Below are 52967 nucleotides of genomic sequence, written 5' to 3'. Positions count from 1 at the left end.
GGTTAAGCGAGCGAACAGCAACGCTGGATGAGGGATTTTTAGCCATAACCCTTCGGGCTGAGACCAGTTTTCCCCACTAACTTCGTCGCTCGTCATTCATTTAGCCCGCTACCCATCTGCCCGGAGCAGATGGGCGCGAAGCCCGCAGGGTCAGGAACATGGATGTTCCTGACAATATCACTCCTCTCTCCTTGTTCTGAGAAAAACTGGCTCTCAGCAGGCCCGATTCACTTAGTGTCAGCAGGCCCTAAGAATGCAGGTAAAATCATTCATTGCGCAGAGTCATTTGTGCCAGTGGATTATTTTTACCCGGGAAGGAAATCGCTGCCCTGTGGCGTTTGGAAGGCCCGGTGTGCGTTCAGATTGTTATCCGCACACCGGTCAGGGGTTTCAGAATTTAAACTCGCTGATCTGACTGCGGATGGTGGTGGTGATGTTATCCAGATCCGCACTGGAATTCTGAATCATGGCCGTCGCATCAAGGATGCCATCAGACAGGTCTTTTACATGGGTAATATTGCGGCTGATTTCAGTGGTTACACAGCTTTGCTCTTCCGCTGCCGTCGCGATCTGGGCACTCATTTCTTCCATCTGATCGATCAGAGCTGACACTTCATCCATCAGGCGAGCGGTTCCTTCCACTTTTTCCAGACTGTCGTCAGTGCCTTCCTGTGATGTGCTCATGGCCTGTTGTGCACTGCTGACGCATTGTTGCAGTGACTGAATTTTGCTGCGGATTTCTTCGGTGCTCTGTGCTGTGCGGGAGGCGAGTGTCCGGACTTCATCGGCAACCACGGCAAAACCACGACCCTGTTCACCGGCGCGGGCAGCCTCAATGGCTGCGTTCAGTGCCAGTAGGTTGGTCTGTTCTGCGATGGTCTGAATCACATCCAGTACCGCACCGATACCTTCGCTTTCTTTGGCCAGTTGTTCCATGCCAGCAATAGAGACGCTCATATTTTGCTGCAGCTGGTTGATGGTGGTGCGTGCGGTGTTGGACATGTCGTGGCTTTCTTTTACCCGGTTACGGGTGTTGCGCATATTTTCGGCGGCCAGCTCGGCGTGGCTTGCCACTTCACTCACTGACGCGCTGACTTCGGTGGTGGCGGTTGCTGCAGAATTCACTTCTTCGTTTTGTTGGGTCACCTGATCGGCTGTAGCGTTACTCGATTTTTTCAGTTGTTCCGAATGGCGGGTCAGGGTATCTGCGGTCTGCTGCATTTCACCAAAAAATGATTGCAGCTGACGGAATAACTGATTCAGTGCCTGGCCCAGCTGAACAAATTCGGCAGCACCTTTTTCACTGAAGGTTGCGTTTAGTTCGCGCCGTTCAGCGACCTGACGAATCCGGTCAATCACATTGACAATCGGGCGGGTGACGCGGTTACCGCTCCAGATACCAATTGCCGTCATCAGACCGGCCATTACCAGGATCAGAATGATGCTGTTACGGATTAGTGTGTCTGTCATCTGGCTGACCGTTGCATAGGCTTCATCGCGATCAATCTCGCTGATCAGTGCCCAGCGGGTGCCGACAAAATCGATATAGGTATAGGCCGACAGTACGGGAACATCACGGTAGTCGTTGATGGTTTGTATACCACTTTCGCCCTGTAATGCTTTTTTGACCGATGGCGTATCCAGCGGCTGCAGGCCAATGGAGGAATTGCGCTGATCAATTTCATTCAGCAGCGTTTTGGATAAGCCAGCCTGCTGCAGAGCATTAAGATAGGCGGTTTTGTCTTCGATTAAAAAACGGCTCTGACTGCGCGGTGTCATATCCTGGCCGACCAGATAGCTTTCGCCGGATTGGCCAAAGCCGACTTCAGCCCAGCGGCTGTCGTTGGTCATAATGCCGTTAATTTTATCGACCGGCATCTGAAAGATCAGGACTCCGCTGCGTTTACCATCGGTAAAAATGGGCGTGGCAATAAAAGAGGCCGGGGCATTGTAAGAGGGCATGTAAACGGCAAAATCACTGAATGCGACCTGGCCTTCTGGCAGGCTCATGACTTTGTTGAATACGTCGGCGATGCCACTGTCTTTATAGGGGCCGGTGCGCAGAGAGGTGGCAAAATCCAGCTCTTTAAAGACCGAGTAAATAATATGCCCGCTGTCAGCATCGGCGATAAATACATCGTAATAGCCAAAGCGCTGCTGAAACTGACGCAGATAAGGATGAATGGTGCGGTGTAACTCGTCGTATTCGGTGCCGTTATTCAGGGCGTTCAGCTCGGACTTGGCCCCCAGAGGGTTACTGTTGCCGGAAATATAGGCGCTTTGCAGGTAACGGGCATTATCGCTCAGGCCAGCGTAAATCTGTTGCTGCGGTGAGTCGTTACCATCGTTCAGCTTGGCAAAGGTGCTGTTGAACTCGTTGGCGTAATAGTTTTTCAGCGGCTGTTCATTCAGTGACTCACCGTATTGCAGTGGATAATCAAAGAATGCAGTTTTCATCAGTACACTGGCCTGCTGAATCAGTGGGCTGCTGCTTAAGGTAATCAGCTGAGATTCTAGTGTGGCCAGGTAGCGTTCGATGCTTGCCTTGTTCAGGTCCCGGCGGCTGACCAATGCCTGAACGACCTGTTGATCAGCACCTTCCCTGGCGGTGGTTATGGAGGTCTGGCTGCCGACGAGGGCTGTCAGAACAACGGCGCAGAGAGTACTGGCAACAATCGTCAGTACCAATTGGTGTTTTATATTCATTAACAGGGTCCATATTCAGGCTTTACGATAAAGCGTAGAATAAACCTCCGTATTTATCGGGGAATATCGTGATAATCTCACGCCATTCTGTGGTGATTTAGTATTAAAACCGGAGTAACACAATGGAACGAACTGAACGCGACTTTTTCGCACGTGATAAAGAAGATCAGGATGCTTTCCTGAGCCAGACCTGGTGCAACAACTGTATGGAAGCCGATCTGGGCATGGTTGAGCCGGTAGAATTTGAGCAGGAAGGTGTGATCTTTATCGAAGGTAAGTGCGCCAAATGTGGCGAGCCGGTAACCACCGAGATTGCCGATGACAGTACCGATGGTGACTGGGACGACGAGTAATCGTTCTGATTGTGGGAGCCTGAAGCAGGCTCCCGGGCATGACTGCTGTGGCGCTGAACAGCGGTTTGAACAGTTCAGCTGTCGCGGTTGATATAACGTAAAATCTCCACCACCTGCAGCGGCGTTTCACAGACCGCCATTGCCGCAGCATCCACTTCTTTCAGCGGGTGAGTCAGGGCCGGATCGTGTTGCACGATCAGCGATTTCCCCAGCGCCGCAGCGTAGCCTGCATCAAAGGCCGCATTCCACTGCTTGTACTGGTCACCAAAACGCACCACCACAATATCGGCATCGGCAATCAGCTTGCGGGTACGCAGTGCATTGATCTTGGCGGCCTTATGATCTTTCCAGAAGGCTTTCTCTTCGGCGCCCAGAATCTGGTCGCCGCAGTCGTCGCTGGCGCCATGATTGGTATTTGGCCCGGTCAGTTCAACGTCCAGCCCGGCATCAGCAACGCCACGGGCAATATCGTCGCGCCAGTCCGTATGAATTTCGCCGGATAAATACACGGTCAGTTTCATGGTATGAATTCCTGTTATTCGTGGGTGGTCGCAGCCGTTTGATTGACAGCTGCAGCATCGGCCTTGGCCCAGCGGGTGTACAGCATGCTGCTGAGAAACAGTACGATGCACAGGCTGGCGGCCGTGAATGAGCCAAGGCCAACCAGTACGGCAAAGCTCAGAATCGCCATATACGACAGCCAGGCCGCGGCTTTGTGTGAGCGCTTGATCAGGCCGGGAATAAACAGCAGGAAAGGCAGCACTTTAATCAGCCACCAGAGTACGCCAACGGCGTAATTGGCAGTGCCTTCACTGCCCGCCGGAGCGTTGCTCAGCGTGCTGTACAGTAACACCAGCAGGACCGCCAGATAGCTGGCCAGCATGATGCGGTATGCATTCAGGGTTTTCATCAGTTGGCCTCCGCCAGTGCTTTGGCCAGGGTGGCAATACGTTGCCCCTGCGCCTGACAGAGCTGGCTTTCGGCCTGACTCAGTTCGTTATTGTTATCGGCTCCGGCCCAGTGGCTGGCACCGTAAGGTGTACCGCCGCTCTGGGTATTGAGCAGGGCGGCTTCGCTGTAGGGAATACCGGCGAATACCATGCCGTGGTGCAGCAGTGGCAGCGCCATACTCAGCAGGGTGCTTTCCTGGCCGCCGTGCAGTGACGAGCTGGAGGTAAACACCCCGGCCGGTTTGTTGATTAACGCGCCGGTCAGCCACAACGGACTGGTGCCATCGAGAAAGAACTTCAGTGGTGCGGCCATATTGCCAAAGCGCGTCGGGCTGCCAAGCAGCAAGCCGGCGCAGTGTTTCAGATCATCGGCGCTGCAGTATACGGCGCCGCTGTCCGGAACCGCTGGCAGGCTGGCATCGGTATCGGCCGAAACTTCCGGCACGGTACGCAGCCTGGCTTCCATACCGCTGACTTTTTCGATGCCGCGCGCCATCTGCTGCGCCATGCGCTCCGTTTTGCCATGGCGGCTGTAATACAGCACCAGAACGTAAGGCTGGGCCATTACAGAATCTCCAGAACCTGTTGTGGCGGACGGCCGATACGCGCCTGTGATCCTTTGATCACGATCGGGCGTTCAATCAGTTTCGGGTGCGCGCACATGGCGGCAATGATGTCATCATCGCTCAGCTGCAGATTGTCGAGGCCGGCTTCTTTGTATTCGGTTTCTTTTGTGCGCAGCAGATCACGGGCACCGATGCCCAGTTTGCTCAGTACGCTTTTCAGTTCGGCGGCAGAGGGCACATCCTTCAGATATTCGATCACCTCTGGTTCAATGCCTTGTTCCTGCAGCAGGGCCAGGGTTTCGCGGGATTTGGAACAGCGTGGATTGTGGTAGATCTGTATTTCGCTCATGCTTTGCGTGTCCTGTGTCGTTGTCCGGTATTACCGGCAGCGGATGATGTCTGGCGGCCGTGAACAGCCTGTCGGGCAATTTTGTCTCACGGACTGAATGGCCGGTATCTTAACAAAGGATGCCTGCGCTGAGGAAAAGCTTGCGTAAAAAGCCGGTATTTTTGTTTCCGGCAGCACTCAGACGAACGGGAAATTGAATATGACAGTCAGTGGACAGGAAGCGGCAGCGATTCTTACCCCGGTGCGGCGCTTCTGGCGGCGTTTACGCCTGACAGGCCAGATTTTATGGCAGACACTGAAACGCTTCGAAGGGGAAGAGCGGCGCCGTGATGCCGCCGCGTTAACTTACACCACACTGTTTGCGCTGGTGCCGGTGATCACCGTGACCTATGCCATTCTCAGTGCCATTCCTGAGCTGCAAAGCTGGGGCGATCAGGCCCACGGTGAGCTTCTGGCTTATGTCATGCCGGAGGGCAGTGAAACGATTTCGGCTTATCTGGTGCAGTTCAGCCAACAGGCGCGCAAGCTGACCTGGGTTGGGGTCGTTTTTCTGTTTGTAACGGCTTTTATGTTGTTGCGTACCATCGAGATGCAGTTCAACCGCATCTGGAATGTTGATAAGCCGCGTTCCGGCCTGCAAACCTTTTTCCGTTACTGGGCGGTACTCAGTCTTGGCCCGCTGTTGTTCGGGGCAGCCTTTGCCGCCAGCTCGCTGCTGGCGGCGATGCCTTTGTGGCAGGATGCCGGTGCCTTAACCGGCCAGATTGCCTTACCCGTCAGGCTGTTGCCCTGGCTTTTAAGCAGTGGCGCTATTTGTGCGCTGTATATGCTGGTACCCAATTGCCGCGTGCCGTGGCGTAATGCCTTACTGGCGGCGGTACTGGTGGCTACGGTATTTGAAGCCGGTAAGTTTCTGTTTGCCAAAATGGTCGGGTTATTTCCGTCGTACCAGTTAATTTACGGTGCCTTTGCCGCGGTTCCGCTGTTTCTGCTGTGGATTTATCTGGCCTGGATGCTGTTATTGCTGGGTGCAGAGCTGAGCTACAGCCTGAGCCATGTACGCAGCCAGAAGCGCCGATTGCCGTTGTTATGGCAGCGCCTGTTGCTGTTGCAGACGCTGTGGCAGGCACAGCAATCCGGTCAGCTGCCGGATGAAGCACGCCTGTGCCGGCTGGCCCGTGATCTGCCGGCGGCCGATGTCGGACGCCTGCTGCAGGAGTTTCAGCAGCAGGGCTGGGCGACTCAGACGCAGGATCAGCAATGGGTATGGATTGCCGATCTGAATGGTCTCAGTCTGGCGTCTTTTTTCCGCACACTGACACTGCAACAATTACAGCAGCCGTTACCCGATAACATCAGTGGAGCGGCGTACCGCGCTCTGCAGAACTGGCAGCAACAGTGGCTTGAGCAGCGGAGTAGTCTGCTCGATATGCCATTAAGCGAATTGTTGCCGGCAGGGGCCATTGCTGCTGAGGAAGAGCGCGAACCGGCCTGAAAAGTCGCATCTGTGCGTCTGCTTGGGTAGAATCCGCGCACTTTTATAGCAGGCAGCGGGATGGAATTATGAAAAACGCCCTAACGGATCAGGCACCGGACATCGCCGCACCTTCGGTCGCCCTGAAGGTGCATCCATGGCGTTCGGCTCTGTATGAAGAGCTGCACAACCGTCCTTCACCGATCATTGAAGGCAGCTGTCACGTTGCCCACTTCACGGTTTTGCTGAACGATAACCGCGAAGATCTGCATGCCCATGTGGTCGATCTTTGCCGTCGTTTCAGCGTTCCTGCCCCAGCACCGGAATCGTCCTGCCTGTATCAGGATTTCGGTGGTTTTGAGCTGCGCTGGGAGCGTCACCTGGAGTTTGCCAACTTCACCTTTATCTGTCCCGATGTTGAGCCTTTTTCTGCCGATGCGCTGAGTTTTGTACCGAAAGACTGGCTGGCGGCGATGCCCGGTGAGCTGGTGGTGGCGGTGAATCTGGCCTTGGTCGGCGAGCAGCCGGATGAGAAACAGATTCAGCGCTGGTTCGAAGGGCAGCGGGTTTCCGGCGCCTGGGTGGCCGATGATAAAGCCCAGGTGTGGACAGCTTTTAAGCTGCACTCTGATGGTTTTGGCCGCATCGTGGTGTGCAATAAAGGCGCCGCAACCACGACTCAACAACTGACACCGTATCAGACCGGCCGCCTGGTACAGCGCTTATTCGAGCTGGAAACCTACCGCCTGATGTCGCTGATGGCGCTGCCGATTGCCCGTCAGATGGGCGGCGAATTAAGTCGTATCGAAGATAACCTGGCGACGCTGAATCAGAGCATTTCCGATATTGATGCCGGTAAAGACGAACGTGTACTGCTGCAGGAATTGTCGCAGCTGGCGGCCGAAGTGGAACGTCACCGCTCCAACACCAACTTCCGTTTTTCGGCGGCCGTGGCCTACCACGATCTGGTGCGTGACCGTCTGCGCCAGCTGAAAGAAAGCCCGATTGAAGGCATGCAGAGTCTGCGTGAGTTTCTTGAACGGCGCCTGACGCCAGGCATTAAAACCTGTAACTCGGTGCGTGACCGGCTGGAAGATTTATCACGCCGCATCAACCGCACCACCAGTCTGTTACGCACCCGCGTCGACCTGTCGATTCAGGAGCAGAATCAGCATTTACTGTCTTCCATGAACCGCCGCAGTCAGCTGCAGCTGCGGCTGCAGCAAACCGTGGAAGGCTTGTCGGTAGTGGCCATCGGTTACTACATTCTGGCTTTGCTTGGCATTGCTTTTACCGCCCTGAAAGCAGCGGGTCTGAATATCAATAGCGATCTTTTGAAAGGCATCGCCTTACCCGTTGTGCTGGGGGCCGTGTACTGGGGCGTACATAGTCTGCGTCAGCATATTACCCGCCGTGCCCGTGAGCCCGGTGCGGCTCAGGATACGGATGGCCAAAAGGGAAAGTAGCGGCAAAAAGCTGACGCAAAGCGGCGAGTGCTTGCCGCTTTTATTTATAAATTATTGATTATTAACAGGATTGTTCGTCTGGCCTGGTAATTGCTCCTCTCTTTTCAGTCTCTTTGGGAGGATGTCAGGTGGATATCAATAATTCCTCGTCCGGTTATCAGAACCTGCTGGCGATGTTGGGTAAAAACGTTGCTTCAACAACCGGTGCGCTGAATGGCGACAGCAGCCAGACAGCTGAAAGTAGTGAGGCAGCTGCGGCCGGTCAGGCCAGGTCTGCGGCTGCAGGCCAGATCAATACCGACAGCAGTGATAAAGTCTCTTTTTCCTATCGCGCAGAAAAACTCAGCCGCATCAGTGCAGAGTTTTTTTCCGGCACTATTAATTCCAGCCAGATTCCGGCGCTGACCCAGCGCTTGTATGAAGATGGCTTTTTATCCAACAGTGATTTTCAGGCGCTGGGTGGGCAAACACAGCAGGTATCAGCCATTGCCGAGGCTTCCAATTTTCTTAACAGTTTTATTCTGAACGAAGCCGTAGATGGTGACAGCGAAGCCGCCAAATCATTACTGAATGTTGTGGATGTGATTGGCCGTATGGATGAACGTGCCACACCAGCTCAGCGCCGCGCCGAAACCGAAGCATTTGACTACGTTGCCAACTACACTGATCTGCTGAAAGAGGCGGGAGCACCGGACGATATAGTGGCCGGTTTCGAGAATGTTCTCGATGTTCTGACCGCACTCGATACCGTCCGCAAAAATGAGCAATCGACAGGTGCACTGGCCAGTTATGCCAGCGTTCAGGAAGCATACAATGACCTTTATTCCGATGAGAATTGATGTACGTAATATCGGCACTGTAGTGGCAGGCTGCCTGTGCAGCTGGGCTGCCGCAGCTAATGGCCTGTACTGGGCCAATGAAGGGCCGGCGGCACCGGAAAACGGTGCCGGAACAGAATTTGGCCGCAGCGAGCTGAGCCTGACACTGCCACTGGAGTACAAAAAACGCGGAGCAGAGCAGGTTTCATCATCATTTCATCTGGATATGAGTAAATTCCGCTGGAGCGGCACCACCGCCTTACAAAACGATTATTTCTGGATTTCTTTACCATTGGAGTATCGTCAGAAGCGTGGCAAAAATGCCGAGTTTTTATTACGTGCAGAGCCGGGCTTTATGACCGATTTTAATGTCCTCGACAGCGAAAGCCTGGCAATGAATGCCGATCTGATTGGTCGCATTTACCGTCGCAGCGGTGCGTTCTGGCAATTCGGTCTTACTGTTAATCGTGAGTTCGGTGACTTTAACCCGCGTCCGGTAATCGGTATGGCAACTAAAGCAACACGCGACACCGAAGTGTTACTGGGTTTTCCGCAAACCAGAATCCAGACACGCTGGAGCAATGATTTATCGTCCTATGTGCATTTGCGTCCGGCCGGTGGTGTCTGGGTTGAAGAAGTGAAAGATCAGACCGGTACGTTTAAGGCAAATTACACTAACTGGAAGCTTGGACTGGGTGGTGAATTTCACTGGCGCGGTGCTTTATGGCTGACAGCAGAGCTGGGCCAGATGCGTCATCGCCGTATTGTGGCAACCGATACCACCGGCGTGCAGGTAAAAGCCACACCAGCCGATGACCGCTACTGGCAGGCCGGTATCGAATTACGTTACTGATGCTGGCGATCAACGGATAGTGAAGAAGCCCGGATTTCCGGGCTTTTTTGTATCTGCCAGATGGTGGCAGCAGGGAAAATTGATCTGCCAGGACTGTTTACAGAGGGGCGTACTTTGTTTTTCTGCCGCATGCTGGCCACTGGTTTATCGTCGTGTGTCTGTTATTGTCGCGCCTCTGTTATTGCCGCGTTTCTGTCATCGTCGCGCGTTGTCAGATCTTTTAATCATGACGTTGCATCTGCTCAGGAAAAAATATGGATAATAATGTGCAAAAAAACGGAACGGCGTCCTGGCTGCATAAACATGGGCGTTCACTACTGGTGGTGTTCATCCTGATGCTGTTATTTCTGCATTTTGTCGTGGGCTTTCATCATATTCCAACGCACTGGGAAAGCTTCCGGATTAATGTGCTGCATCTGGGCGGAGAAGAGTTTTCAGATCTGGATAATGTACCGGAAGCCCGTGATGAAAATGATGACGCAGATTTTGCCTGGGCCGGGAGTTCGGCATCGGCACAGGATTTTACCGTCGCTGTTGATGCTCCTGAGGTCCGTTATCCATTCGACATCAATAAAATCATCGATCCGGAGCGTAAAGCTGAAGAAATTAAGGCAATACAGGCGGAACATTTTGAACGACTTGAAATTGCTGATGATTACCCGATTGATGAAAATGCGCAGAGTGGACTGATTCGTCTGACTGAGGGGTTACTGCTGGATGTCATCCGTGAACAGGGCTTAACCATCCGGCTGGGAACCTGTTACAACAATCCGCGGACCGATGGTAACTACCGCTGCATCAGCTGTATGGTGCTGTTATACGACGATACGGTTAACCGCTACCAGGAGGCGCCGGAAGGTATTAACTTTATGAAGCCTGCTTACGATTTTTGCCGGCCTTCAGAGGGGGCGTTATGGCAGGCAAGGGATCTGACCATGAATATCCCCTATGACTATGCATTGTTTAAACGCTACAGTGTGAAAGATAAAGAGCGGCTATAACGCCGCTCTTTTTTATGTGCCAATGAATGCCAGTGCCACAGCTGTCAGTTTAGAAAAGTGCCACAGCTATCTGTGTAGAAAAAGTGCCGCAGCTATCAGCGCAGAAACAGTGCTGCTGAATCGTCGTTAAAATAAAAGGTATTCAGCAGCCACTTATCTTTTGGCTTGTAAAAAATAAAATGCCAGGTCATCAGGTGACGTTCAAATTTTTGCAAAAATATATATTTAACCAGAGTGTCACCGATCAGCTCTTTGGATACAAAATCGTAGCCTAAGGATTTGCCATAGTGTTGATCCATTACCGGCAGTTGCGAGCTGACATTATTCATCTGCGCGTTAAATTCCGCTTCTGAAAACATGACATAAGGTTTTAACAGGGCCAGGCCTTTGAGCATGGCGTTATTGCCGACATCGGTCATGACCGCTTCCGCCAGTTCTTTGGTTTTTTCTATTGATGCCAGCGATCTGGCTTCAGCGAAAGCCTGCAGTGGCAGCAGTGCGGAAAGGAAAAACAGGATTCTTATCATGGGGAGGTCTCTGCTGGAGTATTGGCCCGGAAATACGCCGGGAAGCGCTGCAGAGGAAATCGTCAGAACGAAGCGACAGAACGGCTACATGAGGTCAGCGATCCGGAGGGGTTGCTGCATTCCTTTGCCTGACGGAGGCTAATGCAGGCAGGCTTCAGGCACAATCGTCAGTATTGGACGCCGGAAGTATCTGGCCCGAAAGGACAGAAATGCGCTGTCCTTTCGGGGTACCGGCAGGTTTATTCCTTATCGGTGGTATTGTCTGTAACGTCAGGTGCGTTATTCATTTCCGCTGTTGTCGCTTTCGGCTGTTTGTTTTTCTGTTGCTTTGCCCAGCGGATCATCCACTCCTGCAACACATCCAGCGGCAGTGCTCCCTGGCTGAGAAGGGCGGAATGGAAACCGGCAAGATCAAAGCGGCTGCCAAGAATGTCTTTTACCTGCTGGCGAATCGACAGAATACGTAATTCACCCATCTTGTAAGAGGTGGCCTGCCCCGGCATCACCAGATAGCGGTTAACGGCCGCTTCGCTGTCAGCACGGGAAAACGGTGTATTTTCCAGGCGGAAATTAATCGCCTGTTCACGACTCCAGCCTTTGGCGTGCAGGCCGGTATCCAGTACCAGACGCATGGCGCGCCACAGTTCCATAATCAGGCGTCCGTATTCTTCTTCTGCCGATTCGTAAGCGCCCATTTCGGTGGCCAGTTTTTCGGCATACAAAGCCCAGCCTTCGCTGAAGGCGCTGTAACTGAGATTACGGCGGAAATCCGGCAGCTGTTCATTTTCCTGGGTCAGGGCAATCTGCATATGGTGACCCGGCAGGGCTTCATGGAAGGCAAGGGCCGCCAGACGGTAGCGTGGCAGGTCGTTCATACGCGCCGGATTGACGTAATAAATACCGGGACGGGTGCCGTCCATCGACGGTGACTCATAGAAAGCGATAGGGGCATTGCTCTGGCGATAGTCTTCCACCGCTTTAACCACGATAGGGCTGACCGGCAGGCGGGTAAAAAAGTAGGGCAGGCGTTCGGCCATCTGCCGCACTTTATTTTTCTGATAGCCAATAAATTCATCCCGTCCCTGCTGGTCGTCGGGGAAACGGTAGCTGCGTTCTTCCATCCACTGAAAAAAGTCGCGTAACTGCTGCTGACTGTTACTGCCTTCGGCCGGCTGATAGCCGAGGGCCGGCATCAGGGCAATGATTTCCTGCTGAATGCGGGTAACTTCGGTCAGCCCCAACTGGTGAATACGGTCGGCATCAAATTGGCTGTTGGTGTAATGCGCCAGCAGCAGCTGGTAGTAACGCAGGCCATCGGTCAGGTTAAGCGCTGCCTGATGCTGCGGTGCGCGTTGCTTCTGCTCGCGTACCAGTGCCAGCATATTGCGGTAGGCCGGTAATACATCCTGCAGCAGTGCTGAACGGGCTTTGCGCTCCAGTAACTTGCGGCTGGATGGGTACAGGTTCAGCTGGTCGAGCTTGCTGTTGAAGTCGGCCCACAGTGGTGAGGCGTCCGGGCCGTTATCAAAAGGAATGCCTTTGATAATGGCTTCCATACTGCTCTCGACGGCCGGGTAAACAAAGGCCGGCGGAATAATGCCGTCTTCTTCCGCAGCGCGGATATTCTCGCCCCAGCGCTTGAATAATGCCGGCACCGCTTCCAGCCGGCTGATGTAATCGCGGGCTTCGGGCACGCTGCTGATCGGGTGGTTATTGATTAATACATCCACCACCAGTGTATGCCAGCCGCCCATCTGGCTGAACGCGTACTGATGATGCTCAAACGGCACCATTAACAGGCTGAATTCCAGATCTGACAGCAGGGTGCGGTAGCTGGCCTGATGGTCGGCTGACAGCGCTTCTTCATCGATGGCGTGCAGGCGGCTGCGCAGGTCCTGATAAAACGCGACCTGCTGCTCCCGTGCCTCAGGAGAAATATCGTCCCAGTCAAACTGGCCGCTGATGCCCAGCTGGCTGCGCAGTACCGGGCTCTGTTCCACCGCAAACTGGTAATACTCATTAAACAACTCATCGGCAGCGGCGTTTGCCTGTTGTTGTTGCTCCTGACTGTAAACCGTTGCCTGAGTATCAGTATCTGGCTTTGGCAGCATGGCCTGGCAGCCAGCGAGAACGAGCAGACAGGAAAGAGTGACGGGGCGGAGTAACGAATGCTTCAACACGGTTTTGACTCTGAAAAATGGCGCGGCCGAGTGTAACAGCCACAAGGGCAGAGGTTAAAGAGGAGGGCGGAAGGGGAGCCTTAAAGGGCCGCTTTATTCACAGCATAGGGTGTGCCGTGTGCGCCGTGTTACTCTAACGCCGTATTTCAGAAAGGAGTAACCCATGCGCTGGTTGGTATTGTTAACAGGTTTGCTGGTGTCGCCGCTTTGGGCGCTGGATGCTTTTCCACAGGCGGGTCTGCTGGAAGACAAAACACAGGATGTCAGTAATTACCGTCTGGTTATTTCAGAACTGAAGCGCAATCAGGCCACCACCTATGGCGAGCATGAACGGCGTCTGAAAGGTACGCTCTGGCGCCGGGTCTGGGCGGTGGAAGACCGGGTGCTGCTGGATACAGTGATTAATCATTACACGCAGCAGCTGAACGACAGTCGGGTGATTTATCAATGCCGTGCCCTTGATTGCGGCAGCAACCCATTCTGGGCCAATGAAATATTTCATAACGCCCGTCTGGGCGGACGTGAACAGAATCAGTTTTATATGGTGGCGCTGAAAGAGCAGGAAGGGAGTAAGGAGAAAAAACTCTACGTTCTCTATGTTATCGAGCGTGGCTCAAAGCAGGTGATGGTGAATCTGGATGTGCTGACCACCCGCGATGCTGTGCAGGAAAGAGCGGATATGAATGTGCTGATTCAGCAGGCACTGGTCAGCAGTCATGGCTGGCTGCCGGGGCTGGTGGTCGAAAATGGCCAGATTAATGAACAGCAGAGCAGTGCGCTGATTGCTTATCTGAAAAATCTTACTCCGGGGATGAAACGCCGTTTATATCTGCTGGTCCATTGCTACGACGCCAGTCATATGAATGACAATATTCAGTGTTCGCAGCGTCTGGCCAAACAGCTGCGGCTGGCAACCTTTGACGGTCAGTATGAACTGAATATTGATGGTCATGGCGCACTGACGCCGGCACCGGATAACAGCCTGCAGCCGGCTTTACGTTTTATATTCTGGCCAGGGAGATAAGCATGAAAAAAACAGTAGCGCTGGCACTTGGCAGTGGTGCGGCCCGTGGTTACACCCATATCGGTGTGATTGATGCGCTGGAAGCGCGGGGTTATGACATCGTAATGGTGTCCGGTTGTTCGATGGGGGCGGTGGTCGGTGGTTTTTATTGCGCCGGTCAGCTGGATGTTTACCGTAACTGGGTGTGCGGTCTGAAATATCTGGATGTGCTGAAGCTGGTGGATCTGAGTCTGTTATCCGGTGGCGTTATCCGTGGCGACCGGGTGTTTAACATCATCAGTGAAATGCTCAACGGCCGTAACATTGAAGACCTGCCGATTCCCTTTACGGCGGTTGCCACCGATCTGACCAATAAAAAAGAAATCTGGTTTCAGCGTGGTTCGTTGCAGGATGCGGTGCGGGCATCGGCGGCTATTCCCAGTCTGCTGACCCCGGTGGCGAACAATGGCCGTATGCTGGTGGATGGCGCGGTGCTGAATCCGCTGCCGATTACACCCTGTGTGTCCGCCCATGCTGATTTTATTATTGCCGTGGATCTGAACGCTGAAGTGCCGGTACCGCAGGAGCTGGTTCACGATCCGGAAAGCGAGCGCAAAGAAAAGCAGGACTGGTTCAACACGCTGGTGGATAAGGCCAGTCAGTGGTTTGAAAACAAAAGCAATGCGCGCAAAGAAGCGAATGACAGCCTCGGCAAACTGGATATTCTGAACCAGGTGTTTGAGGTGATGTCAGCATCGCTGACTCAGTACAAAATCGCCGGTTACCCGCCGGATCTGCTGATCAAAATCCCGCTGAACTGCTGTGAGGTCTACGAGTTTTACCGCGCCGAAGAAATGATCGCGCTGGGACGGCATATTGCTGATCAGGCGCTGGATGCGTTCGAGGCCGGTAACAGCAGCCTGTATGGCCAGCGTATGGGCTGAAGGCTCTGGCGCAGACAGGCAATCGCATGGCGGAAAGATGCCCTGAGCCTTCAAAATAGGTAAACTAGCGCACTTTCTGCCCGATTCATCTCACAGAGCTTTTCTTTTATGGATTTACAGCATCACGCCGAATGTGCCGTTGATGAACTTAACACCCTGCAGGACGTGATCCGCTGGTCGGTCAGCCGTATGTCAGAGGCTGGTATTTACTATGGTCACGGCACTGATAATCCCTGGGATGAAGCTTTGTTACTGGTTACCCACGCCCTGCATCTGCCGTGGAATCTGGCCAACGAATGGCGCAACGCTCAGCTGACCCGGACAGAGCGTCAGGCGGCAATTGAGCTGATTCTTACCCGTATTGAACAGCGTGTACCGGCCCCTTATTTAACCGGCGTGGCCTGGTTCTGCAATCTGCCTTTTGTGGTGGATGAGCGGGTGCTTATTCCACGTTCGCCGATCGGTCAGATGATTGATCAGGGCTTTGCGCCCTGGTGGCAGGGCCATACGCTGGACGGTCAGCCGCAGCCACAGCGTATTATGGATCTGTGCACCGGCAGTGGTTGTATTGGTATCGCTATGGCGAAAAAATTCCCGCAGGCCGAGGTTGAGCTGCTCGATCTGTCGTTCGAGGCGCTGGAAGTTGCCGATGAAAATATTCAGCGTCACCAGCTGGAAGACAGGGTGATGGCACTGCAGTCGGATCTGTTTGCTGCCGCCAGCGGCAAATACGACCTGATTGTGTCCAATCCGCCCTATGTCGACGCTGACGATATGAGCTGCCTGCCGGAGGAATACCACCACGAGCCGGAACTGGCGCTGGCAGCCGGGGAAGATGGCCTCGATCTGGTGCGCATCATGTTAAAAGAAGCCCGCCAGTATCTGACCGATGATGGTTTGCTGGTGGTGGAAGTCGGTAACAGCTGGCCGGCTCTGGCCGCGGCGTATCCGCAGTTACCTTTTGTCTGGCCGGAGTTTGAACACGGCGGACACGGCGTGTTTGTGCTGCAGGCGCGCGACTTAGATCTACTGAATTAGATTTATTGAATTAATAGACGGCCGCCTGACCGGCCCTGAAATAAGAGACTGATTATGTCCGGAAATACCTTTGGCAAAAGTTTCACCGTGACCACCGCCGGTGAAAGTCATGGCCTGGCGCTGGTGGCTGTCGTTGATGGCTGCCCTCCGGGTATTGAACTGAGTGAAGCCGATCTGCAGCTTGATCTTGATCGCCGTAAGCCCGGCACCTCACGCTATACCACCCAGCGTCGTGAAGACGATGTGGTGAAAATCCTGTCCGGCGTGTTTGAAGGCAAAACCACGGGCACACCGATTGGCCTGCTGATCGAGAACACTGACCAGCGTTCGAAAGATTACGCCGACATCGCCAAGACCTTCCGTCCGGCCCATGCCGATTACGCCTACACGCAGAAGTACGGTTTCCGTGATTACCGTGGTGGTGGCCGTTCGTCAGCCCGCGAAACCGCAATGCGTGTGGCGGCGGGTGCTATTGCCAAGAAAGTGCTGGCAGCGAAAGGCATTCAGGTGCGTGGTTACTTAAGCCAGCTGGGGCCGATCAAAATCGAACAGTTCGATTGGGATCAGGTGGAGCAGAACCCGTTCTTCAGCCCGGATGCCTCTAAAGTGGCCGAAATGGAAACCTACATGAACGCGCTGCGTAAAGAAGGTAATTCTGTTGGTGCGAAAATATCTGTGGTGGCGACCGGTCTGTTCCCGGGCCTGGGTGAGCCGATTTTTGATCGTCTGGATGCCGAGCTGGCCCATGCGCTGATGAGCATCAATGCGGTAAAAGGCGTTGAAATTGGCGATGGCTTTGCCTGTGTTGAGCAGAAAGGCACCGAGCACCGTGATGAAATGACGCCGGAAGGTTTCTTAAGCAACCATGCCGGTGGTGTGCTGGGTGGTATCTCCACCGGTCAGGACATCATTGCTCATATCGCGCTGAAGCCGACCTCCAGCCTGATCATTCCGGGCCGTTCCATTGATTCTGATGGCAGCCCGATTGAAGTGATCACCAAAGGTCGTCACGACCCTTGTGTGGGCATCCGTGCCACGCCGATTGCCGAAGCGATGATGGCGATGGTGCTGTGTGATCATCTGCTGCGTCATCGTGGCCAGAATGCTGATGTGCACTGCACAACACCGGTGATTGCCGCTGAGGCAAAACAGTAAAATGAAGGGCCGGCTCTGCCGGCCCTTTTTTGTATAACCGCACTTCAGGCATGAGGCTGAGCGTTCAACGCCATGATGTCTTCCGCTTTGCCGTTTAAACGGCTCTCTTTCTTTTACGCCCTGTATTTCGCCCTGTTGGGTTGTATCGCTCCTTATTGGGGGTTATTTCTGCAGAACCGCAGTTTTAATCCGGAGCAGATCGGTCAGCTGATGGCCTGCTTCGGGCTGGTACGTATTCTGGCGCCGAACCTCTGGGCTTACTGGAGCCGTTATTTCCGTACGCCAATGCAGATGGTGCGCTGGGCCGGGATGCTGACCATGCTGTGCTTCTCGCTGATCTGGTGGGCTGACAGCTTTGTCAGCATGGCGGCGGTGATGATTCTGTACGGTTTTTTCTGGGCTGCCATGCTGCCACAGTACGAAGCCATGACATTACAGCACTGTGGCACACAGGCTGATATCTATGGCCGTATCCGTATGTGGGGCTCTATCGGTTTTGTGCTGGTGGTTTTGGGCGCAGGTTATTTATTCGAGTGGATTTCCGTTGGCTGGTTGCCGCTGCTGATGCTGAGCCTGATGGCGCTGATCGGTATTAACAGTCTGACCTTGCCGGAACCTGCCGAAGGGCATCCGCAGCCGGCGCCGTCAGGACAATTTTTAAATTTATTAAAATCACGTCCGGTGCAGGTGTTTATTCTGATGAATATTCTGCTGCAGATCAGTCATGGACCTTATTACACATTTTTCAGTATTTACCTTGAAAATCATGGATATAAACCAGCAGAGATCGGTTTGCTGTGGTCGCTTGGGGTTATTGCCGAAGTTTTTTTATTCTGGAAATTTCACCGATTGGTCAGCTTTTTCAGTTGGCGGACCTGGTGCGTATTAAGTTTATTAATTACAGCGGTACGCTGGACACTGATTGGCAGTCTGGTGGATTTCTGGGGCTGGCTGTTGCTGGCACAGCTGGGACATGCGTTCAGCTTCGCGGCTATGCATGCTGTTTCCATGCGTTATATTCAGCATTTATTTCCGCGACCACTGCAGGGGCGGGCACAGGCGATGTATTCCAGTGTCGGCTTTGGCATCGGCGGTGCGCTTGGCGCCTGGTTAAGCGGCAGCCTGTGGTTGTCTTTGGGTGGCAGTCAGGTCTTTTTTCTGGCTACACTGGCAGCGTTACTGGGGGCTTTTGTCGCCTGGAAAGGACTTGATGAGAAGGAATGCTGACGGCAATATTTTTTAACAGTACGCTATAAAAATAAATCATAGAACGACAGGGAATAAACAATGAAAATTAATGTCACTTTTGATCTTACGCCGGAAGAATTTCGACGGGTAATGGGACTGCCGGATGTACAGGAGTTCCAGAAAGAACTTTTTGCCAGCATGCTGGAAAAAATGAAATCCGGCGAAGACGGCTACGATGCCATGAGTTTGTATCAGCCAATGTTTAACGAAGGCATGAATGCAATGGGACAGTTTCAGAAAATGATGCTGAGCATGATGTCGGGTGCATCTTCTTCTGATAAAGAGAACAGTTAGAATTTAAAGTGAATGCTCTAGGGCAATTGGCGCCAGCCTTTGGCCTCATTGTTAAGTGCTTTAAAAATCGATCATGATAAAGGCTGATATTAATCAAGAAATTTATCGTTGAATGCGCCGCTGTCATTTAAGTGTAAGATAAAATGCCCTAGTATGGATTCACCCCAACTGCTATTAGACTTTTGAAGGAGCAAGACTATGCAAGAGAATATTCTTAATGCATTCGCAGAGCAGGCTAAAACCATGTACGCACCCATGGCAAAATTTAACAGTCTGTTTGTCGACAACATGGAAAAAATGACGGAGTTCCAACTGAACGCCATCAAATCGTATGCAGACCTGGGTCTGGAGCAGATGAAAAAAGCTGCTGAAGTGAAAGATGCAGAAAGCATGCGTTCTTTTACTGCTAACCAGGCGGAAACTGCTTCGGCACTGAACAAAAAAGTGATGGAAGATGCCAAGGCATTTTCTGACATGGCGATGGAATTCAAAACTCAGATCGAATCCATCATGGAAGAAGCCCGCTCAACTGCAGCGGCTACCACCACCACCGCTAAGCCAGCTGCTGCTAAACCTAAATCAGCTGCCTGATCTCGTCTGATGTCAGAGGCCACCTTCGGGTGGCCTTTTTTGCTCAATCGTTTCTGAATGCAGGTGATACATGAATATGCCAATGGAAAGCATAGAAACAGCCGTTAGTGATTTTTATGATATGGCCAGCCGGGCAGCCGAGCAGTACGGACGTCTGCTGGAAAAGGCGGTTAACCAGCCAACCACGGCTGATGACCCGGCAGCATCTGTGCTGACCGATTTCAGCGAAGCCTTCCGTGAGTTGGGCGAACACATGCTGGAGAACCCGGGCAAGCTGATGAGTTACCAGATGGATCTGCTGAAAAAACAGCAGGAACTGTATCAGCACACAGCTTTGCGCTTTTTAGGGAAAGACGCTGATCCGGTAGTCACACCGGATAAAAGCGATAAGCGCTTCAAAGATGCACAGTGGAGCGAGAATCCGCTGTTCGATTACATCAAACAACTCTATCTGTTGCAGGGCAATACCCTGATGCAGATGGTCAAAGATACCGACGGACTGAGCGAGCATGCGCACCAGAAAGTTGAGTATTTTGTTCGCCAGTACGTCAATGCCCTGGCGCCCACCAATTTTGCCGCACTGAACCCTGAGGTCATCCGTAAAACACTGGAAAGTGGTGGCGCCAATCTTTATGCCGGTATGGAACAGCTGGGTGAAGATCTGGAGGCCAGTGTAAAAGGGGCGCTGAACGTTGCCATGACTGACACCAGTGCGTTTCAGGTTGGCCGCAATCTGGCGACCACTCCTGGCAAAGTGGTGTATCAGAATGACCTGATTCAACTGATCCAGTACACACCAACAACGGAAAAAACGTATAAGCGTCCGCTGCTGGTTATTCCGCCATTTATTAACAAGTATTATATTCTTGATCTGCGCGAGAGTAATTCGTACCTGAAATGGCTGGTTGATCAGGGGCATACGGTGTTCTGTATTTCCTGGATTAATCCGGGGCCGTCGCTGCGTGATAAAGGGTTCGACAACTATATGCTCGAAGGCCCGATCGCGGCACTGGACGCCATTGAGCAGGCTACCGGTGAGAAAGAAGTTAACGCCATCGGTTATTGTCTGGGCGGTACTTTGCTGGCAGCCACGCTGGCTTACCTGAAGAAAAAGAAACAGGAGCCGATCAAGTCTGCAACCTTCCTGGCGACCCTGACTGATTTTTCCCAGCCGGGAGAGATTGGCGTCTTTATTAACGAGACGGCGATTGCGGCGCTGGAAAAACAGATGAATTTACTCGGGTATTACGACGGCCGGCAAATGGCTTTCAGTTTTAATACTCTGCGGGAAAATGATCTGTTCTGGTCGTTCTTTATTAACAACTATCTGAAAGGTGAGCGCCCGGCGGCCTTTGATCTGTTGTACTGGAATACCGACAGTACCAACCTGCCGGCGGCGATGCATTCTTTCTACCTGCGTAATATGTACCTGGAAAATAAACTGGTGCAGAAAAATGCACTGGAACTGGATGGCGAGAAAATCGATCTGAGTGCGATCAGCATTCCGACCTATTTCCTTTCTACCGCTCAGGATCATATTGCTCTGTGGCAGGGAACCTATAAAGGTCCGCTGCTGATGGGTGGTAAAAACCGCTTTGTGCTGGGTGGCTCAGGCCATATCGCCGGGGTTGTTAATCCTCCTTCAGCCAATAAATATGGCTACTGGACGAATGAAGCTCTGCCTCAGGATCCGGAAGAGTGGTACCGCAATGCAGAGCAGCATGAAGGTTCGTGGTGGCTTGACTGGCAGCAGTGGGCAACCGCTCAGGGCGGCTCTGAGCAGACCGACGCACGTGAGCCTGGAAGCGGTAAGCTCGGTATTATCGAAGATGCTCCGGGGCGTTATGTTAAACAACGCATCATTGATGTGCTGACTAAGTAATCAGCCCTGATTACTGGCTCACAAAAACGGCGCTTCGGCGCCGTTTTTGTTTTTCCATAATTCCGCTATGATGGCCGCAGCATTCAGTTGTAAGGATTTTGCGTGTCACAATTCGATCAGGAATCCATCGTCTACGGCGTGATCCGCCATATACCGGCTACCGATGAGTTCAGTGCCCGTCTTCACCGTCGCGCCAACTGGAGTGCCATTCAGTCATTGCCCTTAGGTGTTGATGATGACTGGTCACTGTTGTGCCGGGAAATGTTCTCCATGCCCGGTGATGATGTGTTCAGTGGCACTTACCACACTCAGCTGATTCACTTTGCCGCTTCCTATAAAGCGGTGGAGTATGAGTGGGAACAGTGGCTGCGTCAGTTCGAGGCTTTGCTGAAAAGCATGTACTGGGTGTCGGCAACCGTGCATCTGGAAACCGAGCTGTCCGGTAAGCACACTTTTAACTGGAACGCCGACCAGGGCCATGTGCCTTCAGATGCCGATCTGCGCATGAGCTGTGAGTGGGAGAGGGAGGCAGGTTTTGCCATCTGATTCCCTCCCGCCCGATGATCACAACTACGCCCGTACTTCTGATAGCGAAGAGGCTCCTTACGGTGAAGATGCACCGCAGGAAGGCGTTCTGGCAATTCCTTACCAACAGCTGAGTGCTGAGGCGCTGGACGGCATTCTGGAAGACTTTGTCTGCCGTGAAGGCACAGATTACGGCGATTACGACGTCAGCCTGGAAGATAAAAAAGCTCAGGTTAAAGCCCAGTTAGCTGATGGCAGTGCCATGCTTTTGTTTGACCCCGTCCAACAGACCTGCCACATTGAAATGACCCGCGTATTACGCAGTCATGGCTGGTCTGGTGGTGACTATGGACGACCTTAAACAGCAACAACTGAAACGACGCCTGCGCACGGCGATTGGCGAGATTGATGAGATGAAAGCCCAGTTGGCTGAAGTCCGCCGCTGCTGTGCTGAGCTGGCCGCCGCTATGCGCCAGATCCGCGAAGATGCTGAACAGGCCAAACTGGAAGCCGAGCGGCGTAAGCGCATCAAGCGCGTTGTCTGATCTTTCCGGCTCAGCCCTGAGCCAGTTCCGGCGGCAATTTGCGCCGCACCATATCCCGCAGTAAAAACCGTCCCGGCCATAAGGCTTCGGCCACATCCAGTGCCACAGGCAGCGGAGCCCCCAGCATCTGTTGTACCAGCAGCTCGGCACAGAGCGGAGCCGAAGCCAGCCCACGTGAACCATGACCGATATTCAGCCATAGCCCCGGATACTGCGGTGCTGCTTTGGCCGGAATGCGTTTGGCGTTACGCACCAGCCCGCTGAAGCGATGCACAAACCCGCGGCTCTCTGGCACCGCTCCGACCATGGGCAAATAATCGGGAGTGGTGCAGCGGAAGCCAACCCGGCCGCCGAGAATCAGCTTCATTCCCTGCTGCTTATTCAGATCCTGCCATTGCGGGCCGAAATCCGGCAGGTGATCAAGGTTGGTCTGATGGTCACTGTCACGCAGCTGAGTGTCATCATCCCGCAGGTTATAGGTTGCTCCCAGACACAGCCGGCCATTACGTGCTGGTGCCATATAGCTGCGGCCGCAGAGTACGGTATTCAGTGCAGGAGTCTGTGCTGGGTTTAAATAACTGAGCTGGCCGCGGATGCGCTTCAGTGGCAGATACGCCTCAGGCAGAAGGTTTGTGGCCGCATTGGCGCAGGCCAGTACCAGTTGGCTGCTTTGCAGGATGGTGCCGTCGCTGCACTGAATCTGCCAGCCCTGTGGGATTTTTTGCAGCGCGCTGACCTGACGTTGTCTGAAGCGGATATTCGTGTGTTGCAGCAGAATCCGGCATAAATCTGCCGGGCTGACCCAGCCTGCCTGTGGGAAAAACAGACCGCCGCTCTGTTGCGGGGCTCCGGCAATTTTTCCCGCCTGGGTCTGGTCCAGCGGCTGTACCAGAGCCTCGGGCAGGCTGCGGGTCTGGCTGAATTTCAGCTGGCGCTGGGCCTCTTTATCATCGTAAGCCAGCTGCAGCACGCCACATTGTGACCAGTAGGGGTTATCCGCGTCAGCGGCGCCTAAATAGCGGCGCATATAGGGCAGAGCATACTGAAAGGCGGCCAGATAAAAATCGGTATGAATGGCGTTGTCGCCGGCCGCGAGTTTTACATAGAGTCCGCCCTGAGGGTTGCCGGAGGCCTGCTGGGCAATGCCTGCCGCATCAATCACCTGTACCTTCAGACCACGCTCGGCCAGGGCTCTGGCGGTGGTGGCTCCGGCCAGTCCGGCGCCGATAACCACAACCTCTGCGTCATCGGCTTGTGTGTTCTGTTGCAGCAACCAGGGTTTGTGCAGAAAGCAGGGCGCCAGCTCCGGCCCCTGGCGGCGGTTAAAGCTGCCGGCCAGCATCTCGCGTTTACGGCCATAGCCGGGCACCCGTTTCACGTTAAAGCCTGCACCCAGCAGGCCACGGCGGACAATGCCTGCCGAGGTGAAGGTGGCGACCGTGGCGGGCTGTTCTCCCTGATATTGATCTGGCTGGCGCTGGCTTAAGCGGCGCATACCGCTGAATAATTCTTCTGACCACATTTGTGGATTTTTTGAGGGGGCAAAGCCATCCAGATACCAGGCATGCACCGGGCCGCTTAATTGCGGCAGAGCTTCTTCAACATCGGCAAAAATCAGCGTCAGGGATATACGTTCTTCCGGCCAGACCAGACGATGGAAACCGGCAACCGGCAACGGATACTGGGCAAACAGCTGGGCGCTCAGTTCACTGAGTTGCGGCCACAATGCCAGTGCCTGTTGCAGTTGGCTGAGCGTCAGCGGGAATTTTTCAATGCTGGTGAAATGCAGCCAGGCGCTGTCGTGTTTGTTGCTCTGGCGCCAGCTTTCCCAGGTCATCAGGAAATTCAGTCCGGTGCCGAATCCGGTTTCGACAATGCTGAAATCGCCCTGCCAGCCAGACCAGCGCTGTGGCAAACCGTTGTGCTGTAAAAAAACATAGCGGCTTTCTTCCAGACCGTTATCCACGGAAAAATACGGATCATCAAATTCACGGGAAACCGGCAGGCCGTCGTCATTCCACAGCAGGTCGGGTGCAGAGGGGGCCTGATTGTTGCTGGGAGTGTCAGGCGCCGGCTGATGGTTGGCCGGCTGGTCGGAAGAGATGGAAGACACAGATATTCTCAGAATGGGTGAGTATAAACGCCGCTATTTTACCGTCAGTACACTGCAGACAAAAAGCACAGCGCTCACGTATTATCCGCCCATGATAACCGAAATTTTCGCCATTATGGCGCCTGTGCTGGCCTGTGCCGCCATCGGCTTTTTCTGGGCGCGCCAGGGCTATGCGTTTGATCCGGAATTTATTTCCCGCCTGGTGCTGAATGTTGCAGCGCCCTGTCTGATGCTGTCGGTACTGGGCTCTGTTGAAATCGATATTGTGGCTTTTCAGCGCACCGCGCTGGCCTGTGTGCTGGTGGCCGCGTTGATGGCGGCTCTGGGCATCCTGGTTACGCGCCTTCTGGGTGATGATGTACGCGCTTATCTGCCATCTTTTGTCTTTCCTAATGTCGGTAATATGGGGTTGCCGGTATGCCTGCTGGCATTCGGGCAGGAGGGACTGGCACTGGCGCTGGCATTTTTTATGGTGCTGTCTGTTGCGCATTTTCCGGCCGGGATTTTGCTGGCAGGCGGACGTCAGGCCGGTGGTCTTGCCGGGCTGGCTAAAATGCCAATTTTATATGCCATTGTGATTGCATTGCTGTTGTTATGGGCGGATTGGACGTTACCGGCTGCGGTGCAGAATTCGGTGCGTTTAATCGGTGGTATGACGATTCCGTTAATGCTGATTACCCTGGGCGTTTCGTTGCAGCGTTTGCAGGTCCGGCAGTGGCGTCAGGCCCTGCTTTACAGCCTGTTACGGATATTTGGTGGTCTGGCAGTGGGGTTGCTGGTAGTGAGTATGCTGGATCTTTCCGGAACGGAAAAAGGTGTTGTGCTGTTGCAGGCATCCATGCCGGTTGCGGTGTTCAATTATTTATTTGCGGAGCGCTATCAGCGTGCTCCGGAAGCGGTGGCCGGAATGGTGGTGATGTCGACACTGCTCTCATTCATCACGATTCCGGCACTGCTCTGGTGGCTGCTTTAATCAGGCCTTACTGAGCTTCTGCCGCTTCCGCTTTATTGTCGTCGCTGATCACGCTGACCGATTCAATCAGGATGCTCTCGCGCGGAATATCGCGGGCGCCGGTTGGGCTGGTGGCGATGTTGTCGACCACATCCATGCCTTTCACGACTTTACCGAACACGGCATAACCGAAATCCCGCGCACCGTGATCGAGGAAACTGTTGTCTTTTACGTTGATAAAAAACTGGCTGGTGGCACTGTCGATAACGCTGGTACGTGCCATGGCGATACTGCCGCGGGTATTTTTCAGGCCGTTTTCTGCTTCATTTTTAATCGGTGGCAGTGTGGCTTTCTGGCGCATATCGGCACTGAAACCGCCACCCTGGATCATAAAGTCACGGATCACGCGGTGAAAAATGGTGCCGTCGTAGTGCTTGCTTTCAACATAGGTTAAAAAATTATCAACGCTGAGCGGTGCTTTGCTGCGGTCCAGTTCCAGCTCGATATCGCCGGCGCTGGTTTTCATCAGAACATGAACATTATCGGCGCTTTCTTCGGCCTGCAGACTCAGAGGTGCGAGCAGCACCGACAGGCTCAGGGCAGCACTTTGCAGGGTTGTTTTTATCAGACGTTGCATTAATGATCTCCGCAAGAAAAGTATCCGGTTTAGTACCGGAATTCGTTAAATGGTTCATATAGGGTCAGGCTTGTGGCTAAAGCTAAAGTAAGAATTGTATTTTGTGAAGGCTGTAAATGGGCTTTGCGTTCTGGCTGGTATGCGCAGGAACTGTTTTCGACCTTTCACGGCAAGCTTGCAGCCATCGAACTGGTGGTTGGCGACTCCGGGCAATTTCAGGTCTGGGCAAATGATCAGTGCCTGTGGGACCGTAAAGAGCAGGGCGGTTTCCCGGAAATTGCCGAATTGAAGCGCCTGCTGCGCGACTGCATTGCCCCGGAGGCGTCGCTGGGGCATTGCGATCTGGATAGTGTTGGAGATTAAACGCCCAGACAGCAATAAAACGGAAAACAATAAAAAAGGGAGCAAAGTGCTCCCTCTTTTATGACGGTGATTTTTATGACCAGCCGCTGCTGCGTTTGCCACGGATAGACGGCAGAATCAGACCAGCCAGAATACCGATAATGACCAGACCACCGCCGTACAGAATAAAGGTCTGCTGACGGTTATCCTGCAGCTGGGCATTTTCCGCGGTCAGGGCTTCTACCTGAATTTCCAGCTCCTGATTGCGCATGGTCAGTTTTTTCGATTTTTCATCCAGTGCCAGGGCATTGGCTGAGATACTTTTAATGCGTTCCAGTTCTTTTTCCAGATCGCTGTTCTCACGGCCAAGGCCGGAACGGTCGCTTTTCAGCTTCTCAACTTCGCTCTGGAATTCAGCGCGCTGGGTTTTTGTGGTTTCCAGTTCAGCTTTTACTTTTTCCAGTTCACGGTTGGCCAGGATTAATTTTTCTTTGGCAATGGGTTCCATTTCCAGAAAACGGGTCAGTACGTAACCTTCAACCCCTTTGTCGGTCTGTACTTTGGTGTAACCGGTTTCTGCATCTTCTTCGATAAATATCAGATGTTCACCGCTTGGTAACGCTTTCAGAATGCGGAATTCCTGGCTGGGGCCGGAGCGCAGTTGCAGCCACAGAGTGTCGGTAACGTAGCGTTTTTCAACGGCAGCAGCCGTGGCAGCAGTGGCCAGCAGGGAGAGGGCAATCAGAAATTTTTTCACAGCATATACCTTTTTATTTTTTCCGTTCAGGGAAGGACTTTACGGAACGGTTTAACCGTTACCTGCTGGTAAACACCAGCGCTGACATAAGGATCGGCATCGGCCCAGGCCTGAGCATCTGCAAGAGACGCAAACTCGGCCACTACCAAGCTGCCAGTGAAGCCGGCACTGCCAGGATCTTCGCTGTCGATGGCGGGGTGCGGGCCAGCAATCAGCAGACGGCCGGCGGCGGTTAAATCCTGCAGGCGCTGCAGGTGAGCCGGGCGTACTGACAGGCGTTTTTCCAGACTGTCAGGCACATCCTGACTGATAATGGCGTACCACATGCTTACTGCTCCTCTTTATTCATGTAGCGGTATAAAAACAGCGACTGACCGATAATAAACAGGACGGTCAGCCCCAGCAAACCGAAGAGTTTGAAGTCAACCCAGATATCTTCAGAGAAGGTGTAGGCGACGTATAAATTGGCGATACCACTTAAGACAAAAAAAGCCACCCAGGCGTAATTCAGTCGCGCCCAGATATCGGCAGGCAGGGTAACGGCCTGTTCCATCATGCGCTGCAGCAGGGATTTTTTCATAAACCACTGACTGCCGAGGAAGGCTGCAGCAAACAGCCAGTTAACGATGGTCGGCTTCCACATAATAAAGGCCTGATCGCGCAGCAACAGGGTCGCACCGCCAAGAATGACGACTAAGGCGAGGGTGACCAGGTGCATATTTTCCACCTTACCGGTGGTGGCGCGGATATAAAGAACCTGCAGAATCGTGGCCGGAATTAAAACGGCGGTGGCCAGCAGCATCGGCATTTCATTAAACAGGGTGATGTATTCGTCAGACAGATAAGGCGCCAATTGCCCGGTCAGCTCGGGAGCCCACTTATAAACCAGAAAGAAAAGGACGATGGGCAGGTAGTCGAGAAGTAACTTCATTCGCTTAGTGGCTTCAGTGTCATTACAATGGGGCGATTATGGCGTAACCAGGAGTGAGCGTCCACGTGAACTCAGAAATCGATCTTCATTGCCACAGCACCGCTTCCGACGGCAAATTACCGGCGGCTGAACTGGTTGCGCGGGCGGCGGAGCGCGGCGTAAAAACCCTGGCGATCACCGATCACGATACCGCCGAAGGCTATCGTCAGGGGCAGGCTGCAGCGCAGGAACTGGGCGTGCGGCTGATTCCCGGTATTGAGCTGTCCTGTATCTGGGGCGGTGTCACGATTCATATTGTTGGCCTTAATTTTGATCCTGAGTCGGCGGCTATGCGTGCCGCTGAGCAGTCTCAGACCGAAGCGCGCAGCAGTCGTTCCCAGCTGATTGCCGAACGGGTCGGCAAACGTCTTAAACACGATATTAATCTGCAGGAAGTGCAGGCCTATGCCGGTGGAGAATCGGTGGGGCGTCCGCATTTTGCCCAGTATCTGATTGATAAAGGGCTGGTGCCGTCAATGGCCGTTGCCTTTAATAAATACCTCGGTGCCGGTAAACCCGGTGATGTCAAAGCCAGCTGGCCGGAAATGGCCACCGTGGTGCAGTGGATTATTGCGGCCGGTGGTATCCCGGTAATGGCCCACGCGCATCTTTATAATATGACCCGCACCAAGCTGCGTGCCTGTCTGGCCGACTTTGTCGAGGCCGGTGGTCGTGGTCTGGAAGTGGCATATGGTCAGATGGATAACAACCAGCGCGGTCAGATGGCGGTGTTGGCGCGTGAATTTGAGTTGCTGGGTTCCTGCGGCAGCGATTTCCATGGTCCGAACCGCTTCGGACTTGATCTGGGCGTGATGCCGGCCTTTCCGGCGGATGTTACCCCTGTATGGCAGAGCTGGGCCTGATCGGGCACAGCATAATTCCCTGACATAGCGAATGCCGTTGTGCGTGGGTTAAGGAGCTTTAGTGAGCCAATTTTTCCAGATTCACCCTGATAATCCTCAGGCGCGGCTGATCAAGCAGGCCGCAGAAATTATCCGTAGTGGCGGCCTGGCTGTGATTCCGACCGATTGTGCCTATGCGCTGGCCTGTCGTATCGGCGATAAAAAAACCACCGACCGGGTACAGCGTTTACGGCAATTGCCGCCGAAGCATAATTTCACCCTGCTGTGCCGCGACCTGTCCGAGTTGTCACTGTTTGCCAAGGTGGATAACACCAAATACCGCATGCTCAAGGCGCACACGCCCGGTGCTTTTACCTTTATTCTTGAGGCCACACGCGAAGTGCCGCGCCTTTTGATGCATCCGAAAAAGCGCACCATCGGCATCCGTGTACCCAATAACCCGATTGCCATGGCACTGCTGGAAGAAATGAACGAACCGCTGATGACCACCTCGCTGATTATGCCTGGCGACGAACTGCCGTTGTCTGATCCTTACGATATCCGTCAGTCGCTGGAACATGAGCTGGAGCTGGTGATTGATGGCGGTCACTGTGGCTTTGAAGCCACCACCGTGATCGATATGACCGATGAAATACCGGTCGTGCTGCGTCAGGGCGTCGGTGACGCCAGCGATTTTCTCTGACCTGCGCCTCTGACCCACTGCTATTCGTGTTTAAGGAGACTGAAACGCGCCGCTAAAACCGGTATGATGGCGCGTTTTCAGATTCAGAATTTCACCAAGCAGGGCAGTATGAGCAAGCAGCGTGTATTAACCGGTATTACAACCACAGGCACCCCGCATCTGGGTAACTATGTTGGCGCTATCCGTCCGGCCATTGCCGCCAGCCAGGATCAGGCTAACGATACGTTTTATTTCCTCGCCGATTATCATGCCCTGATCAAGTGTCAGGACCCGGCGGCTGTGCACCAGTCGACCATGGAAATTGCCGCCACCTGGCTGGCTCTGGGTCTGGATACCGATAATTCTGTGTTCTATCGCCAGTCCGATATCCGTGAAATTCCGGAACTGAGCTGGATTCTGAACTGTGTCTGCGCCAAAGGCCTGATGAACCGCGCCCATGCTTATAAAGCTGCAGTGGATGCCAATCTGGCCGAAAACGAAGACGCCGACAAAGCCATCACCATGGGTCTGTTCAGCTACCCGGTATTAATGGCCGCCGATATTCTGATGTTTAACGCCAACAAAGTACCGGTCGGTAAAGATCAGATTCAGCACGTTGAGATGGCGCGCGATATCGCCGGCCGTTTTAACCATATTTACTGCAAAAAAGAGCCGTTACTGAGTCTGCCGGATTATCAGGTTGATGATCAGGTGTCGGTACTGCAGGGGCTGGACGGCCGTAAAATGAGTAAGAGCTACGGCAACACCATTCCGCTGTTTTTAACCGAGAAACAGCTGCAGAAGCACATCAACAAAATCAAAACCAACCTGCTGGAACCGGGTGAGCCAAAAGATCCGGATTCCTCTACCGTATTCCAGATCTGGCAGGCATTTGCCACACCAGAGCAGACTGCTGAAATGCGTCAGGCATTTGCTGAAGGTATTGGCTGGGGCGATGCCAAGAAGCAACTGTTTGCCCTGATCAACGCTGAAATCGGCGAAGCGCGTGAACGCTACAACGATCTGCTGGCACGTCCGGCCGATATCGAAGCCGAACTGCAGAAAGGTGCTGCCAAAGCCCGTGCCATCAGCCAGCCGCTGCTGGAGCGGGTACGTGAAGCCGTTGGCATCTTTAAGCTGGCCTGATATCTGTGAACGACAGCACTGAGAGGCATTCCCTGTGAGCAGCGTCGATCCGCAGAGGCGGGTGGTATCGGGCATGCGCCCGACCGGTCAGTTACATCTTGGGCATTATCATGGTGTGCTGAAAAACTGGGTAAAACTGCAGCATGAGTTTGAGTGCTTCTTTTTTATTGCTGACTGGCATGCGCTGAGCACCGATTACGAAACCGCCGCCGGTATCCGCCGCTCAAGCCGTAATCTGCTGATCGACTGGCTGGCTGCCGGTGTGAATCCCGGTTCGGCCACCCTGTTCGTACAGAGTCAGGTGCCGGAGCTGGCGGAACTGCATCTGCTGTTGTCGATGATTACGCCAACGTCCTGGCTGGAACGGGTGCCCGGCTACAAAGACCAGCAGGAAAAGCTGCAGGACAAAAATCTCAGCACCTACGGTTTTCTCGGTTATCCGCTGCTGCAGAGTGCCGATATTCTGGCTTACCGCGCCGGTCTGGTGCCGGTCGGTGGTGATCAGGAAGCGCATATTGAAATCGCGCGTGAAATTGCCCGCCGCTTTAATCATCTTTATGGCCGTGAACCGGGCTTTGAAGCCAACGCTGTGGCTGCGGTGAAAAAGCTGGGTAAAAAAGCCTCCGCGCTGTATCAGCAGATGCGCAGCGCTTATATCAGCCATGGTGATGTTGAAGCCCTGCAAACGGCGCAGGCGCTGGTGAAAGAACAAAGCAATCTGACACTGGCCGATAAAGAGCGGCTGTTGGGTTACCTCGAAGGTATTGGTAAAAGCATTCTGGCCGAACCGCGGGCGCTGCTGACCAGTGAAGCGCGCATGCCGGGCCTTGATGGTCAGAAAATGTCCAAGTCGTACAGCAATATGATCCCGCTGCGGGCCGAGCCCGACGACGTGGCGAAAAAAATCCGTACCATGCAGACCGACCCAGCGCGCATCCGCCTGAGTGATGCCGGAGATCCGGAAAAATGTCCGGTATGGCATTTCCACACGGTGTATTCCGATGAGGCGACCTGCGAGCGGGTGCAAACCAACTGCCGCAGCGCAGCCTGGGGTTGTCTTGAATGCAAACAGCCGGTGACCGATGCCATTATTGCGGAACAGGCTCCGATCCGTGAGCGTGCACAGCAGTTTGAGGAAAACCCGGAACTGCTGGCGCGTATTCTGGCCGAAGGCAGCGAGCGTGCGCGGGATGCCGTACGCAGTACTATGAGCGATGTGCGTGAAGTAATGGGGCTGGGTTATCGATGAGCACACAGGACGTCACCGGACATTCCTCAGAACCGGCCGCAGATGTGACTGGCGCGCCGCTGCCCGACCTGGCGAAAGCCAGCATACGGGTAAAGACCGGCCAGCAGGAAATGCCGTTTGCTCTGGTGCAGGGGCAGCCGATGACCCAGCTGCCACTGGATCTGTATATTCCGCCGGATGCGCTGGAAGTCATCCTTGAGCAGTTCGAAGGGCCGCTGGATTTACTGCTGTATCTGATCCGCAAGCAGAACCTCGACATTCTCGAAGTGAATGTCTCTGAGATTGTTGACCAGTACATCGAATACATCGACATGATGCAGGCCATGCAGCTGGAGCTGGCGGGTGAATATCTGGTGATGGCGGCGATGCTGGCGGAAATTAAAAGCCGAGTGCTGTTGCCACGTAACCGCGAAGATGGCAGTGACGAGGAAGAAGACGATCCGCGGGCGGAACTGCTGCGCCGTTTGCAGGAATATGAACGCTTTAAAACGGCTGCAGAAAACCTTGACGAATTGCCACGGCTGGAACGCGATATCTTCCTGCCGGAAGTGGATGCGCCCGACCGCATTCAGGAGCGGGTGCATCCGGAAGTGGAAATGCGTGAACTGATGCTGGCCTTTGCCGCAGTATTGCGCCGGGCTGAGCGTTTTGAGCATCACGAAATTCAGCGTGAGCAGCTGTCCACCCGTGAGCGGATGAGCGATGTATTGGCACGGTTGCAGAGCGGGCACTTTATGTCGTTCCGCGCCTTGTTTGATCCGAGTGAAGGCAAGCTGGGTGTGGTAGTGACCTTTCTGGCGATTCTTGAGCTGGTGAAAGAATCCTTGATCGACATTGTGCAGCAGGATACTTTCGGCCCGATTCATTTACGTGCCCGGGAGCACAGCGCCGCAGGGGCGCCCTCGTATCAGCAGGACGGAGAGCCGCAATGACGCAACCGCCGTTAAAAAACATTCTCGAAGCAGCGCTGATGGCGGCTGGCGGCCCGTTATCGCTGGAGCGTATGCAAAGTCTGTTTGATGAAGACCGTATTCCGTTACCGTCTGAATTGAAAGCCGCATTGACTGAACTGAAGCAGGATCTGCTCGGGCGCGGTATTGAACTGGTCGAAGTGGCTTCAGGCTATCGTTTGCAGGTACGCACTGAAGTTGCGCCTTGGGTGGCACGTCTGTGGGATGAACGGCCACAGCGTTATTCGCGCGCATTGCTGGAAACCCTGGCGTTGATTGCCTATCGCCAGCCCATTACCCGTGGCGACATCGAAGATGTGCGTGGCGTGGTGGTCAGCTCCAGCATTATGAAAACCCTGCTGGAGCGTGAATGGGTGCGGGTTGTAGGCTATCGTGATGTGCCGGGGCGGCCGTCGATGTACGCCACCACGCGCGAGTTTCTTGATTACTTTGGTTTAAAAAGTCTCGAAGACCTGCCCAGTCTGGGCGAAATCCGCGAGCTGGATGACGCCAACCGTAAGCTGGAGCTGGGCGATGATGCCGAAGCACGCAAAGAACCGGCGAAAGATTTTGAATTCCGCAGTGACGAAGAAGTGGCCCAGCGCGGCGCTGATGTACTGGCTGCCACCGAAGAAGATCTGGCAAAAGCGGCTGACATTGTCGCACGGGTAGAAAGTAATCTGTTCGCACGGGATGACGACGACGGCGACGAAGCGGATAATGACGGCGAACCGAAGAAGCGCAGCATTGGCGATCTGCTGCAGCGGCTGGAACAGAAAGCCGTTGAAGAAGAGCAGGCGGCTGCAGAATCAGCAGCGGCAGAGTCTGACACCGAAGAGCCTGATTCCGGAGAGCCTGAGCAGGCTGCAGAAGAGAGCGTGGACGAAGATACTGGCGTGCGCGAAGCAACAGAACATACACAAACTGATGGCGAAAAGTACGGCGATGACGCTGACGCTATTGCCGTTCAACGGACTCAGGATGTTCCGAGTTTATTTAACCAAACCCCTGACACGATGCGGCCGGATGCCCCTGACGCAGCTGCGGATGAAGAAGATCGATAAATTATGAATGAACGTATCCAAAAATTGCTGGCACTGGCTGGTGTGGCTTCCCGTCGTGAAGTTGAACGCTGGATCGGTGAAGGCCGTGTCAGTGTTAACGGCGTAACCGCCAAGCTCGGTGACCGTGCAAGCCGCTACGACGATGTGCGTGTCGATGGCCGCCAGATCAAACTGGAAGACGCCGGTCGCTCGCGCCGTGTGCTGGCCTATAACAAGCCGGTGGGTGAAGTCTGTACTCTGAAAGACCCGGAAGGCCGGCCAACGGTGTTTGACCATCTGCCGAAAACCAAAGGCGAGCGCTGGGTAAATATCGGCCGTCTGGACATCAATACCAGTGGTCTGTTGCTGTTCACTACCGATGGTGAACTGGCCAACAAGCTGATGCATCCGTCTTCCGGTGTTGACCGTGAATATGCGGTGCGTGTGCGCGGTGACGTCGATGAAGCAATGATCGAACGCCTCAAAGAAGGGGTGATGCTGGATGACGGCATCGCGCGTTTTACCGACGTGAAATTCTTTGATGGTGAAGGCCAGAACAAGTGGTTCCATGTGGTACTGATGGAAGGTAAAAACCGCGAAGTCCGCCGTCTGTGGGAGAGCCAGGGCATTGCCGTGAGCCGCCTTAAGCGTGTGCGATATGGCTGTATCTTTATGCCGTCTAATGTACCGGTTGGTACCTGGGTTGAACTTGGGCAGCGTGAAGTGAACGACCTGGCGGATCTGGTTGGCATCGAACGTAAGCAGACCAAACGCATGGTTGGCCGTGAGAAAGAGCAGTTCCAGCGAGTGGCCAAACGCCAGAAAATCCGCCAGCAGGCGACCGCGCGTAAAACGTCAGCGCCGAAACCGCGCCAGAAGAAGAAAATCGACTGAGCCGCTGTATTCGCTGTATTGCTCAGCCATAAAAAAGCCGCTCATTGAGCGGCTTTTTTATGCTTTACGAATTTACAACAGGCTCTTTGATGCCGGTGTATCCAGCTCGTCATCGGTATCACATACCACCCGGTTACGACCGCTGTGTTTCGCCTGATACAGCGCTTTGTCGGCGCGTTGTACCAGCGAGTCCATGCTGTCTTCTATCATCAGCGTGGCACAGCCGATGCTGGTGGTGACCTGCAACCGTCCTTTATCGTTGCTGAAATCCAGAGCACTGATACTCATACGGATGCGTTCGGCAATGCGTAATGCACCGGCGTGTTCGGCATTGCTGAGCATGATCAGAAACTCTTCGCCGCCATAGCGGAAGCACATATCGGTCTGGCGGATACAACCGGTAATGCAGCCGACGGCTTCCTTCAGTACCTTGTCACCCATACTGTGACCGAATTCATCGTTGACCAGTTTAAAGTGGTCCAGATCCAGCATCAGGATTGAAAGTTGCTGGCCGTGGCGTTTGGTCAGCTCGATTTCCCGCTGCAGGGTTTTATCCAGTGCTACGCGGTTGCCGGCGCCGGTCAGCGGGTCGCGGAAAGCGGCGGCCAGAGCTTCGTGGTAGCGCAGCGCGTTACGCATCGGATAAACCAGTGTGGTCAGCAAACCTTCGAGATTGGCCAGTTCATGCTCACGAAAGCGGGTCGAACGGTGAAACACCAGATCGCCCATATAATCCTGCTGCGTCTGCAGCCGATAGCTGGCGCTGTGCACACTGTTGCGGCCATAGCTCAGCAGCAGGTTGTGGGCGTTATGGCTGAAGCTGATGCCGTCGACCAGTACCGCTTGCTGGATTTCCTCAAAGAAAATTTCCAGCAGTTGCGACAGTTCTAATGTTGTCTGCAGTTTGCCTGACAGCTTCAGCAGCACTTCCGGGCGTATATCGGGCTTCGGTGCCAGATCTCCGATACTGGAAACGATCTTGTCGTCCTGGAGTTCTGCCCGGCCGTTGCTGTGTAACGGACTGACCATGAGTTACCTCGTACAGGTAAATGATTCCTGATCAGTGGAAAGCTATTTCTGTGCCAGTATTTCAAGAGATTATTTTCCCTTAAAAAACAATGAATTAGGTTCGATCTCTGTGGGTGAGTGGCAGGATGTTGGCAATTTGACAAAAGGTCATACTGATTTTTTGCCAATAAAATGACTGCTTGATCAGAGAATAATGACAAAAACCGGACAAAAGCTGTGCAGGTCTGATCTGTTATTGGCAGAAATAGATAATAAAGTGATCAGATTTAGGAAGAAGGTAGGAAGTTTACCGGGTCAGCGGCAGAGGTATGCCGCTGACACTTGCCGCTGACTACAGTCGCCGATCAGGGGTTAAACAAGCTGGTCGACCACTTTCTCCAGACGCGCAACGGCACCGTCGATATCGTGCAGCTTATCGAGCCCGAACAGGCCGATGCGGAATGAACGGTAATCGTCACCTTCATCGCACATCAGCGGCACGCCGGCGGCGGCCTGTAAGCCTAAGGCGGCAAACTTTTTACCGTTCTGCAGTTCGGTGTCGCTGGTGTAACTGACCACCACGCCCGGTGCTTTAAAACCTTCGGCGGCGACACTGTGTATGCCTTTGCTTTCCAGCATCTGGCGCACGCGTTTGCCCAGGGCCAGCTGCTCGTCCCGCACTTTGTCAAAACCGTAGGCTTTGGTTTCCAGCATGGTGTCGCGGAATCTGGCCAGGGCATCGGTCGGCATGGTGGCGTGGTAGGCATGACCACCGTTTTCGTAGGCCTGCATGATCATATGCCATTGTTTCAGGTTGGCGGCAAAGCTGGTGCTGGTGGTGGTTGCCATCACATCCAGTGCAGCCTGATTCATCATGATTAATGCGGCGCAGGGGGAGGAGCTCCAGCCTTTCTGCGGGGCGCTGATCAAAATATCGACGCCCACGGCTTTCATATCGACCCACAGGGTGCCGGAGGCAACGCAGTCGAGTACCAGTAAACCGCCCACCGAATGCACGGCATCGGCGACGGCTTTGAGGTAATCGTCCGGCAGAATCATGCCGGACGCAGTTTCGACGTGGGGCGCGAAGACGACATCCGGCTTTTCTTCTTTAATTGTGGCGACGACTTCGTCGACCGGTGCCGGCGCAAAGGGCGCAGGAGTCTGGGAGCTGTCGGTGCGGCGCGCTTTTAATACCGTGCTGGAGGCCGGAATATTGCCCATGTCAAAAATCTGGGTCCAGCGGTAACTGAACCAGCCATTGCGGATTACCAGCGTCTTTTTATCCTGAGCGAACTGGCGCGCCACGGCTTCCATACCATAGGTACCACCACCGGGAACGATGGCCACCGCATCGGCGTTATAAACCGACTTCAGGGTCGCGGAAATATCGTTCATAACGCCCTGAAAACGTTTGGACATATGGTTCAGAGAGCGGTCGGTAAATACCACGGAATATTCGAGCAGGCCTTCGGGATCGGGGGTGGGAAGTAAGCCAGCCATACGGTGTGCCTCCTGCGCATCTGCGCTCTGATCAATCGGTAATATCTGACGGATTGGACAGGAAAAGCACGGTGGGGTAAAGAGCAGGTTGGGCAAAAACCGCAGGGGTGAGCGGGAAAAACCGTACCCGCTGTAGCAACAGTAGTACTAAACAGTGTTACTAAACTGTGACTACAGTGCTGCGCGGGCACGCGATAGCGGATTATTTTTTCGGTTGTGCGTCCAGACTCTGGCCATGGGTGCCAATGGATTCCGGACTCATCAGATGCAGGTAGAGTGGCATGATGGTATCGGCTTCCGGCACTTTGCTCGGATGCTCGGCCGGGTAAGCAGCGGCGCGCATGCTGGTGCGGGTGCCGCCGGGATTAATACAGTTAACGCGGATGTTGCTGGTGTTTTCCAGTTCCTGCGCCATAACCTGCATTAAGCCTTCGGTGGCAAACTTGGAGACCGAATAGGCTCCCCAGTAAGCACGGCCTTCGCGGCCAACACTGCTGGTGGTGAAAATAACCGAAGCATCCGCCGGCGCCTTACGCAGCAGAGGCAGCAGGTGTTTCATCAGTGCGAACTGACCGTTAACGTTAATCTGCATCACCTTCTGCCAGGTATTCCAGTCGTAGTTTTCCAGACTGGTGCGCTGGCCGAGAACGCCGGCATTGAGCAGTACACCATCGAGATGGCCGAAGTTTTCGTCAATCAGTTCGGCCAGCTGGCGGAAAGGCTCTTCGTCATGCTGTTCCAGATCGAAGGGCAGCACGGCGGCCTGTGGCAGGTTTTCGGCCTCGATCAGATCGTAGGTATCGTTCAGCGCTTCCTGGGTGCGGCCCAGCAGTAAAACGGTGGCTCCGGCCCGGGCATAGGTGAGGGCGGCCGTCCGGCCGATGCCGTAGCCGGCGCCGGTTACCAGAATAGTGCGGCCTGTCAGTGAGTTCGGGGCGGTTTCCATCGGTCTACCTTTTTTCTGTATATAGGGTTGTTGTTAATGGCGCGTGGCCGTATCAGGTTCCGGGCTTTATCCGTGGCTGGCCTGCAATAAACTCAGCAGATCCAGCGGCTGATGAATCAGCCGGTCGGCCTGCCAGTTGTCAGGGTGATCACCGGCTTCGATATAACCGAAAGTGGCGGCAACACTGAGCATGCCGGCGGCGCGGGCGGCGTCGATATCGCGGATATGGTCGCCGACATACCAGCAATCAGTGGCTTGCAATCCAAGATCGGCGGCGGCTTTTAGTAATGGCTCGGGGTGCGGTTTGGACTTTGTGACATCATCCGGGCACACCACCACATCGCCTGTAATAGCGAGTTTTGCCAGCAGGGCTTCGGTATACAGCCGTGGCTTATTGGTCACGATTCCCCAGCGGATATTCTGCTGCTCAAGGCTGGCAATCACTTCTGCGAAGCCGGGAAAGTAACCACTCAGCAGGCCGATATTCTGCAGATAACGGTCGAGAATCTGTTGCCGCTGGTCGAGAAATTCCTGCGCTGCGTTGGCCAGATCACGTCCGGCATGGTCCGGGTGATCAAAGGTCAGGCGGGTCAGTGCGGCGCCACCGTTGGATACCTGCTCGCGGATGGTTTCATCGGCCAGCAGCGGTTTACCCAGCTCTTTGCGCAGGCCGTTTACTACGTCATAAAAATCCGGCGCGGTGTCGACCAGCGTGCCATCCAGATCAAACAGGATGGCTTTGGGGCGGCTCAGGCTCATACGGCGCTGTCCGGTTTACGCGTTGCCATCAGGTAATTAACGCTGACGTCGTTGTCTTTCAGTTTGTAGATTTTGGTCAGCGGGTTATAGACCATGCCGGTCATATGCTGCACTTCCAGCCCCACGTTACGGCACCAGCGGGTCAGCTCGCTGGGCTTGATGAATTTGTGGTAATCGTGGGTGCCGGCCGGCAGCAGGCGCATCAGATATTCGGCGCCGAGAATGGCAAAGGCATAGGCTTTCGGGTTGCGGTTAATGGTGGAGAAAAACACCTGGCCGCCCGGTTTTACCAGCTGATAGCAGGCGCGGATAATGGATTCCGGGTCCGGTACGTGTTCCAGCATTTCCAGGCAGGTGACCACGTCAAAGCTTTCCGGCTGCTGTGCCGCCAGCTCTTCCACCGGAATGCACTGATAACTGACCTTTACGCCGGATTCCAGCGCGTGCAGTTTGGCGGTGTTGAGGTTGGCTTCGCCCATATCAATACCGGTCACCGCGGCACCGCGGCTGGCCATGCCTTCACTCAGAATGCCGCCGCCACAGCCGACGTCGAGCACGGTTTTGCCGGCCAGTGGCGCATAGCGGTCGATGTAATTGGTGCGCAGCGGGTTGATGTCGTGTAGCGGTTTGAACTCGCTTTCCAGATCCCACCAGCGCGAGGCGAGGGCTTCGAATTTGGCGATTTCGGCGCGATCAACGTTCTGTGTCTGTTCCATGCTCGGCTCCTGCAAAAAGTAATTCGTTGGTTCAGGACTGGCGGATACGGTCAGCCCACTGGCGGGCGTTGTGCTGTATCTGTTGTTCGTCCAGGGTGGTCAGCTCGCCCTTGTTCAGCAGCAGTTTACCGGCGACCCAGACATGGCTGGTGGCGCGGCTGCTGTCGGTGTAAACCAGCTGGGAAATCGGGTCGTACAGTGGCTGCTGCGCCAGTTGTGACAGATCCACCGCCTGCAGATCGGCCCATTTGCCGGGGGTCAGCGAGCCGGTCTGATCGTCCAGTCCCAGTGCTTTGGCGCCACCCAGGGTCGCCATATACAGCGCCTGTGCGGCAGGGACGGCGGCAGCGTCGCCGGCGACGGCTTTGGCCAGCATGGCCGCGGTTTTCATCTCGCCCTGAATATTCAGATCGTTGTTGCTGGCGGCACCGTCGGTGCCGAGGGCGACATTAATCCGGCTGCTCAGCAGCTGTGCCGATGGGCAGAAACCGGAGGCCAGTTTCAGGTTGGATTCCGGGCAGTGCACAACCGAGGCGCCGCTATGTTGCAGGACGCTGATGTCTTCAGCGCTGATCTGGGTCATGTGTACACAGCTTACGCGCTCGGTCATAAAGCCCAGTTCGGCCAGACGCTCGGTTGGCCGGCAGCCAAACTGCTCGATGCTCTGTGCCACTTCAAAGGCGGTTTCCTGCAGATGGATCTGGATCGGCATATCCAGCTGGTCGGCCAGTGTGGTGATTTCCTGCAGTGGGCCGTTGGAAACGGTGTAAGGCGCGTGTGGGCCCAGACCCAGAGTCAGCAATGACTGATGTTTGTAAGTGTCGCGCACGGCCAGTGCTTTCTTGATGTACTCGTCGGCGTTCTGGGCAAAATTGGTGGGGAAATCCAGTACCGGGGTAAAGCTGACGTTACGGATACCGGCTTCGAGGGCGCTTTCCACCCCCGAGCCCGGATAAAAATACATATCGGCATAGGTCGTGGTGCCGCACTTCAGCATCTCGGCGATGGCCAGGCGGGTACCGTCACGCACGAAGGCGTCATCCACCCAGCGTCCTTCGGCCGGCCAGATATGTTCCTGCAACCAGGTCATCAAGGCCAGATCATCGGCCATACCGCGAAACAGCGACATCGCCGCATGGCCGTGAGCGTTTACATACCCGGGGAGTAACACGTGGTCAGGCAGGTCGAGGGTTTCGGTGGCCTCGTGGCTGACGGCTGCCTGATCCTGCACGGCGAGAATCCGTCCATCTTTAATAAACACCGCCTGATGATGCAGCAGGCTGGCAGCGTTGCTGGTCTGGCTGCCGCTCTGGTGATTACTCATCGGGATTACCCAGCGGGCGTTAATTCTCAGGTCGGCCTGCATGTCTCGGCTCTCTTTCCGTACGCATAAAGGCCAGCATTATAAACGCGCAGGCTTCTCCCGTCTCGCGTTCAGGCTGTTACCGGACTCGCTAGGTATCTTGTTGATTTATGGTATGATTCGGCACTTTATTGGCAGCCTTGTCCGGACGGTGTCAGCACAGAGCCTTGTGCATCCGGGGAGGTGGTCAACAACAAGGACAGAATCACCTGAAAATGACCATAAAAGGGTGATCCGCAGAACACGGGCCGAGTATCTATGGGTGAGTTAGCCAAAGAAGTTCTTCCGATTAACATTGAAGACGAGCTGCAGCAGTCTTATCTCGATTACGCCATGAGCGTGATCGTGGGACGCGCACTGCCGGATGTACGCGATGGCCTTAAGCCCGTACACCGTCGTGTACTGCACGCGATGAACGTGCTCGGTAACGACTGGAACAAGCCTTACAAAAAATCGGCGCGTGTGGTCGGTGACGTAATCGGTAAATACCACCCACACGGTGACTCTGCGGTGTATGACACCATCGTGCGGATGGCGCAGGACTTCTCCATGCGTTACACACTGGTCGATGGCCAGGGTAACTTCGGTTCGGTCGACGGCGACTCTGCGGCGGCGATGCGTTATACCGAAGTGCGGATGAAAAAGATCAGCCATGACATTCTGGCTGATATCGATAAAGAAACCGTCGACTGGGTGCCTAACTACGACGGCACCGAACAGATTCCGGCGGTGATGCCGACCCGTATCCCGAACCTGCTGGTCAACGGTTCGTCCGGTATTGCGGTGGGTATGGCGACCAATATTCCGCCACACAACCTCACCGAAGTTCTGAACGGCTGTCTGGCGCTGATTGATAATCCGGAACTGGATGTCGATGCGCTGATGGAATATATCCCGGGACCGGATTTCCCGACCGGTGCTTTTATTAATGGCCGTGATGGCATTGTTGAAGCTTACCGTACAGGCCGTGGCCGTATTTATCTGCGTGCACGTCATCATTTTGAAGAAGATGAGCGCAACGGCAAAGTATCGATTATTTTCACCGAGATCCCGTATCAGGTGAACAAAGCCCGTCTGATCGAAAAGATCGCCGAGCTGGTTAAAGAGAAGAAGCTGGAAGGCATCACCGAACTGCGCGATGAGTCGGATAAAGACGGTATGCGTATTGTGGTTGAACTGCGTCGTGGTGAAATGCCGGAAGTGGTGCTTAACAACCTGTTTGCCCAGACCCAGCTGCAGGGCGTGTTCGGTATTAATACCGTGGCGCTGGTTGATGGTCAGCCAAAAATCCTGAACCTGAAGCAACTGCTTGAAGCCTTCGTTAAACACCGCCGTGAAGTGGTGACCCGCCGTACTATCTACGATCTGCGCAAGGCGCGTGAACGTGGTCACCTGCTGGAAGGTCTGGCGCTGGCACTGGCCAACATTGATCCGGTGATTGAGCTGATCAAAAAGTCTCCGACGGCTGCAGAAGCGAAAGAAAATCTGATTGCCACGCCGTGGGCGCCGGGTGATGTGCTGGATATGCTGGAACGTGCCGGCCCGGATGCCTGCCGTCCGGATGATCTGCCGGAAGAATACGGTTTCCGCGATGGTAATTACTATCTGTCACCGGCTCAGGCACAGGCGATTCTGGATCTGCGTCTGCAGAAACTGACCGGCCTTGAGCACGAAAAACTGATTGAAGAATATCAGCTGAAACTGACCGAAATTGCTGAATATCTGGAAATTCTGGGCAGCGCCGATCGCCTGATGCAGGTGATCCGCGAAGAGCTGGAAGCGGTGCGTGAAGAATACGGCGATGCCCGTAAGACCGAAATCATGGCGGTTAAGCGCGATCTGACCATGGCCGATCTGATTCCGGAAGAAACGCTGGTACTGACCCTGTCGCACGGTGGTTATGCCAAGACTCAGCCGATGGATGCCTACCAGGCGCAGAAGCGTGGTGGCAAAGGTAAGTCGGCAACCTCTGTTAAAGATGAAGACTTTATTGAGCGCCTGCTGGTGGTCAACAGCCACGACACCGTGTTGTGCTTTACCGATGCCGGTAAGGTGTACTGGCTGACCGTATACGATATTCCGCAGGCCAGCCGTAATGCCAAAGGCCGTCCGATTGTGAACGTGCTGAATATGTCGGAAGAAGGCGAGCGCATTACCGCTATTCTGCCGGTCACAGAATACAGCGAAGACCGTTATGTATTTATGGTGACGGCACGCGGTACCGTGAAGAAAACCACGCTGGATCAGTTCAGCCGTCCGCGTTCCTCGGGTTTGATTGCCTGTGAACTGGACGAAGGCGATCATCTGGTGGGTGTCGCGATCACCGATGGCAGCAAAGACATTCTGATGCTGTCCGATGCCGGTAAAGCGGTACGCTTTAAAGAGTCTGATGTGCGTGCCATGGGCCGTACTGCACGAGGTGTACGCGGTATCAAACTGGGCGATGGTCAGCGTGTTATCTCGCTGATTATTCCGGAAGAAGGCGGCACTATCCTGACCGCTTCTCAGCGTGGTTACGGTAAGCGCACCGAAGTGACCGAATTCCCGACCAAAGGCCGCGGCACCCAGGGTGTTATCGCCATGGTCACCAGCGACCGTAACGGCCCGCTGGTCGGTGCGGTGCAGGTGTTTGACGGTGATGAAGTCATGCTGATCAGCGATCAGGGCACACTGGTCCGTACCCGGGTGAATGAGGTCTCGGTACTGGGTCGTAATACTCAGGGTGTGACCCTGATTAAAGTATCCGAGAAAGAAAAACTGGTTGGCGTTGAGCGTATCTGTGATGCCGAAGAAGACGAAGAGTCAGTACTGGAAGGTGAAGTCGTTGCTGAGCAGGATTCTGCTGTTGTGGCTGATGATGCTCAGTCAGGTGACTCTGATGTGGGTGCTGAGGAAGAATAAGTTCAATGGGCATGGATTCCGCATATAGTGTTAATAGTGTTAGCAGTGACGAAATAGATCTGTTTGACCTGATCGATGACATTAAAGAGAAATGGTATTGGCTGGTTGGCACCGTCCTACTGTCTCTTTGTCTGGCGTTGGTTTATGCGTATACAACCACGCCGGTTTATCAGACCGAGGTAGTGTACAAAGAGGTGTCTGATGTTGATCTGCTGCCACTTAATCAGCCACGACTACAGGGGATTTTTTCTTTAAGTCGCGAAAAGGCTTTTAAAGAAGTAAGGGCGCTTGCGCGCTCCGGTAATAGTAAACGAGCTTTTTATAATCAGCTGCTTGCTGAAAATAATGCAGAGTTATCAGCATTGGTTTACGAGGAAAAACTGACAGAAGAGCAAAACTTTGTATTGTTTTCTGAGCGTTTTACCTATGCTGATCCGGGCGCAAAAGAGACGGATGTGTTGCTGCGGATTCAGTTTGAATTAAGCGATCCTCAGTGGGCGACGCAGCTGTTGAATCGTTACAGTGATTTTATTCTGCAACGTTATCTCGACGAGGTACGCAATACGCTTGAACTAACCAGAGATGCCAGGCTTGAAGCCCTGGAGCTTGAGGCGGATGGCTTACGCACAAAGTATCTGGCTCAGAAAAATCAGCGCATGCTTATGCTGGAAGAAGCCTCTTCTATTTCCGCTTCCATTAAGCAAAAAATGCCGTTTTATTCAGGCAATAATAACGCTTTGCTGGGCTCTCAGCCGCCATTGTTTATGATGGGGCAAACGGTTATTAATTCTGAACTGTCGCAGATCCGCAGCCGTGCTGAACATGGTGAAGATGCCTATATCAGCGGATTACCAGAGTTGAACTGGAAAATTCAGAATCTGAAAAAGGCAGAGGTCAGCTGGGATAAAGTCCGCTTTGTGCAGCTGGACCAGTCGGCTGTCTTGCCGTTAAAACCGGTTAAACCACGTAAGGTAATGATTGTTGCCTTGGCGGGTGTTGCGGGTGGTATGGCAGGCGTTGTGTTTGCTTTATTAGCGGCGGCTCAGGCTCGCCGCAGAAATTCTGAGAGAGGTCGTCGCGCCGCCTTGCAGGGATGCTGATCATCCCGCTGATGGTAGGGTAACGAAAACTCTGAGTGTTCTTTTTCCGGTGCGGCTTTAACAAAGCCGCGCCTTTTTGTTATCAGTGAGTTCAAAGCAAAATGAGTCGAGCATATAACTTCTGTGCGGGGCCTGCGGCATTGCCAATGGCGGTTCTGGAACGTGCCCGTGAGGAAATTGCGGACTGGCATGGCAAGGGCCTGTCGATCATGGAAATGAGCCACCGCAGCAAAGAGTTTGTTGGTGTGGCAGCACAGGCCGAGCAGGATTTGCGTGATCTGATGGCCATTCCTGCGAATTACAAAGTTTTGTTTATGCAGGGCGGGGCGCACAGTCAGTTCAGCATGGTGCCGATGAACCTGCTGCGTGGCGGTAAAAAGGCCGACTATATTGTTACCGGTCAGTGGTCGAAAAAAGCCGTTGGCGAAGCCAAACGCTACGCTGATGTACACATTGCCGCGACCACCGAAGGCAATAATTTCACCTCCGTTCCGGCTCAGCACGAACTGAATCTTAGCCCTGATGCAGCTTATGTTCATTACTGCCCGAACGAAACCATTGGTGGCGTTAAATTCGATTACATTCCGGACGTCGGTGACAAAGTACTGGTAGCGGATTACTCGTCTGCTATTTTGTCCGAGCCGATTGATGTATCGAAATTCGGTCTGATTTACGCCGGTGCCCAAAAAAACATTGGCCCTGCCGGTCTGTGTGTGGTGATCGTACGTGAAGATCTGCTGGGTGACACTCTGCCGGGCACGCCAACCATGTTTGATTACAAGGTGTGTGCGGATAACGATTCTATGTACAACACCCCTCCGACTTACAGCTGGTATCTGGCTGGTCTGGTTTTCCAGTGGCTGAAAGCTCAGGGCGGTGTTGAGGCTATTAGTGTGGTGAATAACCGCAAAGCAGCCAAGCTGTATGATTACATCGATAACAGCGGCTTCTACGCCAACCCTGTGGTCAAAAATAACCGCTCCATCATGAACGTACCTTTCACCCTGGCCGATGCGTCGCTGGATAAAACCTTCCTGGCGGAAAGCGAAGCGGCTGGTCTGCTGAATCTGGCCGGTCACCGCAGCGTCGGTGGTATGCGCGCCTCTATTTATAACGCCGTATCGGAGCAGGCGGTTGATGCCCTGATCGGCTTTATGGGTGATTTCGCCAAGCGTCACGGTTAAGCGACGCTGGCTTGCAGATCATGGCTAAACAGACAGAAAACGGCAGAACACTATGAGCGAAGCACAAGAGCTGGATCAGCTGCGTCAGCAGATTGATTCACTGGATCAGCAGATTCAGGACCTGATTAACCAGCGCGCCCACTGCGCTCAGCAGGTGGCAGAGGTTAAGCAGAAATACGCATCGCCCGGCGAGCTTGTGGTGTTTTACCGGCCTGAGCGTGAAGCTCAGGTGCTGCGTAAAGTGATGGAGCGTAATCAGGGGCCGTTGCCGGATGAGGCCATGGCGCGTCTGTTCCGCGAAATCATGTCGCAGTGTCTGGCGCTGGAAGAGCCGCTGCAGGTGGCTTATTTAGGGCCGGAAGGTACCTTCACCCAGCAGGCGGCGGTGAAACATTTTGGTCATGCGGTGCAGTGCCGCGGTCAGGTGTCGATTGCCGATGTATTCCGCGAAGTGGAAAGCGGCGCGGCTAACTACGGTGTGGTGCCGGTGGAAAATTCCACCGAGGGCGTGGTAACTCATACCCTCGACAGCTTCTTCGATTCCAATCTGCAGATCTGTGGCGAAGTAACGCTGCGCATTCATCATCACCTGCTGGTAAAAGCCGATGCTGAGCCGGTAGAACGCATTTATTCCCATGCCCAGTCGCTGGGGCAGTGCCGCCGCTGGCTGGATCAGAATTACCCTAATGTTGAGCGCATTGCCGTCAGCTCCAATGCCGAAGCGGCACGTCGCGCCAGCAAAGAAGCCAATGCGGCGGCCATCGCCAGTGAAGCGGCGGCGGAGTTGTATCAGCTCCGGATTCAGGCAGCCAATATTGAAGACCGCCCGGATAACACCACGCGTTTCCTGATTATTGGCCGTCAGGCAACCACGCCGAGCGGCGATGATAAAACCTCGGTACTGGTATCCAGCCGCAACCAGCCTGGTGCGCTGTATCAGGTACTGGAACCGTTTCATAAGGCCGGTATCAGCCTGACCCGGATTGAAACCCGTCCGGCGCGCAGCGGTACCTGGAATTACGTATTTTTTATCGATTTTGAAGGTCACCGCCACGACGCAAGTATCGCGCCGTTAATTGATGATCTGCGCCACGTCGCGCTGGATTTCAAATGGCTGGGTTCCTATCCGAAAGCCGTGCTGTAAGCCGGCTTTTCTTCCCTATTAACGCATTGTAAGGCAGGCACTATGGCAGTCGATTTTCAGCAGCTGGCAGTGGAAGGCGTTCGTGGCCTGATGCCCTATCAGCCGGGTAAACCTATTGATGAACTGGCGCGCGAGCTCGGCCTGAAAGAAGCCGACATTGTTAAGCTCGCCAGTAACGAAAACCCAATGGGCCCAAGCCCGAAAGCGCTGGCGGCGATTCAGGCGGAACTGGCGGATCTGACCCGTTACCCCGATGGCGCCGGTTTTGAGCTGAAAAAAGCCCTGTGCAATACACTGAGCAGCGATGCTTATCAGGTTGCGCCAGAGCAGATCACTCTGGGGAACGGCTCCAGCGATATTCTCGATTTTATTACCCGTGTTTTTGTGAATGACGGCGATGAGATCGTGGTGTCACAGCACGCCTTTGCCATTTATGAGCTGGTCGCACGCATGGTTGGCGCCCGTACCCTGGCGGCACCGGCGAAAGATTTTGGCCACGACCTCGACGCCATGCTGGCACTGATCGGTGATAAAACCCGCATCGTATTTATTACCAATCCGAATAACCCGACCGGCACCTGGCTGACAAAAGACGAGCTGACCGCCTTCCTCGATAAGGTGCCGGAGCGCGTGCTGGTGCTGCTCGACGAAGCCTATTTTGAATACGTTGATGAAGCCGAATACCCCGATGGTATTCAGCTGCTGAGCCGTTATCCGAATCTGGTCGTTACCCGTACCTTCTCCAAGGCCTATGGGCTGGCGTCGCTGCGCGTGGGTTATGGTATTTCCAGCCCGCAGATTGCCGATTTACTCAACCGTGTGCGTCCGCCGTTTAACGTTGATTCCTTTGCGCTGGCTGCCGCAGCGGCGGCGTTGTCTGATGACGATTATGTGGCACAGAGTGTGGCGGCGAATAAAGCCGGTATGCAGCAACTGACCGCAGCGTTTGATGCGCTGGGGCTTAGTTTTATTCCATCGGTTGGTAACTTTATTGCCTTCCGTGTGCCGGACGCTATGGGTGCGATGGATGTGTACAAGCAGCTGCTGGCAAAAGGTGTGATTGTGCGCCCGGTGGCTAACTACGAGATGCCGCAATATCTGCGCGTTTCTATTGGAACCCAGGCCGAAAATGCCACCTTTATCAATGCTTTGACCGCGGTGTTGTCTTGAGCAGAAAAGCGACGTTGTTTATTCCCCGGGTTGCCGTTATCGGTCTCGGTCTGATCGGCTGTTCCTGGGTGAAGGGCTTGCGCGTGCGCGGCTGTGTGGGTCAGGTTGCCGGTTTCGACCGCAATCTGGATTCGATGCAGCAGGCGCTGGACGTAGGCCTGATTGATGAATTCAGCAGCGATATCACCGAGGTGGTGCGCGCCGCAGATCTGGTGATTATTTCGGTGCCGATTCTGGCCGTGCGTCAGGTGCTGCAGGATATTGCAGCGGCCATTGGTGACGCTACTGTGCTGACCGATGTTGGCTCGGTGAAAGGCTCGGTGGCCGGTGATGTCGAGGCGGTGTTTGGTGCTGACTTCGGTCGCTTTGTGCTGGGCCATCCGATTGCCGGCTCCGAGCGCAGCGGGGTGAGCGCCGCCGATGAAAATCTGTATGTGCGCCATAAAGTCATTATCACTCCGCAACCGCATACCGATCAGGCGGCTTTGCGTCTGGTGCGTGCCGCCTGGCAGGCGGTGGGCGCGGATGTTGAGGATATGGCGGTCAGTCATCACGATGAAGTGCTGGCGGCGACCAGTCATCTGCCGCATCTGCTGGCCTATTCGCTGGTCGATACCCTGGCCAACAGCCACGAAAACAAAGAAATCTTTAACTATGCCGCCGGCGGCTTCCGCGATTTTACCCGCATCGCTGCCAGCAGCCCGGTGATGTGGCGCGATATTTTTTCCGCCAATAAAGAGCAGATTCTGAAAACCCTGGATCTGTTTCAGCACGACCTGAATTTTTTACGCAGCGCGATCGAGCAGGAAGACACCACCACGGTGATGGGGGTGCTGACCCGTGCTAAAGTGGCGCGCGACCATTTTTCTAAAATACTCGCCCGCAGGGCCTACGTTGAACCTATGAAAACCGCATCTGTTACTTATATTGCATCACCTGCCGGTTCGCTGAGCGGCAGTTTCCGTGTTCCCGGAGATAAATCCATTTCCCACCGTTCCATCATGCTGGGCTCGCTGGCGGAAGGCACGACCGAAGTCAGTGGCTTCCTTGAAGGGGAAGACAGCCTGGCAACGCTGCAGGCATTCCGTGATATGGGCGTGGTGATCGAAGGTCCGCACCGTGGCCGGGTAACCATTCATGGTGTTGGTCTGCACGGTCTGCAGCCACCACCGAATGCGCTGTATCTGGGTAATTCAGGTACCTCAATGCGTCTGCTGGCGGGCTTAATGGCCGGTCAGAATTTTGATGTGGAAATGAGCGGCGATGAGTCGCTGTCCAAGCGTCCGATGGGCCGTGTAGCTGATCCACTGAAGCTGATGGGTGCAGTGGTGGAAACCGCCGAAGCCGGTCGTCCGCCAATCAAAGTGCATGGTGCCGGTAAACTGAAAGGCATTCACTACGATCTGCCGATGGCCAGTGCCCAGGTAAAAAGCTGTGTACTGCTGGCCGGCCTGTACGCCGAAGGCGAAACCTCGGTGACGGAACCTGCGCCAACCCGCGATCATACCGAGCGTATGCTGAAAGGCTTTGGTTATGACGTAAAGGTTGATGGCAGCACGGTAACGCTGCAGTCCGGCGGCAAACTGACCGCAACCAGCATTGACGTGCCGGCGGATATCTCATCGGCAGCCTTCTTTATGGTCGCCGCGAGCATTGCCGAAGGTTCCGATATCACCCTCGAACACGTGGGCATTAACCCGACCCGTATTGGTGTAATCAATATCCTGCGCGCCATGGGCGGCAATATTGAGGTGCTGAACGAGCGCGAAGTGGGCGGTGAGCCAGTGGCGGATATCCGTATCCGCAGCGCACAGTTAAAAGGTATTCATATTCCGGAAGATCAGGTGCCGCTGGCCATCGATGAATTCCCGGCGCTGTTTATTGCCGCGGCCTGTGCCGAAGGCGAAACCGTTCTGACCGGTGCAGAAGAATTGCGGGTAAAAGAAAGTGACCGTATTCAGGCCATGGTCGATGGTCTGATCACTCTGGGTGTGGATGCCAAAGGCACCGAAGACGGGGCTGTCATCCAAGGAATGGGAGCAACCGGCCGTTTTGGTGGTGGCGAAATTGTTACTCATCACGATCACCGTATTGCCATGAGTTTTGCCATTGCTTCCTTGCGTGCCGCCGAGCCGATCATCGTTCTTGACTGCGCCAACGTAGCAACCTCATTCCCGGATTTTGTCGGCCTGGCCAATAATGCCGGTCTGCAACTGGATATGATCAGCAAGCCTGCTGCCGAATAAAGGAGTTTTGATGAACCTGTCCGCTGCCCCTGTAATTACAATCGATGGCCCGTCCGGTGCCGGTAAAGGCACCGTGTGTGCCCGTCTGGCGCAGGAGCTGAACTGGCAGCTGCTCGACAGCGGTGCGCTGTACCGTATTACCGGCCTGGCTGCGAACCGCAAAGGCCTTGCGCTGGATGATGAAGCCGCGGTTGCTGCGGTCGCCGGTAGTCTGGATGTGCGTTTTGAGCCAACCCCTGTCGGTGTGCGGGTTATCCTGGAAGGGGATGACGTGACCGATTCAATCCGTACCGAAGAAGTCGGCAGCCTGGCTTCTCAGGTGGCGGCATTACCGGCGGTGCGGGATGCATTACTGCAGCGCCAGCGTGATTTCCGCACAGCACCGGGTGTTATTGCCGACGGCCGCGATATGGGCACGGTGGTTTTTCCGGATGCACCGGTCAAGGTATTCCTCACCGCCAGTGCCGAAGAACGTGGCCAGCGCCGTTACAAGCAGTTGCTTGAAAAGGGATTTAGTGCTAGTTTACCCGCCCTTATCGAAGACATCCGAGCTCGCGATGAGCGTGACAGCAACCGTTCTGTCGCCCCATTGAAGCCCGCGCAAGATGCTGTACTGATCGACAGCACCTCAATGAGCATTGAGGAAGTATGCGATCAGGTAATGAATCTTGTCCGTACTACTGGACTGATCTGAGATGAAACCGGTGCGTTAGCCGGCTCTGTCCCCGCGGCGGGAAAATGAGAAAACGCACAGGTTTTTATGTTTGACTAACCCCGAATGTCTGGCCATTTGGTACGCGTTGTCTTCCATTAATTACCCCACGGAAGCGCGCCTTAACGAGATAGGTACATACTCATGAGCATGAGCGAAAGCTTTGCAGAATTATTTGAAGAATCCCTTAAAGAACTGGACATGCAGCCAGGTTCCATCGTTACCGGTACTGTTGTCGATATCGACAGCGATTGGGTTACCGTTAACTCTGGCCTGAAATCTGAAGCTGTTATCCCACGCAGCCAGTTCCTGAATGAAAAAGGCGAGCTGGAAGTTGCTATCGGCGACACCACTCAGGTATCCCTGGAAGCCGTTGAAGATGGTTTCGGTGAAACCCGCCTGTCTCGTGAAAAAGCGAAACGCGCAGAAAGCTGGATTGAGCTGGAAAAAGCCTTCGAAGCTGACGAAATGGTTATGGGTATCATCAATGGTAAAGTCAAAGGTGGCTTCACTGTTGATCTGAAGAACATCCGTGCCTTCCTGCCAGGTTCTCTGGTTGACGTACGTCCGGTACGCGACACTCTGCACCTGGAAGGCAAAGAGCTGGAATTCAAAGTTATCAAGCTGGATGCCAAGCGTAACAACGTAGTTGTATCCCGTCGTGCCGTTCTGGAAGCTGCTAACAGCCAGGAACGCGAAGAACTGCTGGCTAACCTGCAGGAAGGTCAGTCTGTTAAAGGTATCGTTAAGAACCTGACCGACTACGGTGCTTTCGTAGATCTGGGCGGTGTTGACGGCCTGCTGCACATCACTGACATGGCGTGGAAGCGCATCAAGCACCCAAGCGAAATCGTTGCTGTTGGCGATGAAATCGACGTTAAAGTGCTGAAGTTCGACCGTGAGCGCAACCGCGTTTCTCTGGGTCTGAAGCAGCTGGGTGATGATCCATGGGTGAATATCAACGAGCGTTACCCAGAGCACGCCCGTGTTAAAGCACGCGTAACTAACCTGACTGACTACGGCTGTTTCGCCGAGCTGGAAGAGGGTGTTGAAGGTCTGGTTCACGTATCCGAAATGGATTGGACCAACAAAAACATCCACCCAAGCAAAGTGGTTCAGGATGGTGACGAAATCGAAGTTATGGTTCTGGACATCGACGAAGAACGTCGT

At 54.2% G+C, this 52967-nt stretch carries 52 protein-coding genes; 34 read left to right on the top strand and 18 right to left on the bottom strand.

Annotated elements, in window-relative coordinates; genetic code table 11:
• Positions 1-390: 390 nt before the first annotated feature.
• Positions 391-2706 carry a methyl-accepting chemotaxis protein gene (locus B3P58_RS07485; RefSeq protein WP_286716749.1) on the bottom strand — a complete coding sequence of 772 codons (2316 nt, stop codon included), beginning with the start codon at positions 2704-2706 and terminating at the stop codon, positions 391-393.
• A gap of 122 nt (positions 2707-2828) precedes the next feature.
• On the opposite strand from B3P58_RS07485, the gene B3P58_RS07480 reads away from it, so the two are divergent.
• The gene (locus B3P58_RS07480) at positions 2829-3059 is read left to right on the top strand and encodes a hypothetical protein (protein ID WP_145470142.1); all 231 of its coding nucleotides are present in this window, start codon (positions 2829-2831) and stop codon (positions 3057-3059) included.
• 74 nt (positions 3060-3133) lie between these two features.
• Here the strand turns inward: B3P58_RS07480 and B3P58_RS07475 are convergent, their stop codons facing one another.
• Genes B3P58_RS07475 through arsC form a run of 4 tightly spaced genes read right to left on the bottom strand, consistent with a single transcriptional unit; the run spans position 3134 to position 4924 of the window.
• Positions 3134-3580: a YtoQ family protein gene (locus B3P58_RS07475; RefSeq protein WP_145470144.1), complete on the bottom strand. Its 447-nt coding sequence runs from the start codon at positions 3578-3580 to the stop codon at positions 3134-3136.
• Positions 3581-3594: 14 nt separating this feature from the next.
• Entirely contained in the window at positions 3595-3969 is a 375-nt protein-coding gene (locus tag B3P58_RS07470; RefSeq protein WP_225690859.1) for a DUF2069 domain-containing protein, read from the bottom strand.
• Positions 3969-4574, bottom strand: a complete 606-nt coding sequence (gene wrbA, locus B3P58_RS07465) for an NAD(P)H:quinone oxidoreductase (protein ID WP_145470148.1) — start codon at positions 4572-4574, stop codon at positions 3969-3971. The genes B3P58_RS07470 and wrbA overlap by 1 nt, the downstream gene beginning before the upstream one ends.
• Entirely contained in the window at positions 4574-4924 is a 351-nt protein-coding gene (arsC, locus tag B3P58_RS07460; protein ID WP_286716721.1) for an arsenate reductase (glutaredoxin), read from the bottom strand. Before arsC ends, wrbA begins: the two co-directional genes overlap by 1 nt.
• Positions 4925-5123: 199 nt before the next feature.
• Here arsC and B3P58_RS07455 point away from each other — a divergent pair, with 199 nt between their 5' ends.
• The 5 genes from B3P58_RS07455 to B3P58_RS07435 all read left to right on the top strand — a co-directional run bounded on the left by B3P58_RS07455 (position 5124) and on the right by B3P58_RS07435 (position 10536).
• Positions 5124-6419, top strand: a complete 1296-nt coding sequence (locus B3P58_RS07455; protein WP_286716718.1) for a YihY family inner membrane protein — start codon at positions 5124-5126, stop codon at positions 6417-6419.
• Positions 6420-6487: 68 nt separating this feature from the next.
• Positions 6488-7864 carry a DUF3422 family protein gene (locus B3P58_RS07450; protein WP_145470154.1) on the top strand — a complete coding sequence of 459 codons (1377 nt, stop codon included), beginning with the start codon at positions 6488-6490 and terminating at the stop codon, positions 7862-7864.
• Between the two features lie 128 nt (positions 7865-7992).
• Positions 7993-8703, top strand: a complete 711-nt coding sequence (locus B3P58_RS07445) for a hypothetical protein (protein ID WP_145470155.1) — start codon at positions 7993-7995, stop codon at positions 8701-8703.
• Positions 8678-9535 carry a hypothetical protein gene (locus B3P58_RS07440; protein WP_145470157.1) on the top strand — a complete coding sequence of 286 codons (858 nt, stop codon included), beginning with the start codon at positions 8678-8680 and terminating at the stop codon, positions 9533-9535. Before B3P58_RS07445 ends, B3P58_RS07440 begins: the two co-directional genes overlap by 26 nt.
• A gap of 254 nt (positions 9536-9789) precedes the next feature.
• A complete protein-coding gene (locus tag B3P58_RS07435; protein WP_286716713.1) occupies positions 9790-10536 on the top strand; it encodes a hypothetical protein in 747 nt (248 codons plus the stop codon).
• A 95-nt stretch (positions 10537-10631) separates the two neighbouring features.
• Here B3P58_RS07435 and B3P58_RS07430 read toward each other — a convergent pair whose 3' ends face one another.
• A complete protein-coding gene (locus B3P58_RS07430) occupies positions 10632-11063 on the bottom strand; it encodes a hypothetical protein (RefSeq protein WP_145470161.1) in 432 nt (143 codons plus the stop codon).
• Positions 11064-11302: 239 nt separating this feature from the next.
• Positions 11303-13174 (bottom strand): DUF885 domain-containing protein, encoded by a 1872-nt coding sequence (locus B3P58_RS07425; protein WP_286716709.1) that lies wholly within the window; start codon positions 13172-13174, stop codon positions 11303-11305.
• 232 nt (positions 13175-13406) lie between these two features.
• On the opposite strand from B3P58_RS07425, the gene B3P58_RS07420 reads away from it, so the two are divergent.
• From B3P58_RS07420 to B3P58_RS07370, 11 genes are all read left to right on the top strand, one after another.
• Entirely contained in the window at positions 13407-14267 is an 861-nt protein-coding gene (locus B3P58_RS07420; RefSeq protein ID WP_286716706.1) for a DUF4892 domain-containing protein, read from the top strand.
• A 2-nt stretch (positions 14268-14269) separates the two neighbouring features.
• The gene (locus tag B3P58_RS07415) at positions 14270-15190 is read left to right on the top strand and encodes a patatin-like phospholipase family protein (RefSeq protein ID WP_145470166.1); all 921 of its coding nucleotides are present in this window, start codon (positions 14270-14272) and stop codon (positions 15188-15190) included.
• 108 nt (positions 15191-15298) lie between these two features.
• The gene (gene prmB, locus B3P58_RS07410; RefSeq protein WP_145470168.1) at positions 15299-16228 is read left to right on the top strand and encodes a 50S ribosomal protein L3 N(5)-glutamine methyltransferase; all 930 of its coding nucleotides are present in this window, start codon (positions 15299-15301) and stop codon (positions 16226-16228) included.
• Positions 16229-16282: 54 nt separating this feature from the next.
• The gene (gene aroC / locus B3P58_RS07405) at positions 16283-17383 is read left to right on the top strand and encodes a chorismate synthase (protein ID WP_286716702.1); all 1101 of its coding nucleotides are present in this window, start codon (positions 16283-16285) and stop codon (positions 17381-17383) included.
• A 72-nt stretch (positions 17384-17455) separates the two neighbouring features.
• Positions 17456-18610 carry an MFS transporter gene (locus tag B3P58_RS07400; protein ID WP_225690851.1) on the top strand — a complete coding sequence of 385 codons (1155 nt, stop codon included), beginning with the start codon at positions 17456-17458 and terminating at the stop codon, positions 18608-18610.
• A gap of 60 nt (positions 18611-18670) precedes the next feature.
• Positions 18671-18925 carry a DUF6489 family protein gene (locus B3P58_RS07395; protein ID WP_145470173.1) on the top strand — a complete coding sequence of 85 codons (255 nt, stop codon included), beginning with the start codon at positions 18671-18673 and terminating at the stop codon, positions 18923-18925.
• 198 nt (positions 18926-19123) lie between these two features.
• Positions 19124-19516 (top strand): phasin family protein, encoded by a 393-nt coding sequence (locus B3P58_RS07390; RefSeq protein ID WP_145470175.1) that lies wholly within the window; start codon positions 19124-19126, stop codon positions 19514-19516.
• Between the two features lie 70 nt (positions 19517-19586).
• Positions 19587-21398 carry a class I poly(R)-hydroxyalkanoic acid synthase gene (phaC, locus tag B3P58_RS07385; RefSeq protein WP_225690850.1) on the top strand — a complete coding sequence of 604 codons (1812 nt, stop codon included), beginning with the start codon at positions 19587-19589 and terminating at the stop codon, positions 21396-21398.
• A 102-nt stretch (positions 21399-21500) separates the two neighbouring features.
• Positions 21501-21944, top strand: a complete 444-nt coding sequence (locus tag B3P58_RS07380) for a hypothetical protein (protein ID WP_145470179.1) — start codon at positions 21501-21503, stop codon at positions 21942-21944.
• Positions 21934-22284, top strand: coding sequence for a YheU family protein (locus B3P58_RS07375; protein ID WP_225690849.1), 351 nt, complete (start codon positions 21934-21936; stop codon positions 22282-22284). The genes B3P58_RS07380 and B3P58_RS07375 overlap by 11 nt, the downstream gene beginning before the upstream one ends.
• Complete coding sequence (locus B3P58_RS07370; RefSeq protein ID WP_145470181.1) at positions 22271-22468, top strand: hypothetical protein; 198 nt, start codon at positions 22271-22273, stop codon at positions 22466-22468. Before B3P58_RS07375 ends, B3P58_RS07370 begins: the two co-directional genes overlap by 14 nt.
• Positions 22469-22478: 10 nt before the next feature.
• Here the strand turns inward: B3P58_RS07370 and mnmC are convergent, their stop codons facing one another.
• Positions 22479-24581, bottom strand: coding sequence for a bifunctional tRNA (5-methylaminomethyl-2-thiouridine)(34)-methyltransferase MnmD/FAD-dependent 5-carboxymethylaminomethyl-2-thiouridine(34) oxidoreductase MnmC (gene mnmC / locus B3P58_RS07365; RefSeq protein WP_286716694.1), 2103 nt, complete (start codon positions 24579-24581; stop codon positions 22479-22481).
• 91 nt (positions 24582-24672) lie between these two features.
• Here mnmC and B3P58_RS07360 point away from each other — a divergent pair, with 91 nt between their 5' ends.
• Positions 24673-25554 (top strand): AEC family transporter, encoded by an 882-nt coding sequence (locus B3P58_RS07360; RefSeq protein WP_230330852.1) that lies wholly within the window; start codon positions 24673-24675, stop codon positions 25552-25554.
• A gap of 7 nt (positions 25555-25561) precedes the next feature.
• Here the strand turns inward: B3P58_RS07360 and B3P58_RS07355 are convergent, their stop codons facing one another.
• On the bottom strand, positions 25562-26170 hold the full coding sequence (locus tag B3P58_RS07355; protein WP_286716693.1) for a peptidylprolyl isomerase: 609 nt from the start codon (positions 26168-26170) through the stop codon (positions 25562-25564).
• A 72-nt stretch (positions 26171-26242) separates the two neighbouring features.
• Between B3P58_RS07355 and B3P58_RS07350 the strand changes: the two genes are divergently transcribed.
• Positions 26243-26533, top strand: a complete 291-nt coding sequence (locus B3P58_RS07350) for a SelT/SelW/SelH family protein (RefSeq protein WP_286716691.1) — start codon at positions 26243-26245, stop codon at positions 26531-26533.
• A 73-nt stretch (positions 26534-26606) separates the two neighbouring features.
• Here B3P58_RS07350 and B3P58_RS07345 read toward each other — a convergent pair whose 3' ends face one another.
• The 3 genes from B3P58_RS07345 to B3P58_RS07335 are packed head-to-tail and all read right to left on the bottom strand — an operon-like array spanning position 26607 to position 28200.
• Positions 26607-27269: a TIGR04211 family SH3 domain-containing protein gene (locus tag B3P58_RS07345; RefSeq protein WP_186436000.1), complete on the bottom strand. Its 663-nt coding sequence runs from the start codon at positions 27267-27269 to the stop codon at positions 26607-26609.
• Positions 27270-27295: 26 nt separating this feature from the next.
• The gene (locus B3P58_RS07340) at positions 27296-27595 is read right to left on the bottom strand and encodes a YciI family protein (RefSeq protein WP_145470192.1); all 300 of its coding nucleotides are present in this window, start codon (positions 27593-27595) and stop codon (positions 27296-27298) included.
• 2 nt (positions 27596-27597) lie between these two features.
• On the bottom strand, positions 27598-28200 hold the full coding sequence (locus B3P58_RS07335; protein WP_145470193.1) for a septation protein A: 603 nt from the start codon (positions 28198-28200) through the stop codon (positions 27598-27600).
• A 65-nt stretch (positions 28201-28265) separates the two neighbouring features.
• Between B3P58_RS07335 and B3P58_RS07330 the strand changes: the two genes are divergently transcribed.
• From B3P58_RS07330 to rluB, 7 genes are all read left to right on the top strand, one after another.
• The gene (locus B3P58_RS07330) at positions 28266-29102 is read left to right on the top strand and encodes a PHP domain-containing protein (protein ID WP_286716689.1); all 837 of its coding nucleotides are present in this window, start codon (positions 28266-28268) and stop codon (positions 29100-29102) included.
• Positions 29103-29163: 61 nt separating this feature from the next.
• The gene (locus B3P58_RS07325; protein WP_230330850.1) at positions 29164-29784 is read left to right on the top strand and encodes an L-threonylcarbamoyladenylate synthase; all 621 of its coding nucleotides are present in this window, start codon (positions 29164-29166) and stop codon (positions 29782-29784) included.
• A gap of 108 nt (positions 29785-29892) precedes the next feature.
• Positions 29893-30909 carry a tryptophan--tRNA ligase gene (gene trpS, locus B3P58_RS07320; protein WP_230330849.1) on the top strand — a complete coding sequence of 339 codons (1017 nt, stop codon included), beginning with the start codon at positions 29893-29895 and terminating at the stop codon, positions 30907-30909.
• Between the two features lie 34 nt (positions 30910-30943).
• Entirely contained in the window at positions 30944-32158 is a 1215-nt protein-coding gene (locus B3P58_RS07315; RefSeq protein ID WP_286716687.1) for a tryptophan--tRNA ligase, read from the top strand.
• On the top strand, positions 32155-33090 hold the full coding sequence (locus tag B3P58_RS07310) for a segregation and condensation protein A (protein WP_408033931.1): 936 nt from the start codon (positions 32155-32157) through the stop codon (positions 33088-33090). Before B3P58_RS07315 ends, B3P58_RS07310 begins: the two co-directional genes overlap by 4 nt.
• Positions 33087-34172, top strand: coding sequence for an SMC-Scp complex subunit ScpB (scpB, locus tag B3P58_RS20720; protein ID WP_328296350.1), 1086 nt, complete (start codon positions 33087-33089; stop codon positions 34170-34172). The genes B3P58_RS07310 and scpB overlap by 4 nt, the downstream gene beginning before the upstream one ends.
• Before the next feature lie 3 nt (positions 34173-34175).
• The gene (rluB, locus tag B3P58_RS07300) at positions 34176-35045 is read left to right on the top strand and encodes a 23S rRNA pseudouridine(2605) synthase RluB (RefSeq protein ID WP_186436001.1); all 870 of its coding nucleotides are present in this window, start codon (positions 34176-34178) and stop codon (positions 35043-35045) included.
• Positions 35046-35117: 72 nt separating this feature from the next.
• Here the strand turns inward: rluB and B3P58_RS07295 are convergent, their stop codons facing one another.
• The 6 genes from B3P58_RS07295 to B3P58_RS07270 all read right to left on the bottom strand — a co-directional run bounded on the left by B3P58_RS07295 (position 35118) and on the right by B3P58_RS07270 (position 41343).
• On the bottom strand, positions 35118-36074 hold the full coding sequence (locus tag B3P58_RS07295; RefSeq protein ID WP_145470207.1) for a GGDEF domain-containing protein: 957 nt from the start codon (positions 36072-36074) through the stop codon (positions 35118-35120).
• A 351-nt stretch (positions 36075-36425) separates the two neighbouring features.
• Positions 36426-37556, bottom strand: coding sequence for an aminotransferase class V-fold PLP-dependent enzyme (locus B3P58_RS07290; RefSeq protein WP_230330848.1), 1131 nt, complete (start codon positions 37554-37556; stop codon positions 36426-36428).
• Between the two features lie 202 nt (positions 37557-37758).
• Positions 37759-38502 (bottom strand): YciK family oxidoreductase, encoded by a 744-nt coding sequence (locus B3P58_RS07285; RefSeq protein WP_230330847.1) that lies wholly within the window; start codon positions 38500-38502, stop codon positions 37759-37761.
• Between the two features lie 66 nt (positions 38503-38568).
• Positions 38569-39261 carry an HAD-IA family hydrolase gene (locus tag B3P58_RS07280; RefSeq protein ID WP_230330846.1) on the bottom strand — a complete coding sequence of 231 codons (693 nt, stop codon included), beginning with the start codon at positions 39259-39261 and terminating at the stop codon, positions 38569-38571.
• Positions 39258-39977: a bifunctional 2-polyprenyl-6-hydroxyphenol methylase/3-demethylubiquinol 3-O-methyltransferase UbiG gene (gene ubiG / locus B3P58_RS07275; protein WP_230330845.1), complete on the bottom strand. Its 720-nt coding sequence runs from the start codon at positions 39975-39977 to the stop codon at positions 39258-39260. Before ubiG ends, B3P58_RS07280 begins: the two co-directional genes overlap by 4 nt.
• Positions 39978-40008: 31 nt before the next feature.
• Positions 40009-41343, bottom strand: a complete 1335-nt coding sequence (locus B3P58_RS07270) for a TRZ/ATZ family hydrolase (RefSeq protein ID WP_230330844.1) — start codon at positions 41341-41343, stop codon at positions 40009-40011.
• A gap of 255 nt (positions 41344-41598) precedes the next feature.
• Between B3P58_RS07270 and gyrA the strand changes: the two genes are divergently transcribed.
• The 8 genes from gyrA to B3P58_RS07230 form a co-directional block, all read left to right on the top strand.
• Positions 41599-44241 carry a DNA gyrase subunit A gene (gyrA, locus tag B3P58_RS07265; RefSeq protein ID WP_286716686.1) on the top strand — a complete coding sequence of 881 codons (2643 nt, stop codon included), beginning with the start codon at positions 41599-41601 and terminating at the stop codon, positions 44239-44241.
• 11 nt (positions 44242-44252) lie between these two features.
• Entirely contained in the window at positions 44253-45341 is a 1089-nt protein-coding gene (locus B3P58_RS07260) for a Wzz/FepE/Etk N-terminal domain-containing protein (RefSeq protein ID WP_286716685.1), read from the top strand.
• A gap of 101 nt (positions 45342-45442) precedes the next feature.
• Positions 45443-46525, top strand: a complete 1083-nt coding sequence (gene serC / locus B3P58_RS07255; protein ID WP_286716684.1) for a 3-phosphoserine/phosphohydroxythreonine transaminase — start codon at positions 45443-45445, stop codon at positions 46523-46525.
• Positions 46526-46577: 52 nt separating this feature from the next.
• On the top strand, positions 46578-47669 hold the full coding sequence (pheA, locus tag B3P58_RS07250; RefSeq protein WP_145470225.1) for a prephenate dehydratase: 1092 nt from the start codon (positions 46578-46580) through the stop codon (positions 47667-47669).
• A 42-nt stretch (positions 47670-47711) separates the two neighbouring features.
• On the top strand, positions 47712-48839 hold the full coding sequence (gene hisC / locus B3P58_RS07245; RefSeq protein ID WP_286716682.1) for a histidinol-phosphate transaminase: 1128 nt from the start codon (positions 47712-47714) through the stop codon (positions 48837-48839).
• Positions 48836-51085 carry a bifunctional prephenate dehydrogenase/3-phosphoshikimate 1-carboxyvinyltransferase gene (locus tag B3P58_RS07240; RefSeq protein WP_286716680.1) on the top strand — a complete coding sequence of 750 codons (2250 nt, stop codon included), beginning with the start codon at positions 48836-48838 and terminating at the stop codon, positions 51083-51085. Before hisC ends, B3P58_RS07240 begins: the two co-directional genes overlap by 4 nt.
• Positions 51086-51095: 10 nt before the next feature.
• Positions 51096-51779, top strand: a complete 684-nt coding sequence (gene cmk, locus B3P58_RS07235) for a (d)CMP kinase (protein ID WP_286716678.1) — start codon at positions 51096-51098, stop codon at positions 51777-51779.
• Between the two features lie 168 nt (positions 51780-51947).
• A partial coding sequence (locus B3P58_RS07230; protein ID WP_286716773.1) for a 30S ribosomal protein S1 occupies positions 51948-52967 on the top strand: 1020 nt, incomplete at its 3' end.

The sequence above is a fragment of the Thalassolituus sp. UBA2009 genome (assembly GCF_002335285.1).
Classification (GTDB): domain Bacteria; phylum Pseudomonadota; class Gammaproteobacteria; order Pseudomonadales; family Oceanobacteraceae; genus Venatoribacter; species Venatoribacter alkanivorans.
Note: the sequence above shows the minus strand (reverse complement) of the source record. Positions and strands in the feature narration are given on the sequence as shown.

Coding starts and splice junctions, on each gene's coding strand:
- B3P58_RS07485 (WP_286716749.1), bottom strand. CDS start 2,706: ATGAATATAAAACACCAATTGGTACTGACGATTGTTGCCAGTACTCTC.
- B3P58_RS07480 (WP_145470142.1), top strand. CDS start 2,829: ATGGAACGAACTGAACGCGACTTTTTCGCACGTGATAAAGAAGATCAG.
- B3P58_RS07475 (WP_145470144.1), bottom strand. CDS start 3,580: ATGAAACTGACCGTGTATTTATCCGGCGAAATTCATACGGACTGGCGC.
- B3P58_RS07470 (WP_225690859.1), bottom strand. CDS start 3,969: ATGAAAACCCTGAATGCATACCGCATCATGCTGGCCAGCTATCTGGCG.
- wrbA (WP_145470148.1), bottom strand. CDS start 4,574: ATGGCCCAGCCTTACGTTCTGGTGCTGTATTACAGCCGCCATGGCAAA.
- arsC (WP_286716721.1), bottom strand. CDS start 4,924: ATGAGCGAAATACAGATCTACCACAATCCACGCTGTTCCAAATCCCGC.
- B3P58_RS07455 (WP_286716718.1), top strand. CDS start 5,124: ATGACAGTCAGTGGACAGGAAGCGGCAGCGATTCTTACCCCGGTGCGG.
- B3P58_RS07450 (WP_145470154.1), top strand. CDS start 6,488: ATGAAAAACGCCCTAACGGATCAGGCACCGGACATCGCCGCACCTTCG.
- B3P58_RS07440 (WP_145470157.1), top strand. CDS start 8,678: ATGACCTTTATTCCGATGAGAATTGATGTACGTAATATCGGCACTGTA.
- B3P58_RS07435 (WP_286716713.1), top strand. CDS start 9,790: ATGGATAATAATGTGCAAAAAAACGGAACGGCGTCCTGGCTGCATAAA.
- B3P58_RS07430 (WP_145470161.1), bottom strand. CDS start 11,063: ATGATAAGAATCCTGTTTTTCCTTTCCGCACTGCTGCCACTGCAGGCT.
- B3P58_RS07425 (WP_286716709.1), bottom strand. CDS start 13,174: ATGCTGCCAAAGCCAGATACTGATACTCAGGCAACGGTTTACAGTCAG.
- B3P58_RS07420 (WP_286716706.1), top strand. CDS start 13,407: ATGCGCTGGTTGGTATTGTTAACAGGTTTGCTGGTGTCGCCGCTTTGG.
- B3P58_RS07415 (WP_145470166.1), top strand. CDS start 14,270: ATGAAAAAAACAGTAGCGCTGGCACTTGGCAGTGGTGCGGCCCGTGGT.
- prmB (WP_145470168.1), top strand. CDS start 15,299: ATGGATTTACAGCATCACGCCGAATGTGCCGTTGATGAACTTAACACC.
- aroC (WP_286716702.1), top strand. CDS start 16,283: ATGTCCGGAAATACCTTTGGCAAAAGTTTCACCGTGACCACCGCCGGT.
- B3P58_RS07400 (WP_225690851.1), top strand. CDS start 17,456: ATGATGTCTTCCGCTTTGCCGTTTAAACGGCTCTCTTTCTTTTACGCC.
- B3P58_RS07395 (WP_145470173.1), top strand. CDS start 18,671: ATGAAAATTAATGTCACTTTTGATCTTACGCCGGAAGAATTTCGACGG.
- B3P58_RS07390 (WP_145470175.1), top strand. CDS start 19,124: ATGCAAGAGAATATTCTTAATGCATTCGCAGAGCAGGCTAAAACCATG.
- phaC (WP_225690850.1), top strand. CDS start 19,587: ATGAATATGCCAATGGAAAGCATAGAAACAGCCGTTAGTGATTTTTAT.
- B3P58_RS07370 (WP_145470181.1), top strand. CDS start 22,271: ATGGACGACCTTAAACAGCAACAACTGAAACGACGCCTGCGCACGGCG.
- B3P58_RS07360 (WP_230330852.1), top strand. CDS start 24,673: ATGATAACCGAAATTTTCGCCATTATGGCGCCTGTGCTGGCCTGTGCC.
- B3P58_RS07355 (WP_286716693.1), bottom strand. CDS start 26,170: ATGCAACGTCTGATAAAAACAACCCTGCAAAGTGCTGCCCTGAGCCTG.
- B3P58_RS07340 (WP_145470192.1), bottom strand. CDS start 27,595: ATGTGGTACGCCATTATCAGTCAGGATGTGCCTGACAGTCTGGAAAAA.
- B3P58_RS07335 (WP_145470193.1), bottom strand. CDS start 28,200: ATGAAGTTACTTCTCGACTACCTGCCCATCGTCCTTTTCTTTCTGGTT.
- trpS (WP_230330849.1), top strand. CDS start 29,893: ATGAGCAAGCAGCGTGTATTAACCGGTATTACAACCACAGGCACCCCG.
- B3P58_RS07310 (WP_408033931.1), top strand. CDS start 32,155: ATGAGCACACAGGACGTCACCGGACATTCCTCAGAACCGGCCGCAGAT.
- scpB (WP_328296350.1), top strand. CDS start 33,087: ATGACGCAACCGCCGTTAAAAAACATTCTCGAAGCAGCGCTGATGGCG.
- rluB (WP_186436001.1), top strand. CDS start 34,176: ATGAATGAACGTATCCAAAAATTGCTGGCACTGGCTGGTGTGGCTTCC.
- B3P58_RS07295 (WP_145470207.1), bottom strand. CDS start 36,074: ATGGTCAGTCCGTTACACAGCAACGGCCGGGCAGAACTCCAGGACGAC.
- B3P58_RS07290 (WP_230330848.1), bottom strand. CDS start 37,556: ATGGCTGGCTTACTTCCCACCCCCGATCCCGAAGGCCTGCTCGAATAT.
- B3P58_RS07285 (WP_230330847.1), bottom strand. CDS start 38,502: ATGGAAACCGCCCCGAACTCACTGACAGGCCGCACTATTCTGGTAACC.
- B3P58_RS07280 (WP_230330846.1), bottom strand. CDS start 39,261: ATGAGCCTGAGCCGCCCCAAAGCCATCCTGTTTGATCTGGATGGCACG.
- ubiG (WP_230330845.1), bottom strand. CDS start 39,977: ATGGAACAGACACAGAACGTTGATCGCGCCGAAATCGCCAAATTCGAA.
- B3P58_RS07270 (WP_230330844.1), bottom strand. CDS start 41,343: ATGCAGGCCGACCTGAGAATTAACGCCCGCTGGGTAATCCCGATGAGT.
- gyrA (WP_286716686.1), top strand. CDS start 41,599: ATGGGTGAGTTAGCCAAAGAAGTTCTTCCGATTAACATTGAAGACGAG.
- B3P58_RS07260 (WP_286716685.1), top strand. CDS start 44,253: ATGGATTCCGCATATAGTGTTAATAGTGTTAGCAGTGACGAAATAGAT.
- serC (WP_286716684.1), top strand. CDS start 45,443: ATGAGTCGAGCATATAACTTCTGTGCGGGGCCTGCGGCATTGCCAATG.
- pheA (WP_145470225.1), top strand. CDS start 46,578: ATGAGCGAAGCACAAGAGCTGGATCAGCTGCGTCAGCAGATTGATTCA.
- hisC (WP_286716682.1), top strand. CDS start 47,712: ATGGCAGTCGATTTTCAGCAGCTGGCAGTGGAAGGCGTTCGTGGCCTG.
- cmk (WP_286716678.1), top strand. CDS start 51,096: ATGAACCTGTCCGCTGCCCCTGTAATTACAATCGATGGCCCGTCCGGT.